Origin of the sequence: Leptospira sarikeiensis (assembly GCF_004769615.1) — a bacterium.
In the GTDB taxonomy this organism is placed as follows: domain Bacteria; phylum Spirochaetota; class Leptospiria; order Leptospirales; family Leptospiraceae; genus Leptospira_B; species Leptospira_B sarikeiensis.
Genome location: NZ_RQGF01000028.1, coordinates 172,559 through 230,229, shown reverse-complemented (window position 1 = coordinate 230,229; position 57,671 = coordinate 172,559). Strand labels below are relative to the sequence as shown.

Below are 57,671 nucleotides of genomic sequence, written 5' to 3'. Positions count from 1 at the left end.
ATCGAGTAGTGAGCCCGGAAGAGTAAATGTTACAAATTCTATCGTAGAATTGACCAAAGATTATTTTCAGTTTAAGTCTAGAGGCAAACTTCCTGTGAAGAATAAAGAAAAGACTGCGATGTATTTTTTGTTAGGATTAAAACCTGAATTTAGAGATCGCAAAAATCCTCGTAACCCGAATGGAAAATTTTGGGAAGAATATGGAAAACGATTCGGAAGAAGAGAGCCGGTCATTCTATATTAAAAAATTATACAATAATTCGGCTTTATTTTCCTGTTAAAAAATGAGCCAAACCTCTAATTACTTCTGCAATTTTATCGTAGTTTAAGGTTTCCGGAAGATCACTTGTTTCGTGATAGTTTTTATTTCGAAGAAACGCAGTATCCGTGATCATAATCGCTTTATAGTTGAATTTCCAATAATTCAAATGATCCGAAAAATCTATTCCGCTTAAACTTTCCGGAGCGGCAATACTTTCACAAGGAATTGTCGTTTTGGAATTATAAACTTTCTTTAATAGACTTAAATATTCAGACTCCTTATTTCTTCCTACAAGAGCGATAAAATTCCCTTGGCTTGGATAGATCCAGCTCAAAGGCCAAACAGGATAATCTTGTGAGCCTTTTTCTTCCGAATAGTATCCGATAGTTTCCAAGCTGATCATCAATTCTATTTCTTCGTTTTTATCTCTAAGAGATTTTGCATGTTTGAAACTTCCCATCGATTCGGTTCGGAAATAAGGAGGTTCTTCTAATGTATAAGCAACCAAATGTACTCTATACTTTAGGTTTTTCTCTTGTAGTTTTAAGATTTTTGCAAGTTCAAGAAGAGCAGCTACGCCGGAGGCATTATCATCGGCGCCTTGTTGATCACCTGCTACATCGTAATGGGCCCCAATTACGATCTTTTTCTCCGAAGTTGGTCCGATCTCGAATTCTAAGTTCTTATATGTGACTTCTCGTACTTGAAAGACCTGCTCCTTAGGAGAAAGCCCGTAGCTTAAAAGTTTTTTACGAATATATTCGGCAGTTTTATTTAAAGAATCTGGGTTCTGGTAATTTCTATAAGGATAGATAGAAGCAAGTGCGATTACATGATTTTTCAGATCATTCGGATGAATAAGATAAGTTTGATCTGCCCGGATTAGAGGAGAGAGAAAGAATAATATAGAAAAGATAAATAAAGATCGAAATTTCAAGGGACCCCTCCTTGCATTTTTACCAGCAAGGAGGATGACTTGTTTAAACAATCGATCAAGCTTTTTCGGCTTCTAATTTTCTCCAAGTAACATAGGAAATAGCTAATAATCCTAGGAATATAAATGGAGTTACGAAATTTGGATCATTTTTGAAAAGGTGAGAAAGTCCAGCACCTAATACATTAAAGGTGACTCCCGCATACGCCCATTCTTTTAGTCTTGGGAATTTAGGATAAAGAAGTGCAAGAGCACTTAATCCTTTTGCTGGCCCTAAAATTAAAGCGAGGTATGCAGGATATCCTAACGAAGCGAGCCCTTCTAATACCTGCGGGCTTTGAGTGGTATAAGCAAAAGCACCAAATAGATTTCCTACAGCTATCAATCCGGTAGTTGCCCAATATAAAACTTTAATAACAGTCGTGTTCATATAGTTCCTCTGGTTTCGAGATTCGATATAGTTATTCATGCTTTCTTGGCTGTAAATATAAATCGGATCAAAATCTTGCTTCATTCTGTTTTGTAGGAATTCCAACATGCGGTCGGTCATTGAAATTGGGAAATTTTTTGTTTAAAGATGTATGCCAAAATGACATCTTATGATGTAAACTAAAATGCAATAAAATAGTTTACTTTATTTTATCCAATCCGTCCTAGTGGTAAATAGGTAAGGCCATGAAGATTTCCATTCCGTTCGATCAAATTATTCAAAGGGTAAAAGACAGGCCCAAACTTCTTTTATGGGGCCTTCTACCCATATTACTTCTATTCGTTTTTTTAATTTGGAGAAGTAGGAATTCCAACTCGGATACCTCCGAGATCATCCAAGGCTCTATTATAGAATCTGTATATGGTTTAGCTACGGTCAGTTCTTCAGAAGTGTATCATCTTAGGGTCGCAATCCCTTCTGCCATTCGTAAAATTTTTGTAGAAGAAGGGGATCAGGTAAAAGAAGGAACTCCTCTTGTTGAATTCGACAGTTTTGGAACGATGAGATCTCCTCTAGAGGGAGTAGTGACGAATGTCGCCTACGAGACGAAAGAGACGGTCGTCCCTCAAACTCCTGTAGTAACAGTGATGGATCTCCGAAAAAGATATCTTACGGTCTCTTTAGAAGAGAAGGGGGCAGTTAAGGTAAAGAAGGGACAAAAAGTAAGGATCCGCTTCGAAGCTTTAGGAGAAAAAAAATTCGAAGGAGAAGTGAAATCGGTTTATCCTGCCGACGGGCAATTCCAAGTGCATATAGTTCCTGTCGGAATTCCAACAGAAATACTTCCCGGAATGACCGCAGATGTCGCAATAGAAACATCGAGTAAAGAAAACGTAATATTAATCCCGATCAAAGGGATCAAATCCGGAAAAGTTAAAGTATTAGAAAACGGTAAAGTTCGAGTGAAGGATATCGAGATCGGTTTAAGTAATGGAGAATACGCCGAGCTTGTTTCAGGAGAAGTCCGTTTAGGGGATAAGGTGCTCCTTCAGGAGGATAAATAAATGTTATTTATCGCTCTTCGACAAATGTCTGCCCGTAAAAAACAAACTGCATTAACTTTAGCAGGTATTATACTCGGAGCCACGGCTTACATTGTGATTTCAGGGATCATGTTGGGTCTTAGAGAATATTTGGTAGACCAACTTGTAAATAATGATGCCCATGTTCGGATCTCTTCTCAAGTAAAAATAATCGGGGAAAAAGATCTGGACGGGATCCTTTTTAATTCGAAAGAAATTCCTTTTTGGTCTGTTCCTCCATCCGGTAGAAGGGACACAGAACAGATAGAGAACCAAGCAGGTTGGCAAAAAAAAGTCGCCTCGGATCCGGATGTAGAGGCGAGCTCCTCTCAACTCCAGATCAAAGTGATCTATAGAAGAGGTAAAATTGCAGAAGCAGGAAGAATGATCGGAGTGAAACCCGAATTTCAATCCAAGGTTGCAAGAATTAAAGAAAACATAATAGAAGGAGATTTTTTAGAAATTAAAGAAAGTGGGAACAAACTCGTGATCGGAGAAGGCTTGCGACTTTTGCTAGGAGCAAGGATCTCGGATACTGTTTATATAAGCACGGGGAAATCTGATCCGATCCCTTTTAAGATCGTTGCCTCTTTTCAAATGGGAAACAAGGCCATCGATGATACTGCAGCCTATGCGAACTTAGGAGATGTACAGACCTTAAATCAAACTCCAAATCGGATCAGCGATATTGCAGTAAAACTCAAAGATGTTTCTAAAGCGACTGAAAAAGCGAGAGAATGGGCCGAGTCAGGAGATGTGAAAGTCCAAAGCTGGGAAGATGTAAACGCAACTTTTATCTCTCTTTTCAAAATGCAAGATGCGATCCGATATGCTCTTGTGGGAACAATCTTACTCGTAGCAGGATTCGGGATTTATAATATTCTGAATATAGTGATAGGACAAAAAAGAAGAGAGATCGCGATCCTTAGATCTATAGGCTACGAAGCAGGTGATATCCTGAAAATATTCCTGATCCAAGGTTTGATCCTAGGAGTTGCTGGAGGTTTCTTAGGAATGTTACTCGGAAATCTGATCTGTAGAAGGTTGGAACATGTCTCTTTTTCGAATCCCCTTATGCAGACGAAATCCGGAATGATGATGGTTTCATTTGCTCCTTCTATTTATTTTCAAGCGTTCTTGCTTGCGTTTATCGCAACCTTGATCGCGAGCGTATTTCCTGCTAGATCTGCGAGTAAACTTTCTCCGATCGAGATCATTCGGGGGGAATGATGAGTATTCTTTTAGAAAACGTTAAAAAAAGTTTCGGCAAACCTCCGACTGAAATCATCAGAGGAGTAAGCTTAGAAATAAAACCGGGAGAATTTGTTTCTTTAACCGGAAAATCAGGATCCGGAAAAAGTACACTTCTGTATTTGATCAGTAGCTTAGATGATCCTTCTCAAGGAAATATCAGTATAGACGGAAAGACGATCCGATCTCTTTCACAAAAAGACCTGCATTCATTTCGAAATTTGCATATGGGATTCGTATTCCAATTCCATTATCTTCTGCCAGAATTCACCGCTTTAGAAAATGTATTAATGCCTGCATTAAAAGCAGGAAAACTAAAAGAGAAAAGAGAAGAGGCTATCCGCCTGTTGCAGAGATTCGATCTGGGAGATAAATTGGATCATATACCTTCCAAACTTTCGGGAGGGCAGATGCAAAGAGTTTCGATCGCAAGATCTTTAGTAATGAGACCAAGATATTTATTTGCTGATGAACCTACGGGGGCTTTGGATTCTGCAAATGCAAAGATCGTAATGGATATCTTTCGAGCTATAAATAAAACGGAAGGGACAACCGTGATCATGGTAACCCATGATCCGGACTTTGCAAAATCCGCCAAGAGACAGATCAAACTCGTGGACGGGCTCATCTCCAATGGGAAGGAAGAAAAATGATAGAGAGAATTCTGGAGAGGACCTTTCTTCTTTTTCTATCTTCCGGTTTTGCTAAAACGAATACTGACCAAATCGCAAAACATATTGGGATCAGCAAAAGAACATTATATAAATATTATGATACAAAGGATAAGTTGATCGATTCTGTGTTCGAACTGATGAGATCAAAGGTCCAGGAGAAATTTGATAAAGTTTTGCAGGACAAAACGAGAGATCCGATCGATCGATTGAAGGAAATCCTTTTTTTTATTTCGGACCTAGGCTCTAAGATGTCTAAAACTTTCGCAAAAGATATCGAAATGGTCCGCCCGGATCTTTTCCAAACGATGAAAGAATTCAGAAAACAAAGGATCTTGAGCCTTGCAGATCTGTTGAAAGAAGGGCAAGAAAGAGGGCAGATCCGAAAGGATGTAACTCCTGAGTTGACGATAGATATTCTTTTGGCTGCTGTAGATGGGATCTTAAATCCGAGCTATTTATTTCAGAGCCCTTATTCGAATACGATGGCCTTTGATTCTATCGTTAGTATCTTTTTGGAAGGAGTACAAGAAAAACATACTCACTAGAATGCATTGACTTCGGATTTACGAAGGATACGATTCGTCTCCGGAGGCATTCTCATGCAGGTTGGGCTGAAAATTTTGAACGCTATTTTGATATTATTTGCCGTTTTTATGGGAGTAAAAGCGGGTTGGTCTATTCTTTCTGAATCTCCAGAAATGGTCCAAACATTCGAGGCCTGGGGTGTAGGAAGATATGGGCGGATTCTTTTCGCGGTAGTAGGAATTATCGGAGCAATTTTACTTCTACATCCTAAAACGTACGTATTTGGGAATTTTCTAGTCTTAGCAGTAATTCTTTTCTTAATCGTGAACTATGTGCATCTGCATGATTGGAAAGGAGTTGGAATTGAATTTCCATTCTTCCTTTTGCAGTTTGTGATTTTATATATAGAACATCCGCTTCAGGGATTTTCTTTCGTCTCCTGAAGGTATATTATATTTTTATAAAGTCTTTAAGTAAGCCATAATGAACGGTTCAATTTCTCCGTCCATTACTGCTTGCACGTTCCCAGTTTCATGATCGGTGCGATGATCTTTTACCATATTATAAGGATGGAATACGTAAGAGCGGATCTGGCTTCCCCAGGAGATATCTTTTTTCTCTCCTGATTTTTTTTCCAGATCGTCCTTTAGTCTTTCTTGCTCCAATTCGTACAATCTTGCTTTTAACATTTTAAAAGCAGTGTCTCTGTTCTTGATCTGAGATCTTTCGTTCTGACAAGCGACTACGATCCCGCTCGGAATATGAGTGATACGGACTGCAGAGTCCGTGGTGTTTACGTGCTGACCGCCTGCACCGGAAGAACGATACACATCAACACGGATGTCTTTATCTTCTATCTTGATATCTATATCGTCGTCCAATTCCGGACTTACGTGAACGGAAACGAAAGAAGTATGCCTACGTTTATTAGCATCAAATGGAGAAATACGAACCAAACGATGAATACCATTTTCACATTTCATGAATCCATACGCGAAATCGCCTATTACATGTATGGTTGCGTTCTTGATGCCGGCTCCGTCACCTTCTTGAAAATCAACTACGCTGTATTGGTAACCTTTTTTATCGAAATACTTCAGATACATTCTGAAAAGCATTTCCGCCCAGTCCTGGCTTTCCGTTCCTCCTGCACCCGGATGAATATTCAAGAAAGCCGGCTTCATATCTTCAGGCTCGTTTAACGCACCTAAAAGTTCTAATCTTTCGAATTCAGTTTTTAATCTTTGGTATTCGGAGCTGAGTTCGTCTACTCCAGCTTCTCCCTTCTCATCGAAAGTAAGTTCTACAAGATCAGGAAAATCTAAAATATCTCTACGAATGGAAACCCAAGGATCTAATTTTCTTTCCAACTCAGTCTTTCTTTGGCTGATAGACTTTGCTTGATCCGGATTATCCCAAAAAGTAGGTTCTCCGATCCTATCATTGAAGGATTTAAGCTGATCTTGGTCTTTGTCCAAGTTGAGAAGTTTCCAGCGATTTAAAAAGTTCTCTTGAAGTTCTTTAGATAGGCGCTTCAGTTCCTTGGCGTTCTTAACTTCCATTTCGGTCCAATAAAATTAGATATAGATTCAGTTGATTCAAAATTTGTGCGAGAAGACTTCGCATTCCCGCGATTTTCTATAAAAAGGGGAGTCTTTATCGAAACAGGAAATCTTCGCTTTCTTCCCTGGCTTCTTCCCAGCTAAAAACTGTGTCTCTAAGCTGAGGTGTGTTTCCTTCTACTGTGGAAACTAACTGGAACTCTTCCCTTTTACCAAATTCTTCCGGAAGGCGTTTTAGGACAAGTTTTCCGGAACGGATCAGATCCAAAACATGTAAGAGGAAAGGGTCTCTTTCAGAACGTTGGAGTTCCTTCATAGAGGAATAAAAAGGCATAATCCCCTTATAAAACCAATCCACAGTCTCGTTTTTGCCTGGAGCCCATAATTGCTCCAAACGGATCGATTCTTCTTGGACTAGGCTTTTACCTTGGAAAGGTTTTTGGAGATGTCTACATTGAAAATACAGTTCATGATTGATCTCTCTTGGGAAAGATCTTCCGTATCCTGCTCCGATCCATTCCAACCAGGCCTTCTTTTCCTTGCTTGGAAGAGCAGGGATCAATGCAAAAAGATAATTTTGATTTCTGAACACTCTGGATTGAGCTAAAAAATCCAATATTTCGTATGGGATCATAAAATGACCAGGTTGCCATTCCAGAACTACCGGAACATTTTCCACATCCAGATACTCGTCAGGAGTTTCTCCCTGAACTACATCCCCGAATTGGGTGAGAATATAAATAAAAGATAATAATTCCCTGCGAGTCATGGAACGGATCAAAGTATCCGAATCCAATTTTTGCTTTAGAGAGCCTCGAATTAGATTATATTGTTCTAAAGGATATTGATGAGGAGATAAAATGATCCCCAAATGTTTTTCTAATTTGCGAAGGCTTGGCCTTTCGACTAAATCGATATTTCCGGAAACTAGAAAAGGCATAATAATTAAAGGGCTTTGTTCGCGATGTCTTTACGGAAAAAGGTTTTGGAAATTTTAAAACCGCTTAGATAAGAATAAACCTTATCAACAGATTCTTTTAAGTCCTTACCGTAGGAAGAGATCCCTAGAATTCTTCCACCTGTAGAGATTAAGTTTCCATCCTTTTTTGAAGTTCCCGCATGAAAAACTACAAGATCTTTACTATTCGTTTCAGGAAAAATTAAAGGAATATTCTTTGCATAAGAATCGGGGTAACCTTCTGCGGCCAAAACGACTACAGTAGCTGCGCCAGGTCTTAAACCTATTTTTACGTTCCCGAGTGCCCCTTTGGCAGATGCAAAGAAGATCTCCAAAAGATCACCTTCTAACATAGGCAATACGCATTGAGTTTCCGGGTCACCGAACCTGCAGTTGAACTCGACTACTTTGGGATCACCTTTAGAATCTATCATTAAACCTGCATATAGTAAACCTTTGTAAGGATTTCCTTTTTTACGGAAGATCTCGAACATAGGTTGGAATACTAAAGTATTTACTTTTTCTAATGTTTCTTTGGTAACGATAGGAGCAGGGCAATAAGCACCCATTCCTCCTGTGTTCGGGCCCTCGTCTCCATCATATGCTCTTTTATGATCTTGGGCTGCAGGGAGAGTGAAATAAGTATTTCCATCGCTGATCGCAAAGATAGAAGCCTCTTGACCATCCATAAACTCTTCGATCACAACTTTGGATCCACTTTTACCGAATTTATTGTCTAAGAAAATTTCCTTTAACGCTTGCTCTGCTTGCGAGAACTCCAGGCAAACAGTTACACCTTTTCCTGCAGCTAGACCGTCAGCTTTGATTACGATCGGGATCCCTTCTTTTTGAACATAAGACAATGCAGATTCATAATTGTCGAAGGAAGAATATTTTGCTGTAGGAACTTTTGCTTCCAACATTAAGGATTTTGCGAATTCTTTGGAACCTTCTATCTGAGCGCAGTATGCGGAAGGCCCGAATACAGGAACACCGATCTCAGCGAGCCAATCTCCGATTCCGTCCACTAAAGGATCTTCGGGGCCGACGACTACTAAATCATATTCATTTTTCTTAATAAACTCTTGAACGGAAGATTTGTTTTTCAGGTCGAAAGAATTCGGAGCCAAAACTTCAGGATCAGGAAAGCCGCCATTCCCCGGAAAAACATGAAGGCTCTTCAGTTTCGGAGACTGACGAAGTTTATACGCGATCGCGCTCTCCCGTCCTCCGGAGCCGATTAAAAGGATCTTAGACATAATATTGCTACTTAAGTATCAGGGATAAAATCGGCGGGGACCGCCTTTCGGACAATGTTTAAGCAAAGGATCTAAGCTTCAATAAATAATGTTGGCGGCTGCTCGCTTTCGCGATCACCGCGCTACTACAGGTTCGCTATGCTCATCCAAATCGATCTTATAGATCTCAAAAAATTTTAAGTTATCTCGATTTGGACTAGCGCCTTTCGTATCGCTGCCGCGTTATAAGTCGGAAAAACTTATCCTAGTTTTTCCAAACCTTTTTGTAGGACTTCCTTCTTCTCGCGAACTGTTTTGAGTTTATCTTTCTCTTTTTCGATCACGTCCGGATTCGCTTTTGCTATGAAGTTCTCGTTTCCAAGTTTAGAAGCGAGTTTTTCCTCTTCTTGGATGAGCTTTTGCAATTCTTTATCGATACGAGCTCTTTCTTTTTCAAAGTCGATCATTCCAGCTAAAGGAAGGATCACTTCTCCGAAACGGAAAGCTCCTACTGAATCTGTTTTTTCTCCAGTATAGCTGTCATTCACTTCTATACTTTCCAAACGTGCTAACTGCAGAATGGAAAATTCGAAGTCTGTCACTGCGGATGCTACAAGAGGCTGAGAGGATTTTAAGATTACTTTACATTTTTTATCTAAAGGAACCCCGTTCTCCGCTCTTTGAACTCTGATCTGAGTTACTACATCCTGAAGGATAATCGTTTTTAAAACACCTTCATCTTCTGCGGAAACATTATACGAATTCGGAAAAGGAGTTTGGATGAGGAAATCTCCATCGCTGAATACTTCGTAGATCTCTTCCGTCAAGAAAGGCATAAAAGGATGTAAAAGTCCTAAAGCCTTAATTAGAATACTTGCAAGTACCTGTTTTGCGACTTCTTGGGATTCTTCTCCTAATTTACCGTAGATCCTAGGTTTAACTAGTTCGATATACCAGTCGCAGAAATCTCCCCATACGAAATCGTAAATTTGAGAAGCCATTTCGAAAAACAGGAATTTGGAATATGCCTTTTCGTAATTCGCTAATGTTTCATTGAATCTATGAAGGATCCATTTGTCCATCGGCTCAAGTTTGGAACCGTATTTGGATTCTAGATCTTCCAATTTCCAATCCGCATCCAAGTTCATCAGAATGAAACGGCTGGAGTTCCAGATCTTATTGCAGAAGGAACGATAACCGTCCAATCTACTTTCATCGAATAAAACGTCTTTAGCTTCAGGCAGAGTTGCGGCTAAGAAGAAACGGAAAGAATCAGTTCCATACTTATTCATCATGTCCAAAGGATCGATTACGTTCCCTACGGACTTGGAAAACTTCTTCCCTTCCTTATCACGCACTAGTCCGTGAATGATCACTTTTGCAAAAGGGGCCTTGCCTGTGAACTTCTTGCCCATCATGATCATTCTGGCAACCCAGAAGAAAATGATATCGAAGCCGGTAACAAGAACAGAAGTAGGATAGAATTTTTTTAGATCTTCCGTATTCTCGGGCCATCCTAAAGTAGAGAAAGGCCAAAGCTGAGAAGAGAACCAAGTGTCCAAAACATCGGTATCTTGTTCCACTTCTTTGGAATTACATTTAGGGCATGTAGTTATATGAGTTTCGGAAACTTCTATATGTTTACAAGTTTTGCAATGATATGCTGGGATCCTATGGCCCCACCATAGCTGACGAGAAATACACCAGTCACGGATATTATTCATCCACTCGAAGAATGTTTTTTCCCAGAGTTTCGGAACGAATTCAGTCTCTCCGGATTGAACCGCTTCTACTGCAAGATCCGCCAAAGGCCTCATCTTACAAAACCATTGAGTGGATAAGTAAGGCTCTATAATTTCTCCGCCTCTAGAGTTATGACCGATGGAATGAGTATGATCTTCTATCTTTTCGACTAGATCCAATTCTTTTAGATCTTCGATCACCTTCTTACGAGCTACAAATCTTTCGAGTCCAGCATATTTACCTGCGTTCTCATTAAGAGTTGCATTCGGGTTCATCACAAGTAAAGGTTTGAGCCCAAGTCTTTGCCCAGCTTCGAAGTCATTCGGATCATGAGCAGGAGTGATTTTCACCAAGCCGGAACCGAACTCTTTATCCACGAAGGAATCGAATAGAAGAGGGATCTTTCTTCCTGTAAGTGGGAGCTCCAACTCCGCGCCTTTTAGAGATTTGTATCTTTCGTCTTCAGGATGAGCTGCAACTGCAACGTCTCCGAACATTGTCTCGGGTCTTGTAGTAGCAACGACCAGATATTTACCCGGTTGGCCCACGATCGGATAACGTAGATGATAAAGTTTTCCTTTTACTTCTCTATGTTCCACTTCCAGATCGGAAATAGCAGTGAGAGTTTTAGGACACCAGTTGATGATCCTTTCTCCCCTGTATATTAAACCTTCATCATATAATGTTTTGAAAACTTTGAAGACCGCTTTGGAAAGTCCTTCGTCCATCGTGAATCTGGAACGGGACCAATCCACAGATTCTCCCAGAAGCCTTTGTTGGTTCTGGATCATCCCACCTGAGTGTTCCTTCCATTCCCAAACTTTTTCCTCGAATTCCTCTCGAGTGAAGTCGGTCCTTTTTTTTCCTTCTTTCCCTAGTTCTCTTTCCACAACCATTTGGGTTGCGATCCCGGCATGATCCGTTCCGGGAAGCCAAAGAGCGGATTTGCCTTTTTTACGTTCGATACGGGTCAGAATATCTTGGATAGTATGATTGAGCGCGTGACCGATATGAAGGCTTCCGGTCACGTTTGGCGGAGGCAGAACGATAGTAAAAGATTGGCCGTTTTTTAAGTTCGGCTCAAAACTTTTTTCCTTCTCCCAAAGAGAGATCCATTTCGGTTCTACGCTGGTAGGTTCGTAACGATCGCTAATTTGTTTTTTCATGGCCTTCGTTCGGATAGAATTTTCCGTCGGAGGATGAGGTCAAGTCGTACTGGTCCTTTTCATTGAGAGAGAATTCGCATAAAAAAGCCCTAGATACGATCCTAGGGCTTTCAAACGAAAAGATTGTTTTATATAACGTATAGCCAGGATTGAAACCCGGCTAGTTTCGTTAATGTAAGGTCTTTTTGAGCAAGGTTTTAAGATAAGTAGAAGGGAACTTCTCCTTATCTTTTATTAAAACACAATTCTTACCTGTTTCCGATTTCGGAAATTTGGATCGAAATGCTCTTATGAAAGATTCTTCGCAGAAATATACGGAAAGATGGTTTTTATGGTTCGAAAATGCGACCCATCGCCCGTTTCTTTCGAAAGTAGGCATTCCATATTTCAGGCTTTCTCTCAAATCGGAAAATTCTTCCCGAATCGAATCCACCAAATCCTTTAATTTTTCACTCCTAATAGAAGGAGTTCTTTCTAAATAATCCTCCACATCCGGATTGAATGTCGAATCCAATCTTGGGAGTGTGGGAACCAAAGCATAAAGTAGCATACTTTTTCCTTGGGGGCAGGCCCTAAGAGTTATCCTGCATTCGCTACCAGTGGTAAAGGTTCCAGACTTGGAGCCGGAGCCGCACCACCTTTGAAAAGAAGAACGAGCTCGCTCCAATCTTCTCTGCTAAAATAATCTAATCCGCCTTCCGGACTTCCAAGCAGGCCTTCTATCGTTTTGTGATAAGAAGTCATCAGCTCGTAAACTTCCGTTTCGGATTCTTTGCTTCTTCCTAAGAGATAGAAGGCAACCTTCTCTCCTAGATCGTCGCTTAGATCGAAAATAATCGAAGTAAGATGGTCCGCTCTCAATTCACTTTTGAGGGATCCGTCTTTCTGTCCTTCTACGATCAAAGAAACGAATAACGGGAAGCTTAAGTCTACGGACTTGCGTCGTATCTTATCTCTGAGTTGAAGATTGCTCGCAGAGAAAAGGGATTCGGTTAGAAAACGAATTTCTTCCGATTTTCCTTTTTTCCAGTTCCTTGCAACGATGAGTGCTTGGCGGATTTTTTCCAGGCCGGATCCTTCTCCAAGATCCCCAATCTCTTCTTGCATTGCTGCGTGTGCTTCTTTCGCAAACTGCACTGCAATTTCTTCTAGAAGTTCTTCTTTGGATTGAAAATGGTGATAAAAGGTTCCTTTGGCTATGTCCAAAGCAGATAGGATATCTTGTATAGAAGTTGTTTCGTATCCTTTCTCGAAGAATAGCCTTCTGGATTCGTTTAGAATTCTTTCTTTTGTGGAGATTTTCGCTGGGATCATGGTTGTTCCTCCTGCTAAACCGACGGTCGGTATAGACTATCAGTCGGTTTTACACTACATCCGACTATGCGTCGGTCAAACATATTTCAAAACAACGGGCAAAAAAATCAACAAAGGAAACAAATAAAATGAAAAATGTTTCCTGACTTTCTGGCGGAAAATCCGACGGTCGGTCGGGAGATGAGATTTAGTCTCCAGTATCAATAGATAGGAGCTGGTTTAATAAATGCACTATATTAGTTTTCATTAATATTTGGCCGCGCCGCTTGTTGGCATCTCTGTGTGCTCCGTGAACTCTGCGCGAAATTCATTTTGTTCCGCACGTAGATCACATAGGCCACGGAGATTAAATAAGAGAATCTATCTTATCGAGTAAAAGTTTATATCCGTTCTCTCCGACTATTTTTGTTCCGAGGGAAAATTCCGTGGAGGTTTTTAAGTAAGTGAAAGGAATTTTATTTTTTTCTAAAATAAGAGAAAGTTCTCTGTGGATCGGGGATATAGAGAATGTTGCGACAGGTATTTTTAGATACAATGCCTCGAATACACTTTGGCCGAAGTAGCCTAAAAATTTTTCGGAAGATTGTAATCTTCTTAAATATTCTATTCTGGGAAGCCTTGGAAGATATACGATTTCTTTATGTTTACTTTGAGCCCCGCCGATCCGGATCTGTTTTTTCCCTTTAGAGTTTTGAAGTAAAAATCGGTCCAGATTTTCGGATTCTTCTTCTCTTAAGTTTCCGGCATAACAAAATACATCATATTCTTTCGTAATACTTTTCGGATCTTTTGTCGCAGAAGAGATTAAATTCGGAGGAATAAGGATCTGTTCCCAATCGAAAAAGGATTCGTTTTCGGGATGAGGAAGAAGTTCCCAGGAATCATATTTCTTCTTATCCTTTCCGAAATGGTCCAGTAAAAGAACTTTTGTCTTTTCGTAATTTACCGGAAGATCTATATCCCTATAATCTATTAGAAGAATATCATATTCTCCATCTTTTGGAAAAGAATCCAGCCATTCCGTTTCCCAGTTCCGATATGGTAAAAAAGAAAAAAGAATAGAAGATCTGGAGATATGCCCTGATCCGAATTCCTTTGCGGGTGCGACCAATACTCCGATCTTTCCCTTTGTAGTTTTGACCGGATTCGGAAGAGGGAAACGTATTTGAGGAACATCCAAGTTCTTTTGAAATAGTTCGGGGCTTTCTTTCTCCCATTCCAGAAATTCTTTTGTTCCAAAGGAATCTAAGGATCTATTTTTCAAAAGTGCAGAGATGGTTTGAAAATCTTCAGGAGTATCTATGGTCAGTCTAAAATTAGGTATTCTGGAAGATTCTTCTTTTGTGAGTAGGCTCGGGATCGCTACGATCTTATACAACTCCGGATCTTCTTTAATATGAAGGCTTACATGTTCCTTATGTCTTTCTTCTTGTTGGAGTTCCGACAAATTCTGTAACGTTGAGGTCCTGAAAACTTCTCCTCCAGTTCCTAGAGGAAGTCCTTTAAAATAAGCGAGATCCGCTTCGGATCGTATGAATGTTTGGAGAAGTAAATCCAAATGATCCGTATCGTAAAAAGGATTATCGCCCGTTAATCTCAGGATCGCGTCCGCGTCAAAATGTTCGGCCGCGAGAAAATATCTAGATCGAACGTCATCCAAGGGACCGCTAAACGATAACATTCCTCTTTGGTCTAAAAACTTCTCTAGTTCCTTATCTCCTTCCGGGATCAGGTAAACGATCCTGGAGTTTGGGAGTATTTTTAGGATCCTTGAATGAATATGATCTAAGATCGTTTTATCAGAATCCGGCGGGATAGGGCTAATTACTTTTTTGGGAAATCTCGTGGAGCCGGTTCTCGCCTGAATAAAGGCAAAAAGAGAACGGATCGGTTTACGCGTTGAATGTATACCACTCATCGCAGGAAAGACAAGGTGCAGGAATTGTTTCGTGTTTACCTTGGGCAGAGGCCGTGAAGAACGGATTTCCTTTGGCCCAGATCTCGACCAAGGAATTCTGATTTATATTCCCTAAAGAATGTTTTTTGGATCCCGGGGTCTGTTTGCAGATAGAAACTTCTCCGTTTGCATTCAAATATAGATCTCTGGATATATGCCAACAGAAATCCCTTCCCAAAGGAGTCAGGTCAGAAGCCCTCCTTTGAGGTAGTACATCCGAATAAGAATTATATTTTTGTAAAATGATCTCATATCCAGCTTTTTGGGTTTCTTCGTACCATTGATCCAATTCGGGGTCCACTTCTTTGATCTTTAGAAATTGGAGAAAGATAGAGGATTTAGGTAGGACTTCCGAGATTGATCTTAGGTTTTTCAATACATTCTCCAAATTATCTTTTCCGTATAATTGGGAATAAGTGCGTTTGTCTCTTGTGCTTAGATTTACGATCAGACTGATCTTTTTCTTATCTTCTTCTTTTAAGCCGGAGATCGTTTGGATGAACTTTTCTGGATCTGTATATAATGCAGTCTCTATAAATAATTCTTTTAAGTTCGGAGAGGATACTGTTTTTAAAACTAATTCTGAAAAGTTTGGGTGAAGAGTAGGTTCTCCCAAACCACCGAAACATACGCTGTATGGAAGTCCGAATTCCTTCTCCGCTTGGGACAATAACTGATCTAGAACTTTAGGATCTAAAGCAATATTGTCTTCTTCCGGTTTTAGATTTTGCCTAGGGCAAAACAGGCAATCGTATTCGCATCCTCTATATAATTCGATCTCATAATAACTTGGACCGGAGCGGAATACTTCCGGATGAGAGATTAGGAAGGATTGGACCTCATCGTATTTCCAATTTTCTTTTTCATTCAGAAAGGAAGAGATAAGCCTTCTTGATCTAGGATTGCTCGCAGAAAAATCCAGTCTCCATTGTCTTAGGTCGGGCGATGTATAAAAGATCTCAGTGTCGAATTGGTTTATATTCTTCGCCAAAAATTCTTGGGTCCCGCCTGAATATTCCGCAGGAAGACTTCTTACGAATTCCCGTGAAAGGATCCTAGGGACTATACCTGAAGGTAGATTTTCTGAATAAGAATATTGAGCTAGATATTTTTCATGTCTTTGGATCAGCTCTTCCGTAAGATTACGATCTAATAAAGGAGCGACCCCGTCAAAAACAAGAAAACTTGTCTCGTCCCATTCTGGATCTCCCGTTCTTGAGTCAGGCAATTGATCGCATATTTTTGCGAAATAATCCGACTCTCTAGAGGTTTCTAAAATTATAAATTTAGAATATTTAAATTTTTTGCTGATTGCCTGGGCTTGCTCAGATAATTCTTTTCCTAGATTGGAATAAACCGGTATATTTTTTACTATAGGAGATAGTTTCTCCAAGGTAAGTTCTAAATATCTGAGGAAAGTTTTAGGGTCCGAAAATCCTTGAGGAGAAAGAAGATCGTCTTTTAGATAAAATACGACTGCTTGCGGTGGATATTTCATTGTATAGTTTTCGGACCGATTTCTATTTTCGAGTTTAATCTAAGGTGAAGGTTTCTTGCTGGTCTGGGATCTTATTCTCTTTTTTATAAACGTCGTCAAAGATCTGTATCGGCACAGTTGACCTAGATTCTCTTACCCATTTGGAAAAAGTTTCGTCTTCTTTTTCTTTGCTTAATAGGTTCACGATCCCTTGACGGACGTTTTCTAGAGGAGTCGGTCTTTTTCCTTCTACCTTAATAATGCAATAACGCTTTCTTTCGTCCCGGAAAACTTCCGAAACCGCTCCTACTGGAACGGAGGCAACAGCTGTCGCAACGGATCGGTTCGTTTTATATAATTCGAAAGAAGAGACCCAATCCATAAGTCCTTTTCTGGCTCTTAATATCGCATCTGTGTTGCGAGGAGATCCTGCAATCAAACTGAAGGAAGCCGGATCGGCTAGTATACTTTTTTTAATTTCTGTCGCTTCTTTGTGGATCCTGGATTCTTCCGTCATGGAATCGTTCGTAGGTGAGATCGCGATCTGTCTATACTGGACTTCGAATCCTACTTTTTCTTTGTTTTGAGCATACCAAGCTCGGATGTCCTTATCAGAAGGAGGATGATTCGGGACCTTGTATTGCATGAGCTGGGTCTTTTTGATTTGGAAAGGAAGTTCAGTGTACCATAATTCATAAGACATTCCGGAACTGGTCTCTACCGCTTTTTCGAATTGTTTGCGAGAGGTCAGTCCCATGTATTCCATTCTCTTTTCGATCTCGCTTTCGAGCCTCTTTTCATTTACCTGAATGGATTCATCTTCGGAAATAGAGTCCACAACGGCTCTATCTATTAGAAAATCTATGACCCTGGTTCTAAGGGATTTTCTCATGTCCTCGTTTTTGAGGTATTTGGTGAGTTTTTGGTATTTTTCCTGAGCGTCGTCAAAGTCCAATTCGCTGATGGATTGGTTACCGACTGTAGCTATGATCTTATTTAAAGACTCAGCAGATTGAACGGAAGAGTTGAATGCGCTTAAACAAACGATTCCTGTAAGTAAGAAAAACTTACGCAAATATACAGTTGAGGATCGAGGAAAAACTCCAAACACAGGGAAAGGATGTCCTCGAACCTCCTTAGTTCAACCGTTTTTCGAAAGACCGAAGGTCTCGTGGATGCGGTTTACTGCAGTTTCTGCATGAATTCTTGGAATTACACAGGATATTTTGATCTCTGAAGTGGAGATCATCTCTATATTGATTTCCTTTTCTGCCAAAGCTTTGAACATTTGGGCCGCTACTCCCACGTGAGATTTCATCCCGATCCCTACTGCCGAAACGATTGAAATTTCTTCGTTGATCTCAGGTTTTTGAGCTCCTTGAGAACCGGAGAAAGATTCAAGGATCGGAAGAGCTTGACCTAGGTCTTTTTTAGGCACGGTAAAGGAAATAGTGTTTCGACCATTATAAGGAGAAGATTGAACGATCACATCTACTAGAATATCTTTGGAACTTAATTCTCCAAAAAGGACCGCTGCAAGTCCCGGTTTATCCGGAACATCTGCGATCGTGATCCTGGCTTGGTCGTTTTTTGCGGTCACTCCGCTTACTTTCAATTTTTCCATTATTTTGTCCTCGTTTACAACCAAAGTACCCGGATTATTATTAAAGCTGGAGCGCACATGTATTACTACATCGTAGTTCATTCCCAATTCCACACTTCTGGAGTGTAGAACGCCTGCGCCTAAACTTGCAAGTTCCAACATCTCTTCATAAGTGATCTGTGAATGTTTTGAAGCCCCGGGAACTACTCTAGGATCTGCGGTATAAACCCCGTCCACATCCGTATAAATCTCACATTCTTTCGCGCCAAGCACTGCGGCTAACGCAACTGCGGAAGTGTCAGATCCACCTCTTCCTAATGTGGTAATGTTTTCGTCTTTATCTATCCCTTGGAAGCCGGCGACTATGACTACGTTCCCTTCGTTTAGAGCTCGATCGATCCTTTCTCGATCCACACTTTGGATCTTGGCATTGGAAAAATTCCCGTCTGTGATCATTCGGACCTGGGAACCTGTGAAAGATTTTGCAGGGACTCCTATATCCCAAAGAGACATTGCGAGAAGTGCGATAGAAACTTGCTCTCCTGTGGAGAGTAACATGTCCATTTCTCTTTTTGGAGGATTTTTGGTGATCTTATCCGCAAGATCTACCAGTTCGTCCGTAGTGTGACCCATTGCAGAGACAACAACTACTACGTGGTTTCCTTCATCATGATAACGTTTGATTCTTCCGGCTACGTTCCGGATGCGTTCGGGAGTTCCTACAGAAGTTCCCCCGTACTTTTGGACGATTATGTTTGCCATCGCTGCCTACCATCTTTTTGGGCTGAGAGAGGGGATCAAGAGAAATCAAATCCTATCGGCCGAAAGAATCCTTGTTTTCAAGGGAAGTAGACCGATCTTTATGGAGAGTTCTCCCGGAAGGGAGAAAGGGGGGCCCCATTTTTTCTCCTATTGATTGGTATCTGATCCTAGCTTATATCGTTTTCGCTTTTTCGGCAGGGCTTCTTCTTTCTTCTAAGGCGGGAGAAAGTTTGAGTTCCTACTTCGTGGCGGACAGAAAACTTCCTTGGTGGTGGCTCGGGACTTCTATGGTCGCGACTACATTTGCCGCGGACACTCCTTTGGTGATTACAGGGATGGTCGCTCAAGATGGTGTGGGAGGAAATTGGCTCTGGTGGAGTTGGGCCATAGGATATCTGATCATTACCGTATTTTTCGCGGCCTCTTGGAGAAAGGCGGAAGTATTAACGGACGTAGAATTTGTTGAGCTCAGATATTCGGGAACTGGGGCTGCAATCCTCAGGGCTTCCAAGGCATTTTTCTTAAGTATTCTTTTTAATTCGATCATTCTTGGTTGGGTCTTCAAGGCGATGTCCAAGATCACCGCTCCATTTTTGGACTGGAATATTCTACTGGGTCCGGAAGTTTTCGGGTCCATTTCGGCTCATTGGCCAAGTTTTCTAATATTAGGAGATTTGAATACTACCCTCACTGTTCTCATCTTATTTTCCGTTGTAGTGTTTTATAGCAGTATGGGCGGGATCCAAGGTGTGATCTTGACGGATCTATTTCAATTCGCATTGGGTATCGGCGGGGCGATCCTTTTTGCTTTCTTTGCGATAGACTATGTGGGCGGGCTCCAAGGTTTGTATTCTAAATTAGGATCCTTGTATCCCGGCAAATCGGAATCCATCGTATCTTTTTGGCCTAGGATAGGAGAAGAAGATCATGGACTCCCGATCCAAGTTTTTCTAATATTCATAGGTGTTCAATGGTGGATCCAATATCATTCGGACGGATCCGGATACCTGGCCCAAAGATTACATACTGCTAAAACCCCGAAAGACGCGGAATTGGGTTCTCTTTGGTTTAATATCGCGAATTTTATTCTGAGAACCTGGCCTTGGGTTTTGACAGGACTTGTTTGTCTGGTAGTCTTTCCTTTGGAGAAGGCGGATCTTTTTCAGGCCGAAGGAGTTGTTGTACAAACGGATCGAGAGATTGCGTATCCCGTTTTAATGAAGATCGTTTTGCCTGCCGGTTGTTTGGGATTGGTATTCGTTAGTTTGATGGCCGCATTCATGTCGACTGCGGATACTCATATCAATTGGGGAGCAAGTTACTTAGTGAATGATCTGTATTTGAGATTTTTAAAACCGAATGCAGGGAATAAGGAAACAGTAATCGCGGGGAGGGTCGCAGTTGTGTTGATGGCAGGGATTGCGATCTTAGTCGCTGCACAAATGAATTCGATCGCTTCTGCTTGGAAATTCTTTTTGGCGATGGCTTCCGGTTTAGGTTTGCCTCAGATCTTAAGATGGATCTGGTGGAGAGCAAATGCCTGGACTGAATTATCCGGAATGGGAACTGCTCTCCTTCTTTCATTAATTTTATATAAAGTATATCCGGATGTGAATGCGGATTATCTTCTATTCTTTACAGCTTTAGGAAGTGTGATTGTTTCGATAGTCGTGACTTTTTTAACTCCTCCTGTGTCTGAAAAAGTTTTGGATAGTTTCGTTTCGAAATTACAACCTTTCGGGTTCTGGGGAAAATGGGGAGGATCAAACTCTCGCAAAAAATTCTATTTCAGGGTCCGGATCTGGCTTTTGGCTATTTTTTGTCTGTATGCTTGGTTGTTCGGGATCGGATATTTATTACAGCTAAAGTTTTTATACGGAAGCTTATTCTTACTTGCCGGAGCTGTTTCCGGATATTTGGTTTTCAGATTATGGGAGATGAAAGATTTAATTTCGGATCCGCATTAAGTTTTTATAAAGAAGAAGGAAGAGTAAAGACAGGTGGGGACACCCGTCTTTTTAGAATATCAATCTTCGGAATTCTCGGAATCATCCGAATCATCTGAGTCGTAACCCGGCGGTTCTACCAAGATCTCAAAAAGAAAATCTCCATTCTTATCATGGTATTTGTATAATAAAGAAAGACCCTTGCTGAAAAGTTTTCGGTTTATCTTTCTATCCGAATATGCAGCATTTGTGGTGATTGTCTGCATTTGTTCTTTCCAGGAATCTAGATCTTCAATGTCCTTTTTTTCCGTTTTGACTAAGGTAATATAATAGGCACATTTTTTTCCGGGCCCTGCTTCTACTTTATCTAACTTACTATCCGGATCGATCGTATATGGAGTATTTTTGTTTTCATCCGCACATACTTCTTGGGCGACCGGGTCGGAATCCAATAACCTTTCGATATGAGGGTAGGCGATCTTAATTGCCATGGATATGATAAAGGAAAATAAAAAAATCCCACCATAACCGATCGCAAAACCTTTTTTCCATGGAAATGGTTTGAATTCCGGATCCAACTCTTCATTCCGAACGAGAGCTAATCTAAAATCGCCGAAAGGTTTATCTAATAAGATCTTTACGGCAAGTATAGAACTGATATGAGTTCCTGCAGTAAATAGAGTAAGGGATAACGGAACTATATACCATAACAATTCTTTGAAAAAAATACCTGGGATTACGGATACTATTATTGCCAGATATGCAAATACGATGGTTCCCATCGAGATCAGCGCGTTACGCCAATAGAAGGCCCACCATAGGGTAAAAAATCTTTGTTTGTCCTTTTCAAGTTCTTCGCTCATGTATAACTCTTGGGGTATTTGATATGAGAAGAAAGAAATCTTTTACGGATCACTCAACCGAATTTTATAATAATTTAACGTTTTTCTGGCGTTTTTAGGAACCTACTTTTAGCCCTAATATAGATAGTCTTTTGAACGATCGCGATTTTTTGAAAATTTGCATCTAATACTTCGATCGAGTATTTTCTAGTCGTCTTTTTGTTGGATTTACACTCTTCTTGCATTTTCTCTAAGTCTTCTTTTAAGACCTCAATCTCCGCATATAGATCCGAGTTGCTTGCTTTTAAAAAATCGATTTCGGCTTTTGTGTCCAATACTAGATATTCGGGACCAAGATTTTTAGAGATAGAAAATACATACAATGGATCCACGAAAGCATATATAGCTCCTCCGAAATGTGTATCACCGAATCCCTTTGTTTTCCTATTGAAGGGGAAGACGACCTTCAATTTTTTAAGATCATCAGAGACGGATTTGAACCTTACGCCTAATCGATAATACATAGGCCAATTTTTCTTTATCATTCTATTGAATAAAAATAAATTCCATTTTTCTAATGCGATCAAGAATAAGTTTTTCTTTAGTGCCAGAAAGATCGATCCTTCCGTCATACTGCCCTCCGTTTACCCTTCTTCTTTTTCTTAATAGTTTTATGTCAAACTAAAAATGTTTGTTTGGTTTCAGAACAGATCTTGGAGATAGCCGGTACTCTTAGGGGAAATTTGTAGTGTAGGAGTTCAAACATTTTGGTTTGGTAAATCGCTTCAATTCACTCTTTATCCTATAGATTCGTAAAAGAAACGGTTCAAAAAAAGCTTTTCACTTCCGAGGCTTCGATAAGTAACATATTTCGGGAAAATCTCGGCGTGGTCCGACGGAAAGATAATAAAACAGGTGTTATGTTAAGGAGAGAAATATGCAATTAGGTGCAGTGGAAAAAGGGTTATTGCCGGCCCTTTTAGCGATTGTCATGCTTGGGATGGGATTCGGGCTTGCGATCGGTGATTTTAGAAGGATTTTTACGACTCCTCTCCAGACTTTGGTGGGAACGATCGGACATTTTGTGATCATGCCTTTAGCTGCTTATGCAGTCGTTCTAATTTTAGGCTTGGATTACGAGCTAGCGTTAGGTGTCATTCTTGTAGGATCTTGTCCGAGCGGAACTACTTCCAATTTGATCAATTATTTGGCGAAAGGGGATGTGGCACTTGCAGTAGTGATCACTGCGCTTTCCACACTTCTTTGTCCTCTTTTGACCCCGGTGATCGTAGCATTTTTCGGATCTTTATTGGATTCTACCGGATCAAGCGTAATGCAAATCTCGTTCGTAGAGATGTTGAAAACTGTTGTGGTTATCATCATTCTTCCGATCTCGATCGGTATGGCGGTAAAACATAAGTTTCCCAATTTTGCGAAACAGATCGAGCTACCTTATAAGATTTTCTCCATTCTGTTCTTGGTCTTTGTAGTTGCTTTTGTAACTTACAAAAACAGAGATAATTTTATGGATATGGTCGCTATGGTTGGATTTGCAGTTATCCTTCATAACGCATTCGGATTCGCAGCGGGTTATATAGTGCCTAAAATTCTGAGGATAGGTGAAAGACAGGCTAGAACGATTTCGATAGAAGTTGCGATCCAAAACACAACTTTAGGAATGACCCTAGCCATTCAGTTCTTCGGGCCTAAGGTTGCTCTTCCTTCCGCGATTTTTAGTATTTGGATGTACATCACCGGGTTACTAATGGCAGTTTTCTGGGGATATGTAAAACCTTTGCCGGAAGAAAAGTTAAGTTGATCTAAATTATTTACGGCTACTCTCTTTAGAGAAGAGATCCGATCCGTAAGAAGAAAAAAAGGCGGCCCATTTGAGCCGCCTTTTCAGTTTAGAGTAGAAGGTTAACTAGCGCGAACCAGAAATTTGTTACGTTTGCATCGTTTGGATTCACACTTTCAAAGAAACTCTTGAATGTGGAACTACCCAACAAATAATCATTGATAAACGTTCCTAGAGTAATTCCGGTACTGTTGATCTCGGTCCCGGTAAATTCCACGATGGAAGTACAATGACTTTCGTTGATACTTCGATAGTATGGAATAAAATATTCTAAGTTCGGATATCTGTCGTATTGCGCCTTCAGATTCTCTATATCTTGTCCCCATAAAGTGGAGATGATATATTCCTTATCCGCAGGATTATTCTCATCAAGTCCATAGAACCTTGCATAAGAATACATGGAATAATTTGCATCTCTCCTAAATAGAGTGATCGCCAATTTATCGTTCGGATATTTTTGAGCTAAGGCCTCGCTGATCTTTCCGAAATCTGCGCGTATATCCACGGAAGGGAAATCAGGTTGAGCTTTGCTGATAAAATACTCCGTATTCCAAGCTTCTTTGATCTTTTGCTGTAAAGGCCATTGGTTCCCGTAGCCAGGAGCAGGGAAAATCGGCCCGGAATCGTTCAATAGATAACTTTTAGAAGGGCTTAAAGCTTTTCTAATGAAGTGATAATTGATCAATGATCCTGTTCCGCCTGCGCTACATCCGGAAACGAACATTTCCTTAGGCTTATTGAAATTGTTCTTCAGCCAGTTGATGACCAATTCCATATTTTTAGCGCCTACATGTCGATAGGTGATCGGAGGATTTTGCCCGGTAGGATCCGAATACGTTGCCACTTTGTTTCCGGAATAAACATCCCCAGTACAATACGGAATGAAGACCTTATTCCATGAAGAAGTTTTAACGTTCTGTCCTGTAGGATGGTTTCTTAGTATGATCGGAGAGATCGCAGCATTTGGACTTCCTCCCGGAACGTTTGGATCGATAAAGTCCCCGAAGTTCATATGATTATCGGGGATACCGTTTGGATTTGCAGCTCCACGAATACCTGTTTGTCCTGTGCAACTTTCGTAATCCCAACAAGCTCCTCCTGGTTCCAAGTAAACTAACAATCTGCTCGAATTGCCAAGTAGCCAATCCAGAATTCCATCTGCACGATCCACGAAAATTTTGTATGGAGTTCCGTTACTACATACTGCTCCCGGGATATAAACTACATCGTACGAGCCATAGACCAAACTTGTTAGATCGTCCAATACTCCCTGTGCTTGTGGATCCGTATTGTCCAAACCGGATAAATTTCCTCCTGTTTTTTCGGAAGGATCTAATAAACCTCCGAGAAGTGCCAGATCTTGTACATTATCAGTTTTTTGGTCGGGGGTACAGGAAAAAGCTGTTACGGATAACGCTAGAACCAGGCCTCCTAACCAAATTTTCTTCACATCTTTCATTTTATTTTGCCTCCAGTTTTAACTCCCTATTTCGCTTTAGATTGCGGAAATTCTAATATTACCTTGGCCCCTCCTTTACTTTCTGAGTTGCTTAGGCGGATCCGTATTCCCATACGATCCAATAGTTTTTTTGCTAATGCGAGGCCGATCCCGCTCGATGATTCGGATCCAGTAGGTTTTGCCGAAAGAATAGAAAATTCCCTGAACATATCTTTTTCGTCTTCAGGCCGAAATCCGGGACCGGAGTCTTCTATTTGTATGATCAATATTTTCTGATCCGATTCGAAGATCAGTCTGCTTGAAACGGATATCTCTGAATTTTCAGGAGAAAATTTTGCGGCATTACTTAATAAATTATCGAAGACTCGATACAGTATCTGTGGGTTTGCTTGGAAGAAAAAATCGTATCCGAAAAGTCCATCTTCTATCCGGATACTTTTAGAAGAGAATAAGAAGTTTAGATTAGAAGAAACGGATCTTAATAATAGTTCCGGATTTATTTTTTGAGTTTGATATCCTATCGTTTCGATATCGGCAGAGCTTGCTAGATAAAGCACGTCTTCGATAGATTCTAAGATCTTTCGGGAAGTTCTATCGATATGATCTAGTATTTCCGGAGGATCCGCATAAGTTACGCTGGATCTGTTTGTAGTAGTAATCGGGCTCGGTTCTCTGGTATAAAGCCCGACCAAACTTAATATTCCTGTCACAGGACTTTTAAGATCGTGGATCGCGATCCTTAATATTTCAGATTTTTTAATGGATTCCATCACTAACTTTCTGTTCAGATCACGAATGGATTGTTCCTTATGAAAAGAATTCACCTTTGTGAGGAAGCTGATCTGATCCAGTAGGATCGTCATGATCATTGTGAAGAAAAAATTTTGGATTAAGTAAGAAGAATTCTTTCCCATCCAGAACATACACACGAAGAAGATCGCGTAATTTGCGAAATAGATCAGGGTTTTGATCTTGTCCGGATATCTGAGTAATACAGCGATACCTAATTGTGTGAATGCGAATAAGGATAGGTCCGTTCCGAACTGAAAAATGATCAGATTCATTCCGGTTCCGGCGGAAGTAAGAAATAATGTACCTGCTATCGCGATCCATTTCCTACTACTTTCACTTTTGAGGATGGGAAAGTTCAGTAAGGTCGAGAAAATAAAACATCCGGGTAGAAAGATCGAATTATATATTAAAAGTGGATAATATCCGGAGTCTTTTAGAAAATCTGTCCAATCCAGTACTGAAAATGGAATATATGCTACGAACAAAAAAGGGAAAAGATACCTAAGTATCAAATATACTTCATAGTACGCTGACCGGATGAATTCTTCGTTGCTCCTTAATTCTTTTAAGATCTGAAAATGTTTCTTTATAAAAAGAATAAAATTTTTCGCTCTAAATCGGATCGTTACGTAAAAGTTTTTCACGGCAAACCTAAGACCCTATAGTTTGAATTTTTGAATAGAGAAAGTAATTTGCCCCCTTGAGATCGACTAACAGGAATATAATGATCCGTGTTCAGAAGTAAACGATAGGAAGAAGGGCTTTTGAATAGGATCTTTTTTACTTCTTCCAAACGAACTAGGTAACTTCTATGCGCTCTGAAAAACCCGTGGGCTTCCAGATCCTTTTGGAGTTGATCCAATGTTGTTCTGACTTTTCCCTCACTTCCGTCTTTTGTGAAAAGCCTGGTATAATTTCTCTCGGATCTTGCGAATAATATGTTTTCAGGTTCTATCAAATTTATCCCTTCTTCTTTTTTTAAAGGGATCCCCTTTATATTGAACGAATTGGAATTTGCTAAAAATCTTTGGATGGAAGCGGAGAACCTTTCTCTCGTGATCGGCTTAGGTAGGAAGTCCAACACGGAAAATTCGAAAGCTTTTACTGCGTTATCTCTTTCCGAGGAAACTATAATGGTTTGGAAAAAACTTCTGCTATCGATTTCCAGAAGTTTGAATCCTGTTTCTCCTTGAAGATTTATATCTAGAAAAAGCAGATCGAGAGGATTTTTCCTGATATAGTCCGAAGCGGTTTCCAGATCAGAAACGGATTGAATGATTAGGTTCTTTTCATCTAAAAATTCTTTCGTTAGAATTTCCAAACATCTTGCGGATAATAGATCATCTTCAACGATTAAGATTCGCATGCACCGGAGTTTACTCTAAGTTTCCGGATGAGTCAATTCACAAGGGACAAAGAGAATTTGAATAGGGACGAATGGATTGTTTTATGTAAAACAATCGTTATTAATAACAGTTGAATTTTCGTGATTCACCTTTGTGAAAATATTATTTCTATGTAATGCGTTATGTGAAACTGATTCAAGGAATAATGGTTTGATGTGGGAATAGTTTTGTAGGAATTCCTACATGAATTGTTGGTGCTGAAAAACGATTGATTTTCTTTTACTTTTGCGATACGGAGAAGAGTCCGTTGCGCAATGGGGCACCACCCTTCGCTGCGACAATAGGAGCGGGAAGGCGACTGCATTAGCAAGTCGCTGCTGTCCGATTGGATAGCAATCTCCATTAGCTCGATTTAATACCAATAGTGTCGATTACGGGTCATTGCCTCGCTCTCTGTTTTGTTTCATTTAGTCTGATCGTGTCCGTTGTAGATTTTGCTTCATTGTATTCAGCAACCCTTCGGGCTTCTCGCTCCCTATGGGTCGCTCAAAGGGGTCGCTGCGAGTTCCTGTCTGTTCTGTTGCAGTGTGTCCGTTTGAAATTTGACCTTGCTACGCTTCGGTCACCAACTCGGCATAGCCGGTTGTTGCCTCATTCCCTACGGGTCATTGCGGTGGAGTAGGGTATGCTATTAGAAAACGGTCTTCGATACAAATCTTTGTGTTTGATTCAAGGGCCTGACTCGTATGACCTTCGGTCACCGACTCAAGCTAACGCTTGGTCGTTGCCTCGCTCCCTATGGGTCGCTGCGGCAGGGATACGAGTGGGAGTCCGAAGGACCGGAGCGAACGCGGAGCACGTAGTAGCCCGGTCTTTCGCGAAGCGGAAGAGTCGCCCAAATTTTTATCGAACACATTATGATTACTTAATATATTAATTCTTCTTTTATGGAATAAATAATGATAATTTCCAATTATCCCCGTAAGTCGGCTTATTTATGCTTAAGGAAGGGCGATATTTACGCTTCCAAAAAGGATGGACAGACTGGAAAATCCGGGTTTTGTTGAAAAAGCGGGCAGCCTTATTCAGACTCGATAGGCGCTTTGATCCCGTATTCATTTAAACGATATAGTATTAAAAACTAAGGGGATATCCGATGTCCGGTCACAGTAAATGGGCAACGATTAAACGTAAAAAAGACGCAATAGATTCTAAAAGAGGGGCGGTTTTTACTAAGGTAGTTAAAGAAATTACCGTTGCTGCTCGTATGGGGGGAGGGGATATCAACACCAATCCTCGACTTAGGCTTGCAGTCTTAAAAGGGAAAGCGAGCAATATGCCCAAAGATAATATCGAAAGGGCGATTAAAAAAGGGACCGGCGAATTAGAAGGCGTTGTTTACGAAGAATGTTTATACGAATGTTTCGGCCCTGGCGGAACAGCGATCATGGTCGAGGCATTAACGGATAAAAAATCCAGAACGACTCCAGAAATAAAAAGTATCCTTACCAAATTAGGCGGTTCACTTGCTACAACCGGTAGTGTTAGTCGTCTCTTTGAAAGAAAAGGGATCATTGTAATTGCTTCAGGTCAACTTTCCGAAGAGGAACTTTTCGAACTTGCCGTAGGCGCAGGAGCGGAAGATGTTCAGAACGAAGGAGAAGTTTTTCGTATAGTTACTTCTCCCGACGATTACGAAGCTGTGCTAACGGCTCTGACCGATAAAAATATTAAATCGGAAGAATCAGAGATCAAATTCGTTGCATTGGTTGGCGCAGAAGTTTCGGATAAAGAAATTGCAGAAAAAGTAATGAAGTTGATCGACAACTTGGAAGCTCACGATGATGTGCAAGGTGTGAACTCTAATTTCGAACTTTCTGAAGAGTTAGAGAAAGAGTTCGGTTGAACTTGATTTGTAGGAGCTCCTACAAAAGTATATAGTGGTAAATTTTGTTGTAAGGATGGGGAATTTCTGATATAGGGAAAGTTCTCTCCCACAAGCCACTCCCCCCACCCTAAACAGGGCGGGGGCGTTTTCGTTGCCTGCTGCGTAGGAGTTCCTACATTCTTAAAAATTAATATTTGGAACGGAGTGTCTTTTTCGATGAAAGTTTTGGGAATTGATCCGGGGTCTCATCGAATCGGCTACTCAGTTCTCCAAAAAGACAAATCCCTTATTCGAGTACTTACTTATGGGACAATCGAAGTCCCTCCAGGAACTAAGAGCCCTGTAAATTTGATCGCAATTCGTAGACAATTGGATGCGATCTTGGATGAATATCATCCTGATCTTGCCTCAGTAGAAGAATTATTTTTTGCGAAGAATCGCACCACAGCGGCTAGGGTTTACGAAGCCAGGGGTGTGATCCTTCTTACATTAGGAGAACATAATATACCTGCAGTGGAGCCGACTGCGTCCCAGATCAAAAAAGGAACGACAGGTAGCGGAACTGCAGATAAAAAGGACATTCGTTCCGCTTTGAAACTACTTTTAGGTATGGAAAATCTGACGGGACACGATGATTCTTGGGATGCAATCGCTTCTGCGTATGTAGGTTTTGCGATGAGCGGATCAATTAAGAAAAAATGATGCCGGAGGCGCTTGTATGGACCGAAAATTTTTACATTTGGCAATTTTGATTTTTTTGCCGTTATTAGCATTCTGCTCCAAAAAATCTCAGCTAACTGCCTTTGAGGAAAATGGTATTTACGGATACAAAGACCAGAACGGAAAAGTCCTTATCTCTCCTCAGTATTCTATGGCTTATGATTTTAACGAGAACGGAGTGGGTTTTTCTTTTAGCAAGAGCGGATGGGTCTGTATCGATCCTAAAAATCAGATCCTATTGAACGTTTTTCAATTTGATAATGGTCCGGATGACTTTTCAGAAGGATTGGCAAGATTCGTAGAAAATTCTAAATTCGGATTTTTTGATCCTTCTTGTAATAAGATCATAGCTGCGAATTTCGATTTTGCTTATCCGATCCAAGACGGTTTTTCCAAAGTTTGTAACGGATGTGAATCTGTATCAGACGGAGAACATTCTATGATCCAAGGTGGAAAATACGGCCTTATAGATAAAAAAGGAACGATCGTAGTTGCAGTGGAATATGATTCTATCTCAGAAGTGGATCCGGAAACTAAAACCGTTCAAGCTTCAAAAGCTGGATCTAAAAAAGAAATTAAACTTCCTTAAACTTTATCTTTTAGGGGGCTATTTGGTTAAATAGGCCCCTAAAAAAACGGCACTGATACAAACCGAAACGCTAAATACTGTATATACTAAAAAGATAATATAATTCCCTGCTTGGAAAAGCCTTAGATTCTCTAAGGCGAATGTGGAGAATGTAGTGAAACCTCCGCAAAATCCTACGGTTGCAAATAGTCTCACTTCTTCCGAAAATTTGTCCTGACTGATCCCGTAAAAGACCCCGATGAGTAAGGATCCTCCCACGTTTACTAAAAAAGTGGAAATCGGAAAAGAGCCGGACTTATTCTGTATGATTTGAGAAATTAGGTATCTGCAGATTGAACCTAAAAAACCACCAAGTCCGACTAAGATGAAATTCATTTAGAGTTTTCTTCGTATAAGATCTGAAGTCCTCTAAGAGTCAGTAAAGGTTCTATCTTATCGAATATTTTAGGATTTGCGGCATGAATGGTTGTGACCAATCCACCTGTTCCAATTACAATGTAATCTTGACCATAAGCCGCTCTGATCTCTCGGATGATCCCTTCCAAAAGTCCGATCCATCCGAAAAAGAATCCGGCTTGTATGGATTCAATCGTGGAATCTCCTAAAATTTTAGAAGGAGCTTGGAAAACGATCGGAGGTAATTGTGCTGTATTTCGAGTTAGTGCGTCCATTGAACCTTTGAGTCCCGGCGCGATCACTCCTCCCAAATAATCGGGTGTATCGTCTACTACGCAGAAGGTGGTCGCAGTTCCTAGATCGATGATGATCGATTTTCCGGGATGATCTTTGATTGCAGCCGCAGCATTTACTAATCGATCTGCTCCGATCTCGAAAGGTCTTGGATATTTGATCCCAAAAGGTAATTTCATTTGATAATGAACTCTGATCGGTTCGATTTGGAACCAATCTTGGATCATTCTTTCGATGATAGGATTTAATTGAGGAACTACTGAGGAATAAATTCCTCCTACAAGTAGGTTACTATCTATCTCGAATTCTCTTAAGAAACCTTTCAGATAAAGACCCATTTCGTCGGAGGTCCTATCTCTACGAGTCACAGTTCTTTTATGGAATATTGGCTCGTGAGAACCGTTCCTATATATACCAAAAACAGTATTGGTATTGCCGACATCTATTACTAGAATCATTCTATCCCAAGGACCTGAAATCCTCGGGGCTGTCAATGAATTCGATCATGTTTCCGACCGAAGTTCGGGCCAATAATTTCCCTTCTTCGTTTACTCCTAATAGAGTCGCAGTCTTCTGTTCTCCGTTTTCAGACCAAGAGATTGTTTCTCCTTTCCAAAGAAGTTTTTCGTTCACAAATTCCGTTCGATTCTCTCCACTAGAGATCGCTATCGCATAGTCATTGAGTTGGGGAAGCAAACTTTCTAAAAAACGATTTCTTCTTCCTTTTTCATTTTGATCCTGAGTAACAAAGCCCGCTTCATCTAGAAAATCGGGAGCTTCTGTCCCATATAGATTGATCCCAATGCCCACGATCCAATCCCAAACTTCTCCTTCCTTTTCTGTTTCGATCAAGATCCCACAGACTTTTTTTCCATCCAAATAAATATCATTCGGCCATTTGATCTTTAGCTCTCGTTTGCTTACGGAAGGATAAATGGAGAGGATCGTTTTCGCAACCGCTGCTCCTACATATAAGGAGAATAAACCGGGAGATCTCAAATTTTCATTCGAGGAGAATTTTCCGGAAAAAATAAAAGGTTCCTCTCCTAAAATGGACCAGGTCTTGCCCTTTCTTCCTCTTCCGGAAGATTGAAAATCCGCCAATATCCAGGATCCTGGTGGGAATTCCTTCCCTTTAAGGATAGTATTGGTTGAGCCCGCTTCTGAGAGAAAAATTCCTTTGCCTGGGTCGAGAAGTTGAAATGACATGAGTTCAGTTGGTAACTTTTTCCGATCTTTCGGACAAGAAAAAATCGGGCACTCGGACGAAAAAGACAGGTCCTATAAATAAACATAAATTCCTCCCTACAAATAAAGATATAAAGAGGTTCCCTTGAAGCTTTCTGAGGTTTCTATTCGCAATCCGATCTTTGCCTGGATGATGATGTCGGCTATCATTCTTCTCGGAAGTATCGGCTTTTCACGTATGGGTCTTTCTCAAATGCCCGATGTGGATTTTCCTATCGTAAACGTTACTCTCACCTTGACCGGCGCAAATGCCCAAGTCATGGAAACGGATGTAGTCGATCCGATCGAAGAAGTTTTAATGACCGTGCAAGGAGTTGTGGAAGTTCGATCCGTTTCTACGGACGGTTCCGCAACGATTACTGTTGAGTTGGAACTCAAACGGGATGTGGATGTTGCGGTCCAGGAGATCCAGACCAAGATCGCTCAGGTAAACAATAAACTTCCGGATGATCTAGAACCCGCGGTGATCATGAAGTCCAATCCGGATGACCAACCTATCATATGGGTTGCCCTAACCGCTCCGAACAGGTCCGATCAGGAAAAAATGGTCTATGTCAAAACGAGGCTGAAGGATAAGTTCCAAGAAATTCCGGGGGTAGGAGAAATTATCTTAGGCGGTTATGTTGACCGGACAATCAACGTGTTTTTGGATCCGATCAGACTCTTAAGAGCCGAGCTCACTGTAAACGATATTATCAATACATTAACGGAACAGAATATAGAAGTTCCTTCCGGAAGGGTGCAAAATAAACTTTCGGAAGTATCTCTGAGAGCAGTAGGGGATGTTCCAACTGTAGAACAATTTTCTAATATATATATCAACTCTCGTAGCGGGGCCGCGATGTTTCGCCCTGTTCGTTTGAGAGAAGTTGCAAAGATTGAAGACGGATTGGATGAGATCCGAAGAATTTCCAGATTCAACGGTGTGTCTGCAGTAGGGCTCGGGATTAAAAAGATCAAGGGAGCGAATGCAGTTCAAGTTGGAGACATGGTCAAACTGAAGGTAGAAGAATTAAAGTCAAGTTTGCCTACCGGATTCGAGCTGAATATTTCCAACGACAACACCACTTTTATTCGGGACTCGGTTCACGAGCTGGTCTTTACACTGATCCTTTCTGCGATCTTGACCGGTGTTGTGTGTAGGCTCTTTCTTGGGAATTGGAGTAGTACCTGGAACGTTCTTCTTGCGATCCCTACTTCTGTGATGGGGACTTTTCTCATCCTATACTTTGCAGGATTCACTTTAAATACATTTACTTTACTCGGACTTTCTTTGGCGACAGGGATCGTAGTGGATGACGCGATCATGGTCTTGGAGAATATAAGTAGGCATAGGGAATCCGGAAAAACATGGTTCGACGCGGCTTTGGATGGTGCTTCCGAAATCCGATTTGCTGCGTTAGCCGCCACTCTTGCGATCATTGCGATTTTCCTTCCGGTAGCATTTATGTCCGGGATTATCGGGCGTTATTTCTTGGAGTTCGGTGTGACTGTTTCGGTTGCCGTGGCTCTTTCTCTATTCGAGGCATTGAGTTTTACTCCAATGAGAGCTTCTCGTTATAAGGAGAAGATGGAAGCTCAGAAGAAGTCGAAATCTAAATCACCTTTTACATTACCTGGAGAGAATCTTCTCACAAAATTAAAAGATACTGCAGATCGTTTCTCATTCTTCAAAAGGATGGATCCGGTCATTGAAAGATTTCTTCAGTTTTCTGAAAGGGTATATGGAAGAGTGTTGGAATTCATACTCGGTGGCAAATCCACTCGAAATGCTTCTTTCGTGTTGATCGCTTCCGCTTTATTCTTCGCATTTTCCCTCATCTTTTTACTCTTATTGAAAAAAGAATTTATTCCTCCTCAAGACATGGGTAGATTTATAGTCCGTGCAAAAATGCCGATCGGTTCTTCTATTATCCGAACGGACGAAGCAATGAAGAAGGTGGAGGGCTATCTCAGTTCTCGCCCTATCGTAGAAAAATATATGAGTAATATAGGCGGTATGGGAGGAACTGAATCGAATACCGGAATGTTCTTCGTTACAATGAAGGATATGGGAAATCGTCCGAAGAGTAAAAAAACAGGAAGAGAGATCACTCAGTTTGAGGTCTTTGCAGAATTCAGAAAAGATCTGAAAGAGCTTGTTCCAGAGGCGAAATTTTCGGTCCAAGATCTTTCTCAAAGAGGTTTTAGTGCGGGGAGAGGTTATCCTGTAGAGTTAGTATTGACCGGTCCTGATTGGGCGACTCTTGCAAAACTTTCGGATTCTATTCGAGAAAAATTAGATTCTTCTAAAACGATTTTGGATATAGATACGGATTATGTTTCCGGACAACCCGAAGTGAAAATTCTTCCGAACCGGGAAGCTGCTGCGGTTCGTGGGGTCAGTATGGCCAATATTGGAAATACTGTCGGGCCTTTGATGGGTGGAAGAAACGTTAGTAGATTCACTGAGAACGGTAGGAGTTTCGATGTAAGAGTAAAGATCGATAAAGAGCAGGGAGAAAGTCCGGACATCATTCCGAATATCGGAGTAAGAAATACTTACGGAGAGATTGTGCGTTTAAAAGATGTTCTGGTCCTTCAAGCAACCAACACTCTCAAAAATATCACAAGAGTGAACAGAGATAGATCTATCAAAATTTTCGGAAATCCTCCGAAAGAAAAAGGACAAACCTGGGCAACGAACGAGGCGATCCGGATTGCAAAAGAAATGCTTCCGGAAGGTTATCATGTGGAAGTAACCGGATCTGCGAAAACAGCAACCGAATCTCAGTCGAGTTTAGTCGGCGCCTTGCTTTTAGGAATTATAATGTCTTTTATGATCCTTGCAAGCCAGTTCAATAGTTTGAAGCAGCCTTTCTATATTCTTCTTTCTATGCCTTTTAGTTTTTCCGGAGCATTGATCGCCTTATATATTTCGGGGCAATCCTTTAATATGTATAGTTTTATCGGATTAATTTTACTTCTAGGTTTGGTGAAGAAGAACTCCATCCTACTTGTGGAATTCGTAAATCATGTTAGAAGCGAAGGGAAGAATATAGCGGATGCGATACGGATCGGTTGCCCGGTGCGTTTGAGGCCGGTTCTTATGACCACTTTCTCTTCGATAGCCGCGGCGATCCCTCCGGCGCTTGCACTTGGTCCGGGAGCAGAAACCCGGATCCCTATGGCGATCACTATCTTAGGAGGTCTTGTGGTTTCCACTCTGATCACTTTGATAGTCGTTCCTGCCGCTTATTATTTAATGGAAAAAGAGAACCATGAAGTTCGCAAATATTCTTAAAAAACATAAAAATATAATATTCTCTGCATCTCTTTTGGCGCTGGTCTTCGGTTGTGCTTCCACTCCGGAAGTGAAGGTGGCCGACGGAGTAGTCGAGGAAAGTCTGAAAAATATTACCGGGATCACCACACAGGATGTGGAGAAAGTTTCCGCTAAAGAAAATTTCGGTTTAGATGATCTGTATATTCTCGCAGTGGAAAGAACAGAAAGGATCGCGTTGAAGAACGAGGCGACGGAGCAGGCTTTGGCCCAAAAGGACAAAGCATTTGCCGGATTTATGCCGACCCTCTCTTACGTATTCAACAAGTTTTATTCTATTCCGGGTCATACCCAACAACCTTCCATTGTGGATAATTATAAAACGTATAAGGCGATCCAAAGTGGAGACCCTCTTTCCTTATTACCTTCTTCTAGTTCCGGAAGTAGCCTTCCTCCTACAGTTGGTGCGGGTTCTCGTTTGTTACTGAGTATTCCGCTCTCTGCAGGACTTTCTTCTTATCAAGATTATCGCGCCTCCAAAAGTTTGGCCGAACAAAGGAGATTGGAAGCGAAACATGAAGCAGGAAGAATGTATTTGGAGATCGCTCAGGCATATTTCAATTTTTTACAGTTGGAAGAGAGTGTTAAGATCTCCCAGGAATCTTACGAGTTGAACCAAGACGCTTTACAGGAAAGAAAAAGGATGTATTCCGTGGGAAGGATCATGAGATCCGATCTTCTAAATTCGGAAACAAGTCTTTCCAATGCAGAAGCGATTTTGGCAGATGCAAAATTCCAGTTGGAGCAGGTAAGGATCACTTTAGCTACGATGGTAGGTTACGATAAACCTATTGCAGTTGCAGCGTTTACTTCACCTTTGGAGCCTATCCCAACCGGAATGGAACCGGAAGAATATTTAGCGAAAAGATACGATGTTCTTTCTGCGAATCAAAGTGTGAAGGTTGCGGATGCACAAAAGGATAAGGCCTGGGTCGGATTTGCTCCTACAATCGCATTAAATAATTATTATTCTTTTCCTTATCCCGGAACAACACATTCCAAGGACGTAACCGCTCAGCTGCAGATCACTATGCCTCTTACACCATTTTCTCAGATGGCGGATCTAAAGGCCGCTGACTCTGCAAAAAAGCAAGCGAAACTTACCGCTTCTCAAACTAGAAGGACTGCAACCCAAGAGATCAGGAACGCGTTTGAAAGTTTTAAGAATTCTCAGAAGATCCTGGAAATTTATCAAAAGGCTTTTTTCTCTGCGAGAGAAACTTCTCAGAGCCAAGCGACAGGTTATCGTTCCGGAAGAAATAGTAGGATAGAAGCGATTTCCGCAAAGATAGCGATGTTAAATGCAGAAGTAACATATCGTAAGATGTTACATCAACATTCTTTAAATCGGATCGCACTCTCCGTAGCGATAGGGGAACTCCCACACTTGCCTGGAGAGAAAAAACAAGAATAAACGGCCGGCATTTTGCCGACCGTTCTTACTTCTAAATATCAAACCGCAGCAGCTTGGCGGTTTGCTCTTTCTAATCGGAATAGATTTCCTTCCGCTATCGCGAGAGAATCTACATTATAATCTTGCGAATGTTTGATCCTTGCTTTTTGAGAATCTCCATTTACATGAGCTAAGGATTTTTCCAATAGCATTCCAGCAACAAATCGAGCAGCGATCTCTACTGTTTCGAAAGCCAACTCATCCTTTGTGGATCCGTCAGAAATAGATTTATAGAAATGAACCGCTTGTTCCAATTTTTCCCAAAGAGATTTCAGATCTGTAGAAGGGGAGAATTTGGTCATTTCTTCTTCTGCGTAAGCTCTTAGATGCCCAGTAGGTGACATTCCGGAAACCACCCCTCCGATTGCGGCAACGATCTGTAATTGAGTAGTTCCTTCGTAGATAGTGGTGATACGACTGTCTCTGTAGATCCTCGCTACATCATAATCTTCCGTATAACCGCTACCTCCGTGGATCTGTATCGCATCGGATGCCAGTGCAACACAACCTTCGGAAGCATAATACTTACTCATCGGAGTGAATAGGTCCGCGAGTTTTTCCCAACGACGGATCGTTTCGTCTTGGCTTACATCTCTTTCACTCTTACCTTCTTCTTTGAGCATTCTTTCTTTTCTCCAATGATAAAGATCGATCGCTCTTCCTGTTTCGGAAACAAGACATCTGGTGGCTAAAATTTCACGTTCCATCTTATCTAGGATCTTTTTGACTGCAGGGATTTTTTCTATAGGCTTGCCGAATTGTATTCTTTCAGATGCGTATTTTTTGGCTTCGAAATAAGCTGCAGTCCCGATCCCTAAGGACTGGGTTGCGATCGTAAGCCTTGCTGCGTTCATCATTCCCATAGAATATTTCACAAGACCGTAACCTGTTTTTCCGATGAGGACCCCTGGAGAGTTCTCGAATACTACCTCGCATGTTGGAGAACAATGAAGTCCCATCTTATGCTCGATCCCTGCTACATGAACATCCTTACCTTGTACTAAAAAGAAAGAAAGTCCTCTTGCTCCGCTTTCCGGACTTCCAGTTCTTGCAAGAGTGAGAATTACGGATGGAGAATCTATATAGCCGCATGCATGAGTGATAAAACGTTTTGCACCGTTGATCTTCCATGTTCCATCAGCATCTTGTGTGGCTCTTGTTTGCACATTAGGAAGGTCTGAACCGTAATTCGGTTCTGTAAGAGCCATGGCCGCACTGAATTTTCCTGCAGCGATCTGAGGGATCCATTCTGCGCACATTTCTTCCGAAGCGAATCTTTCCATGATCTCTACTATATTAATATTTCCGTATGCTAGACAAAATGCCGCATCTGCTCTCGCAGCAACTTCACACATTAAGGATTGAACCGTTGCGGGAAGACCTAAACCTCCGTACTTTCTAGAAATGGAAATAGGCATGAGCCCGGCATCTTTTAAGGTTTTATAACATTCTTCTTGAGCTTTTGGGAACGTTACTTTCCCGTTCTCATATTTCAAACCTGTCTGGTCCATCTCCTTACTTCTGGGAGCTACGAAGTCTCCCATAATCTCGCCTAAAGAATCCACAATGGATTTATAATAATCTACCGCTTCCTGTATACTCGAAGGAGCGAATGCATATCTTTCATCATTAGTTTGTTTGTATTTAGCTGCATCTTCGAAATTGCCTTCGTATGCTTTCACGATCTCATCCCAATTGATCAGTTGGTCGAAATGGATCTGTAGGTCGGCGTTATCCTGGAAATAATTCCCTTGAATCATTTTTAATCTCTCCCTATCGCTTAGAGGCTTTTAGGTGTACCTCTTTCGAAGACATGTGTCAAGCCTTACCTAATTGGATCGTTATTTGTAGGATCATCTTTGGTTTGTGATTCGAACTAAGAGAAAATACCGAACGGGTGTTTGGGATCTATAAAACTTTACATTCTAAAAGAATTACATTATCCTAACGGAGGACTGCCATTCTGATCGTTCCACAGTCAAATAAGAACGAGAGATCCTTATTCGGGTCGCCTATTCGGTTATCTTTTGATAGTAACCTTTTTAGGATTGGGTCGAAGTATAGTTCGAGGATAATAGATATGAATAAAATCGGGCTATGGGTCGGTTTTGGGTGTATTTTCGGGAGTATTTTATTGAGTTGCTCTGACTCTATAGGAGCTCCAAAAGATAAAAAAGGAGGTAAGATGAAGTACGAAGTACAAAAGTCCGAAGAGGAATGGAAAAAAGTCCTTAGTTCAGAACAATATCGGATTTTAAGGGAGAAGGGAACCGAAAGAGCCTTCACCGGAGAATATTATTATAATAAAGAGAAAGGCAAATATTTATGCGCTGCCTGTGGAGCGGAATTATTCAACTCGGATACTAAATACGAATCCGGAAGCGGTTGGCCTTCTTTTTATAAACCTGCTTCGGAAAAGGTGATCGATTCTGAAACGGATACAAGCCATGGAATGACTAGAACTGAAGTTACCTGCTCTAAATGTGGAGGGCATTTGGGACATGTGTTTCCTGACGGACCTGCTCCGACCGGACTTCGTTACTGTATTAATTCCGCGTCTTTGAAATTTAAAAAAGATTAAAAATTTATAACGGTCAATGGCGAGTCTCTTATAAGAATTCGCTGTTGACCGATCCAAACAAGTATGAGATTTCATAAGCCCCTATGAAATCCGTACAGTTAAAATACGCCGAGATCTTTCAAAAACTCCATACACATGATATTTTTGTAATGCCCAATGCTTGGGACGCCGGAAGCGCGCGCATGTTAGTCGGTTCCGGTTTTTCCGCGATCGGAACTACAAGCGCCGGGATCGCTTTTGCCGCAGGTCTTCCTGATCATCAAATATTGGATCGAGATTCTATGTTAGGTTATGTGAAGAAGATCGTAGATTCTGTAGATGTACCTGTAAGCGCGGACTTGGAAGCAGGGTATGGGATCCAGCCGGAAGAAGTGGCCGAAACGATAAAACTTGCGATCGGTATCGGAGTAGTCGGATGTAATATAGAGGATCTAAGTGGGGATCCAATAGCTCCCTTGCTCGATCATGAATTAGCGGCGGAGAGAATTCGCGCTGCAAAACAAACTTCTGAAAAAGAAGAACTTTCATTTACCTTAACCGCTAGAACGGATGCATTTCTTACGAATCATCCGAATGCTTTGGAAGAAGCGATCCGTAGATGTAATTTATATCATAGTGCGGGTGCGGATTGTCTTTTTATTCCGGGAGTAAATGATCCACAGACGATAGGGACTTTAGTTCGTTCTATAAACGGTCCTTTAAATGTGGTGATGGGTTTGGGAAAAAATGATCTTACTGTTTCAGAATTAAGATCTCTTGGAGTGAGAAGGATCAGTATTGGTGGAAGTCTTGCTCGTGCATGTTTTTATTTGATCCAACAAGCTGCTTTGGAGATCAAAACAGAAGGCAGTTTTACGTATTCTAATCGCCAATATGGTCATAAGGATTTATGCGATTTCTTCCAAAAATTCGAGACCAGAATGGGTTCTGAATAAAGATCAAAACAGTGTAAGGTAATTTTTTAGTTTTTGCCTCCCTATTAAGAATGAATATTAGGGGAATTTTATCCCTATTTTGTCATTTTCGCTAAGAAGAAGAATGGGCAAAATTCTGTTTGCGCCTCGAGGCTGAGAATGGATTCTACCGTAGGGCGGGATTTCCGCCTGCGGCAGAATCCGAATGAAGAGAGATCATCTTACTTACCTTCCAGAAAAAGGCGATATTCGTCCTGTTATCGTCCAACATATAGCTGAGTTCTATTACCATTTCTATTACTTCTTTTGTCATATCTTCGGGATATTTATCGAATTACCTCATCATACGGAAGGATATAAGAGACCGATCGTATGTGTATCCGGATTTTTAGGAAGAGGTTTGGCTTGGGCATCGATGCGTAAGCATTTAATTTCCTTAGGTCACCCTGTTTACGTTGTTCCTCTCGGATTCCAAACCGGAAATATCCGTAAAAAAAGTAAGGTCTTAGAAAACTTCCTCGTAGAGAAAGATATCAAGGACTGTTATTTGATCTGCCATTCTATGGGTGGGCTTATTGCTGCAGGTTTAAGTTATAAAGGAAGAGACCGAGTTCGTAAAATTTTCACCGTAGGATCTCCAATCCACGGAACATACATGGCGTATCTCGCGCCGATCTTTCCTTGTACATGGCAGATGATGCCTGGCTCTAAACTTGTGCAAGAAGTCATCGAAACTTATTCAAAATTCCATAATGTTCAAGCGGTGTTTACTAAGGGAGATGGTATCGTTCGTCCTTGGGAAAGCGCTACACTCGGACATTTTGACGATGTAGAAATCCCTGAATACGGTCATTTGAATTTATATTTGGGGCCTCTGGGAATAGAATGTTTAGGTTCTTTAGTAACTTCAGAAGAGAAAAAAGATCCTCTTCCGATTAAACAAAAACCCGCAGCAAAAGAAGAAACAAAGAAAGAAGCAGCAGCTCCTGCTTCTAAAAAATCTTCCACAAAAAAAGCTACGGTCAAAAAAACTTCTCCAGCAAAGAAAAAGGCCGCTCCTAAAAAAGCAAAACCTAAGAAAAAACGCTGATACGAATTATTTCGGTGGAAAATACGTGAGTGTTTTACCGCCGGAGTCCCATTTTCTTGTTCCATTCCCCCAAACGGTAATCGAAACTTTTTCAGAAGTGAAACCAGTTGTTCCGTCCGGAAAAACATTCACTTGGTATTTCGGGGTTTCTATCCTATACGTCCCATTCTTAAAGAGAAAAACTCTTTCTTTTCTCGGAGATTGATATACACCTTCCGTTTTACCTTTCAGAAAATCCATCCGTAATGCAAAAATTTGGTGAATGTCCGGAATGGAAGAAGTTTCTGTTAGATTTACCAAATCAGTTAGAGTGTCCGGTTTAAATGAAGAAGCTTCCGAAGAAGTATAAGGAATTGTTAATGTTCCTTCAATTTCCCATTGCAAAAATTTAGAAGGAAGATCCTTTCCTTCCGATTCCAGATAATTGGAAAGATCGGATTGTAATTTTCCAGAATTCGAGCTTATGCTGGATTTTAAGGCAGAATCGATACTTTCTCCTTCGCAGGTTTTGTCCCAGATCTCTTTTATTTTGGAATTTCCGTATTTTTGGGAAATAAAATCTAAAGCAAGAAAGCCGACTAAGTATGGATTAGATTTTTCCAAGCTGATCCTATTTTTTTGCACAATAAAGTTTTCATAATATTCTCTATATTTTGTGCCTTTAAACTTAGGCCAACCATATTGAGCTATAAATTCGGCATGCCCTTCTACGAGCCAGGAAGGTTGGGAAATCGGAGGTAGTTTCTCTTTTCCTATCCTTAGATTCTCACACCTGATCTGTTGCATATGATGAGTGATTTCATGGTAAACCATATAAACGGGTTGATTGGAATATTGGTGTTTTCTGATCTCCGGATCCTGATCTTCTTTAAATATATCTTTTTCGGGAGTGAGGTCACAGAAACTAATTCCGTAAATCCCTCCTCTTCCTCCAGTGCAGGTTGCTCCCGCAAGATTATTAAAATCTCGGAATGCCTTTGTATCATGGAAGAAGGCGACTAAAATTTTAGAAGAGGGGATCAGTTCAAAATCCTTCTCCGCCTTTTTGAAAAAATCTGTAGTAGTCTTAGATTCGGTAAACGCATGAATAAAAAGAGAATCTCTCGGATCGAACTGAAAATCGAATCGATCTTTCTGTTCCGAAATTTTACCGTATCTTCCCGGTTTATAAAATCGAAAGTAAGTTTTTTCATTCGGATGATTGTATAGATATTCCAGTTTCCCTGAGACTTCATGAAAGGCTGCAGCGATCTGAGAGCCGTCCGGAAATGTATAAACTTTTTCAGATTGGCAGCCTGGACATTTTTTAGGGAAAGAATAGATCTTAGTGTTTTCTTTGTCGAGCCCCCATTCATCCGAAGATCTGCGTATGAAAATATATCCGTCTTTCAGATCCCATCTATAAAATCCTGGACTCCATTGATATACCGCTCCTCCGTCCGGACCTAAATAATGTCCGGCAGCATTCGGAATTTTTAATGCAAAGTCTTGTTCAGCCGGGAAAGGAATATTTTGTAATTCTTCCCAAGTTGTAGGAGCAGTATTTAAAGAAGGAAGTTTGAACTTGGGTAGATCCGATCCATTATTAAGGTTTAATTTCCGGACCTGCTCCTGAGCAAAAAATGCGGAAACGAATAAGAGAAAAAAGAACGAAAATCTAAAAGTTTTGGAGAACAATGTAAACCTCTCTTTTATATAAGAACGGACGAAAAGGTCAGGACTGATCTTCCGACAAAACGATCAAAGAATCGGATTCTGTAAGTGTAAAAGTTTTGGATTTATCCGGGATCAGATAAACACCGTAACCTTTGGATTCATCCGTTTCTTCGGAAGAGACGCGGATCCCAAAACAAGTCTCCTTTCTTTGGAAGGCTGCCTGCATACAATCCGCAAAATTGATCGTTTGGGGAAGTTTATCGAAATATAGAAATGCAGGTTTGAGATAAATCTCGCTTCCATCCGGATGGAATAAACTTTCGTAAACTCTCATTACGTCCGGCTCTTGGGAAACCTGGGCCATCATTTTAGAAACGAATTGATTGGAGATCAGGAAATCTTTTACACCGGTTTCCAAAACTAGTTCGGTGTTTTCGGAATTCATGATCTCAGTAATCAATTGTGTTTCAATCTTCTTACCGCGATCCGCAGATCTTTTTTTAAAGTATTGGCGGAATCTAAGAAGTAAAGAGATAGTCCTTGCATCTACTTCTTCTATGTTCTCTCTTTCTTCGGCCAAGAATATTACGGAATCATACTGCTCGGGTGAAATTTTCTCCAAAATACCTTCTTGTGAAAGATTTGCAATAAAGGATCTTAATCTGATATGAGGATATTTACTTCTTAGTTTCCCCATTGCCGACTTGATCTCGTCGTTTGCTTCTCCGATCAAAAGATCGATCATTGAGTCCGGTGAAGAAAATTTTGCGTATTCGTCTACGATCATTCTACTTTTAGAATTCCAACCTATGATCAATTGTTTATCGATCGGTTTGGAAAGTGTAGTAGCTGAATGGGAATCATAATCAGAAAAAGCGACGGGCTTTTCCTCGAATTTGATCTTAGAATCGTCTTCCGAGAGAATGATCGCGTATTCTTCCTGTTCCGGAAAATAATTCGGATGAGGATTTAAAATGATCTCTCCGTTCCGTTTTCTAAAACCTAGTGGGATCGATTCTTTAAATCTAAAGGAAATTTCGGAAAAGTTTAGACCCTTCCAACCTGTTTTCGACTTATAAAAATAGATCTCATTTCCTTCGAATCCTACTAAATTGGAATAAACGATCGCGAGACCTGAAGTTCTGGAGGTTTGGACCAGAAGTTTAGAAAGAATACTTCTTTCATCCATTACTTGTACTGATTCAGAAAGTTCCGAAGCAATATTCCGATTTTCTAAAGCATGTAATTCTACGACCACCGGAGGAAGTGACGATTCTCCGTTTAAAGCGACTAATGCCATGATCGACTTTAGGACCTTGGCATCTCCGATAGATTTTTCTTCTTCAGAAGTTTCTGATCCTGCCGGATTCAGGATAATGATACTTCCCGCTTTGGAAGCATTCACTTTTTTTAAAGAATGAAGATGAGAAGGGAGCCCGGATCTGGTAATGATCTTAGTCGTTTTGGTATCAGGCAAACTTTCGGACAACGAATCATCCATTTCTTCCTTATCTAGATCTGCAAGGATCACGACTGCCTTTCCGGATTCGGATGAATTCGCTTCTATCAATTCTTTTAGGATCTCGATGGTCCTGATCCCGAAGCCTAAGATCAAAGTATGATCCGATTCTAATACTTCACTTTTTCCCTTACGCAGTTCTTGGATCTTCTGATCGAATTGATTCGTGATAAAAGCGACTAAACTAGAAAATAAAACCAATCCGGAAAATACGCTGAGTATACCTATGATCTTATTGAACCAGTTGGATTCTCCGTCTTCCGCCACAGCTCCTGCGTCGGAGATCTGTAAAAACACTCTCCACAAAAATTCACCCGAACCTTTTATGGATTCATCCGGGAAAATTATTCCTCCTACAATTCGGATGAATGATAGGATAAAGAATGCTCCCAGAAATAGGGTCATCAATGCCGCAAAAACCGAGCCTCCTCCCCTAGACATAAAATTATCGAAATGGTAACGGATCCTTTTTAAAAAGCCGGGTTTTTCCTTCATGAGGAGAGCAGACTGGAAAATTAATTATTTATTTCCAGCGGAAAAAATGGGAGATAGGAAATTTATAGGATTAAACCCCGTTGGAACATTCGATCTGGCTGTAATTCGATCTAAAATTTCGGATCTTACCGGTGACGTTTATCGTATCTGAAAAATTCGATTTGTTCCGAAGTTGTCCTGTAACTGTTCCATATATTTCGGAATCATCTCCACTTCCGGAATTCACGGTTTGTTCCAATTGAAAACTGTCATCGTAGTTTTCATATACATTCCCAAGATTATCCGTGAATTTAAAGATTAAACCTTTGCTGAATACCATAATGCCGGAATCAGAAAAAGTCTCCAAATGCAAAAACTCTGAAGAACTTGATCTCCAGTTTTGGAGGGCCGGAGCAGGTTCTCCTTCTGAATTATAGTATGGATATTTTAAGGAGTTTTGGGTATATAATTGGACCGGATTGGAATTTATATCCAGATCAGCTCTACAATTAGGACAGGAAGTATTATATAATTTGAAAGCTAAACATAAGGGATTATATCCGTCAGTACTGGCTCCATCTTGATCTATAAAATCGAATGGAATCAGTTTGCATTGAAAAATAAGTAAAGATGCAAGAACCCCAAGAAAGATCTTCTTTTTCAATCCATCCATATAAGAATAAATAACGTTATTCTCACTTTCAGACACAAATTTTGAAAAATTTGAAAGAACATATGGGCATATCTCCAAAATGAGATACGCTTGTTTTTATAGGAAAAATCGGATCGAAAGAGTTTTACTTCGCAGTATAGTCTTCGAAAATTTCTCGAAGGCTATCTTCCATTTCTCTGATATAACGTAGATCCTTTGTCATTCTCCAAAGAGTAATGGAGCCATGATATGCCATTAATACTCTTCTGGAAACGTATTGAATATCCATCGTTCTCGAAAATTGGCCGGAAGCAACCGCTCTACTCAGATAATCACGGATCATCTTAGTCCATTTCTCCGCGATCCCTTTAAGGAATTCGGTATATTCCGGATCCGCATCCATGACCTGATTTGCAAAACCGGCAAACGGATCTCCGAAAAATTCATGATGTCTGATCTGTCTTTCTTTCAGGATTACCCAAGCACGTAGGAACTCCTGCACTTCAGGATATCTTTCCATGAGAGAACCAAGGTCGGAGAGAGTTTTTTCTTCCTGACGAGCAAGATAGGCGATGCCTAATTCTTTTTTAGAAGGGAAATGATCATAAAGACTGGCGGCTACAGATCCGGATTCCTGGATAATCTGTCTCATTCCGGTGTTTGAAAAGCCCTGTTTATAGAAAAGATCCGTCGCAGTATCCAGAATTCTTTCTCGGACGCTGGCCCCGGAATCTCTTTTTTTTCTCTGCGCTGTCATGTGCTTAAATACGTTATTTTTTCAGTATGAGCCTAAAAACCCCGTTTCGTCAATAGAATTTGGGTTTAGCGTATAAAAAACCAGAACGAACGTTCTGTATTTTTTTATTGCCCACATTTCCCAGGGGTCTAAGCTAGTGTCAGGACGGTTCAAAATGTCTGTAACGGAAAAAGAACGAGTCAGAACCAGATTTTCGGATCTAGATACCCAAAGACATACCACTAGCAGAACGTACGAAGACTCCTGTTTGGGAGATAGATACAGAGTGTTAGAGGATGCCGGTTATTCTTGGAAAAGAATGATCGATGAATCAGTCCGATTACAAACTATCTCTGCAGATATTCGATTTTTAGCTCAACAGATGGAAAACATCGAACTGTCAGTTAAGACAACCGTTCTTTCCGGACAAGACGGGCTACTTTCTTTTTCGCAAGAAGTTTTGGACCCGAACGGTAAAGTGGCTGCTGAGATCAAAACCTTAGCAAGAACAGAGAGAGATGGAAAACCTTTCCAACTCATTTCGGCCCAAGCGGATTCCCAAGAACTTATTTCATCCTACGAAATCATCTCACCATTTTCAGGATCCTGTGATCGTACACTTGCGGAAAGGGATCTATTCTATTGTGAACGAAATCCGTTCGGAGATTATAATCCTTCTCATTATTGGAGACTTTTGGAAGAAGGTCGTTGGAATTTTACTGCGGAATGCGGACTTACCTTAGAAGATTTAGTCGCCATGGACACCACACTTTTCTATATGGGTGGAAAGATCCGCTATCGTAAGCCTCTACTTGCAGGAAGAAAAGCGAAAGTGAAAACTTGGATCCATAGCTTCGACAAAATTTGGAGCAGAATGAGACAAGAGCTCAGCGACTCTGAAACAGGAGAAATTCTCGCAGAGTCCATGGATGATCTACTTGTGGTCTCAGTTAGTAAGTCCAGGCCTAAAAAGCCCGGAGAAGATCTATTAAAAGTATTCGCTAAAGTCACTGAGTTCCCTGAAGGAGAACCAAAAGGCGGCGCAAAATGAAATATTATCTTATTTTAATGAATGTACCAAATAAAAGGTCTGGAGAAAGACAATGAAACTCGATAAAAAATTGGCGATTTGTACGCCAAGAAGAACTCCCTTCGCTCAAATTGCGAAAGCTTTAGGACCCTATCCCGGCCATCACCTAGGTCGTATAGTGGCTGAAGATATTATTGCAAGAAGCGGTGTTAAAAAAGATCAAATCGACGGAATCGTAGTTGGCGAAGGATTTTCTAACGCACCTAACTCCGCGAGAGTAATCGCTAACCTGATCGGACTCAGAGACGAAGTTCCTTCGATCACAGTTTCTAATAACTGCGTATCGGGTATCGAAGCTCTTTCCGAAGCTGCTCGCCGTATCGTACTCGGAGAAGGAGAACTTTTCTTAGTAATCGGAGAAGAATCCCAAACTTCTATGCCTTTCGTTGTTAAAAATGCACGTTTGAACAAAAAAGCGGGATCCTTAGACAAACTGAAAAAACTTCTTCCTGACAATCTTCCAGAAGGTGTTGAGTTAAGAGACACACTTGAAGACGGACTCGGCGACGGAGAAACTTCTTACGGAATGCAAGTAACTGCTGAGATCTTAGCTCAGAACTACGAACTTTCTCGCGAGATCACTGACAAACTCGCTTTCGAATCTTTCAAAAGAGCATTAGAAGCTTCTAAACAAGGAAGATACGCTCCTTATATCATCCCTATGAAAGATGAAGACGGAACTGAACTTACTATTGATGAGGCTGTTGGACTTCGCGAAGGTTTGGTAGAAAACCCAAGCCGTATGGGAAGAGCGATGCTTCTATTCGATAACCCTCAAATGAAATTTGATGAGTTTAAAACTAAATATGCTAAGTATTTAGAAAAAACTCATGGCCCAACTGTTTCTATCTTCAACGCGAGCCCTCGTTCTGATGGAGCTGCCGGTGTGATCTTAACTACAGTTGAAAAAGCGAAAGCTCTTGGCTTAAAGATCGAAGCAGTTCTTTCCGGATGGAAAATGAAAGGTGTGGATCCTAACCTAATGGGAATCGGACAAGCTTATGCTACCGAAGGATTACTCGCTGACACCGGAGTAAAGATCGAAGACGTAGACTACGTTGAAATTCACGAAGCATTTGCGGCTACTGCAGTTGCAGCTCTAGTTCAAATCGAAAAAGATACCGGTTGGAAATGGGAGCAAAAGTTCGACGAGAAAAAGATCAATCCTAACGGAGGATCTATCGCGATCGGACACCCATTCGGAGCAACTGGAATTCGCTTAGTTGAAAACGCGATCATGGACCTTAACGAAGATTCTAAAGCTAAAAAAGTGGTTATCACCGCTTGTGCTCACGGTGGAATTGCCGGAGCAATGTTGATCGAAAGATTCGAAGGTTAATTATCCTTTTTTAATATAGGATGGAAGCCCGAAGGAGGAAACTTCTTCGGGCTTTTTTATTTTTGGGCGTTCCCCAAGCTTACGCTTGGGCCGGGCTTTTCGCAGCTCGCGGATTCCCGCTCGTCCGCAAAGCGGACCGCTTCGCGGCTGCTACAATCCCTAACGCGGATCCTTCAACTTACACTTTCCAAAGAAGGTTGGTCCAAGATGGATTTTCTGTTCTTCAGAATGAATAAGCCGAAAACAAAAGCGGTAACAAACATCAAAAGACTATATGTGATCGGAACTATAGTCATCGTAGGAACTTGTAAAATAGTCCCGGTTACTAAAAGAGCAGTCGTTCCATTTTGGATCCCTAACTCGAATGCGATTGTAACAGCCTGAGTTCTACTGAGTCTTAATAACATTCCGAGTAGAAATCCTAAACTTATACAAATACAATTCATAGTTAAAGCCGCAGTCCCGCTTTGGGCGAAAAATCCCCACATCTTATCCCAATTTTGTCTGACCAAACCTGCGATGATCGCAAAGAGAATGACCATCGAAAAAACTTTGACCGGTTTCTCGCAAGCGACGGCAAACTTAGGAAAATAATTCTTCACTAACATTCCGATCCCGACAGGAAGAACTGTGATCACAAAGAGTTGCAGTATGGTTTTCAGAATAGAAAGATCTATCGTTTTACCTTCTCCCATAAAATAAACCATTGAGTAATAGGTTAAGAATGGAAGTGTAAACGGTTTAATGACGCTGATTAGTGCTGTCAGAGTCACAGATAGCGCAACATCTCCCTTAAACAAATAAGAATACATGTTCGAAGTCGGGCCCGATGGACAACAAGACAGGACCATTAAGCCTACCGCGAGTAAAGGTTCCAATTGAAATAAATTGGCCACCATAAAACCTAGAACAGGTAAGAGTAAAAGTTGAGCTAAAAGACCGATAAGAACCGCTTTAGGAAATAAAGCGACTCTCGCGAAATCTTTTACGGTCAAAGATAATCCCATCCCGAACATGATAATAAAAAGTGAAATCGGAAGAACTATCTCCAATAATAATCCACTTTGCATTTTTCTTTCTCCTTAATATTTTTTAATTCCATTCATTCGTAACGAGGTTGGAAGATTTTCCGTTCGTTCGATTTATTTCGTTCGAGATCGAATACTCTATCTTCAAAAAGGAAATATCGTCCGTTAAAAATTCTTCTACGTTTCTGTAGATCTGATCCAGATCTCCTTTTGTTTCCTCTATTCTGGTTAAGAATGCTTCTTGGTTTTCATTGATCTCTTTGGTTCCGTCTTCTCTCCGTCCGAGGATCAGATCGTCTTTTCCATCCGAGCCTATGAATAAACAATCTCCCGGTTTGAGTTGGAAGGACTGAACCGTAAATGTGGAGGAAGGATCGAATGGAAGTCCTATCCGACCGAAAAAATGTTTTGTAGGGATAAGATTCGCTTTTCCATTTCTGTACAAGATCGGAGATGGATGTTCCGCATTGACTAAATATGTTTTGCCTGTGGATTCTTCGATTACGCCGATGATCGCAGTGACGAGCATGCTTCCTTCGAAAATTTCGAATACTTTAGAAAGTTCTAAAAAAGCTGCTCTCAACCATCTTTGTGGAGTGAGCTCTATCGTCTTATCTTCGAAAAGCCTACTTCTATTTAGAATGGATCCGAAAACCGAGCCGAGTACGATAGCACCTCCTGCACCTTGTATGGATTTTCCCATTGCATCTGCGTTGATAAAAACGCTACAATTTGCTCCGCCTATTTTAAGATTCGCGGACATACAGATATCTCCGCCGATCTCGTGATTCTGCTCTTTGAAGACGAACTGTTTTTTTTGTCTGGTAAATGCTTCAACAATCACTTTTCCGTTTTTGGATTGTTGGATTCCGAAAGGTTTTAATAGAAGAGAAGTGAGAAAATAATCTCCCTGTTGTTGTTCCAACAGTTTTGTAAGTTGAGAGGTCCTATCTTTTACCTGGTCTTCTAAAGTATCCGCATAAACAGAAAGAGCAGTTCTTGCCTCCCGAATAGAACTGACCATCCCATTGAATGATCCAGTCAAGAATCCGATCTCGTCTTGGATACGGACCTGGATTTGTGTGCTCAGATCTCCCTGATTTACTTTGCCTATACCATCTAATAAATTTTTAAGAGGATTCCAAATCGCTCCTTTAAAAAAGATCCTAAAACCCAAAAGTACTATGAGTACAGTGCTGAATAAAACGATAAAATAAGGCCAGACAGCTTGGTGTAGGAACTCTCTATATTCTTTGTAAGAATATGCGGTTTCGTATTTAGAATTCGGATCTTGAAGGGAAAATCTATAAACGAGTGCCCTTGGAATTTGATCATTCTCTTCCGAAAAGAAACGGTCTACATCGGAAGGAAAAGAGGATTCGTAATAGCCGATGGATTGTCTTTCGAATTTTTTTCGATCATCTACTTGCTTCTTCTCATCCGAAAGATGAAATGAATAGAGTGAACTTTCGGGAACCTTCTTTAAGAAAATTGAATTCTCTGATTCTCTTAATTTTCCAAGATCAAAAGTATCTTCCTGTCTTCCGATGGATGCAAGGCCGATCCAATATAGGATCAGTAAGAATGTGCCTAAACAAATTCCGGTAATCCGATTTAAAAAACGGGTTTGGTCCGATGTCGTATTGATATACAATACTAATACCGTAAAACTTCCCGGGATCATAAAGAATGTATAAACGGTTAGGAAGGTTGCCCTTGATATTAGGCCTGCTCGACTCATTGAATTGGCGATCACAGGAGGAAAGATCAGCAAGATAAAAAAGAGAACAAATAGTCCCGTAAAACGATTTCCTTCTTTTCTGGAAATCCAACTTCTCCATATTCCGGTTATGATCATCAGGAAGGAGTAAAGAAATACTAAAACGCCTAAGATCTTATTTTCTAAAGGAACGGAAAAAGTCCAAATTTGCTCCGTAAAATCGAAAATAGGAGTTTTGTTTAATGTGCTAAAAATATAATATATAGAAAAACAAAACCACAGAAGTAGTTGAGAAGAGAAAAAGTATTTGGAAAAATTCTCTTTTATAGGATCCGGATAATTGAAGAAAAATTGTCCCATGCAGGAAAAGGCTGGGATGACTGCGAGTATCAACCATCTATGATATGCCGCGTACGTTGAATCTATACTATACGCGATGAAAAATGCGAATGCGTGGATTGATAAAAGAAAAAATGCCGCAGCCAAATAAGAGCTAGATTTAGATCGGTCTCGAATACCGAATAAAAAAATTCCGAGCACCGTAGTAAACACACAGACGATCGAGGATCCGAAAGAGAAAAAAGTTAGCTGCAAGCTCATAAAGCCCCCGAATACAATTAGCAGGAAATATGCCAAATGTAGTTCGGGCTTTCGGAAATCTTGGATTATAGATCCTTCTCGTATTTGCATTCGGATTGACGTTTAATTTATTTCGATCGTTTGGGAAAGTTTTAGATCGATTGTTTTCAATCAGTACGACAAAGAATAGTCGATCGATTTCAATCACTTGAAATTGATTTCGCTTATAAAGGCCGTTTCTACTTCGTTTTCAAATAGATCCGTATTCGTTTTTGCCTGGCACGAAAACTGCTTAAGTAGAATTGAATTCCGGAAACCGAAAATGGCTCCGGAAAGATTTCGTATAAAAAAACGAGGAGAATGTTAATGCGATACGGATGGAAAAGGAGACTTACGGGAATACTCATCCTCCTGTTTTTGATTCCCTTTGCGGTTCTGCCTATCTCTGCGGAAGATAAGGAAAAAGAAACAGCGGATCAAAATAAGGATAAGTGGAGAATTTTACTCGGAGCATTTGCGGGACAGTTCGATCTACAGTTGCAAACTAAATTACCTTTCAACTATGTGAACCCAAACTCGGGACAAAGAGAGATCCCTTCCTTAGGAAGAGCGAGTGGTTTGACCCAGAATGGAGCAATGGATCTAGGAGTGGAAGGGATCGGTCCTCAGAAAGGACTTCAGTTTATGATCTTAAGTGACTCATTGGTTTTCCAAGCTACCTATGCAAGAGTGGATGTGAATTTTCAACCACTTCGTAATCCTCCGGTTGGGGTGAACACTGCAGAAGGAAACGCAGGAGGTAATGTATACTCTACTAATTTGGACTACTACATGAATATAAGTCGTTATGTCCAACCGATGGTGGGTATCGGGTATGCAGCGTTCGGAGCCTACTATAAAGCTCGTAATGTTGTAGGAACTACTGTTGGAAACGGATTGTATGAATCTTTTCCTACAATTGATGCAGACGACGGATATAGTTCTGATGTAGGTAAAGCGGGACTTAGGATCAAATTACCGATCCAAAGTTGGTACATCACTCCTTACTTCCAATACGCTGGAAATGAATATCATATCAATGTAAGAACCACTGCAGGAACTGTTCAAAATAATGTGAACGGTTATCCTGCGGATCCGAATGGTATGTTGGATGCTTGGTACTACCAGGGTGTAGGTTCAGTCAGCACTGTTGACTCGATGACTCAAGTATCCAGGCAGGCGAGAAGTGCAGGGGTTGTTTTCTTCATGGATTATAAAAAATTCATCAGCCTTACGATCAACGCCAGAAGGAACTTTACACAGGCTGCTTGGAATGTCTCCGCAACCTTGTTGGTGTTCCTACATCCGAATATGGGGATCATGGCAAACTATGCCTACTCGGAACCTGAGATCCTATTTAGTTTTAATAGGTCCTGGGCAATTGGTCCGGTATTCACTACTACTTTTTAAAAGGCTAATCGGATAAAGGGAAAATAGAAAAGATAAAGGTCGATCCTTGGATCGACCCAAGCGTAAAATAAGACTGTCTATTTAGACTTTTGAGAAAGTTCCAAAATGGAACGATCTAAGGATTGTAACTCGGTTAAGAATTCTTTTCTTTGAGTCGCAGAAAGTTCTTCTTTAAACTTTTCGAATGTTTTGTTCAGGATCTCTCGGAGATCCTTTTTTTTTCTTAATTGAACAAGAATAAATTCTTCTTCCTCTAAGGGATCAAGCCCAGTAAAAGACTTCTTGTTTTCGAGATACTCCAGTTTTTCATGAAAAGACTTTGATTGAGTTGCAGAATGATGATCGGGGCGAAAAATATTCTCCCCTAGGGTATCGAAAATCTCCTTGGTTTTGAATAAAAAAGGAAATCCAGATAACTGAGTGAGTAGTAGAGAATTAGAAAGAAAATTTTCTCGTTTAGGAGAATCTAAATCTTCTTCTTCTCGGAACTCAAACTTTGATCTTTCATCTACCCATTCATTTTCTCTTACTTCCTCTTCAATCGGCTGAAAAGTTTCTGTCGGATCCGATCCGGATTGAAAAAATAGAAGGTAGGTGGCTATGATTATTGCGGGAAAAAATAAAACAAAAGGCAAAAAAGGGATTTTAAATAAGGATCTCATTTATCTCTCCAAAAAAAAGAATCCGGCGGGGATCACCGGATTCGAGTTGGAATTTACTAACGGTATTGGTTAAACCACGAATATATTTTTCCTGCGGATGCGGATACCCATTCATGTCCGGCTAAATAATCCGTATAACGATCCGTAGGAATTCCTTGGGATCTAAGTTTGTCATAATAAAGATCCATAGTCCACCAAGGAACCACCGCATCTAAAAACCCGTGCATAAAGAAAGTAGGTGGGTGATTAGAAGGGAGAGTTGGGACAATACAGATCGGTCCGCTACAAGTAGCATAAGAACCGGATTGTACTGCCAGAGCCTTAAATTCTCCAGGAAAAGAAACCGCCATACGACTCGTATTGTATCCGCCGCTGGAAATTCCTGTTGCGAATTTTTTATTCGAATTGATCGGACCAAAACTTCCGCTACGGATTGCTGCGAATAGATTATTTAAGAAAATATAATCTGCAGTTAATTCGTAGATTGTAGGAAGATTTGTTTCCCAGAAAAGATCGAGACCTGCATCCGGTGCAATCACTGCGAATCCGTTATCCAACATCTTTTCGATTACTTTAACTTCATAGTAACCGCCAAACGGTGCTCCTTGGGTTCTGGAAAATTGTACTGTGAAAAAAGATCCTTGGTACATTACCACAACCGGCCATCCTCCCGCAGGAGCTGTTCCTTCTGGAACCTGATATCTTACGTCCCTGAATATCCCGGGTCTAGCTTCGATTTTTTTTGTAGAGTAAGAGCAACTAGTCGTCTTGATCAATAAACCGGTTGTTTTACAACGAGCAGCTTCCACTTCTCCTGCACCTGCAAATAGGAATGCTCCTAACAGCAAAGGTATAAGCATTGTGATTCTCTTCAGCATTTTTGTCCTCCCCGGTCCAGAGTTTACTCGGGCCGGTAGACTTCCTAAAGCAAGACCCGTACCTAACGCAAAAAACGTTTTGTATATCTGTTGTTTTATAAAATGGATTCAGAATTTTGAATGTACAGGCTGAACGGTAATTTCCAAATTTTTGAAGTGATCATTTTCAATCGCTGAAAATTGCCAGATGATTGATTTCAATCGATTTTAATTCCGCAATTTCTCAAAAACCCGATTTAAGCTGCGAATTCCCTTGGGTTCCGATTTAAACAAACGGCACGGATATTGCTTTTGATTCACTATGTCTTTCCCGGAACAAAAATAATTTCAAACGGGAAGGGAGGAGATTTCTAACGTATGAGACTTTTCTTATATTCGTCCGCTTTGTTATGTGGACTTTTATTTTCAAACTGTACTGCGGTGTTTCTGTATTTGATCAAACCTTCCGGTCAATTTAGCGAAGAAACCTTGCCCCCAAATCCGGATTATTCTAAACAGGAATTTTGGGCGGCACTTCCTGATCTAAAAGATGATCCCGATCAAGTTCCAGCTTCCGGAGAGTTCAAGGACGAACAAAACATTGCAAAAGCGGATGTGTTCTTTGTTCATCCTACAACTTTTATAAAAGCGGATGGTTGGAATGCGAAAGCAGGAAGCAGTTTAATTGTCTACGGACTTTCACCTTTAAAGATGCAAGCATCCGTATTTAATGGATCCGCAAAAATATATGCTCCAAGATATAGACAAGCTGCTTTGTACTCCTTTATCGACGATTCAGGAAACGGAGAAAAAGCTTTTGAGATAGCAAGAAAAGACGTGCTCGCTGCTTTCGATTATTATCTAAAACATTATAATCAAGGAAGACCATTTTTTATTGCAGGCCATAGCCAAGGCTCGATGATGCTCGTTTCCGTATTAAGAGAATATTTGGATAAGAAAAAAAATCCGAATTTTGTTGCCGCATATCTTCCAGGTTGGGCGATACAAACATCCGATTTTGATAATCTGAAGGTTTGTAGGAACTCCAAAGATCTAGGATGTTATATCAGTTGGAATTCTAAAAAATGGGGATCCGAACTGACTGATTTTGCTCTTCCTCCGGAAAGATATGTAGGAGGAGTTTGTGTAAATCCAGTGAATTGGACTCCAAATAGCCCAGAGGTCCAAAAAGGATCTCATAAAGGTGGAATGGGGATCGAGTTTGCGAAAGTAGATCGCAATTATGTAAAAACTAAATGCCAAGGAGAAATGTTATGGGTCGACTTACCATCCGATCCGAATTACGAATCCAGAAGAGGAAATAAGAAAAATTATCATATCTCCGACTATGGATTATTCTACTTGGATATTCGAGAGAACATAAAAGAAAGATTGGAAGAATATTGGAGTAAAAAAGGAAAAAGATAAAGGCTATCACTTAAGCGGCGTTCTTATGACGCCGCAACAAAATCTAAATGTAGCTTGACCTTCCGCTCTAGAATGGTCTTTTAAAACCCTCTTTGTTTTCATGTATCTCCAGTTTCTAACCCTTTCTTTCTTAATCGCTGTCTTACTATGCATCTTGGGAGTCGTATACTGCCTCGGTGTAAAAAATAAAATATCTGGAATAAGAGAGTTGATGCTCTCTTTTATCTGCTTAGTATTTTTATACTCCGCTTGTGTATACGCATCTATAGAGATAGAACCGATCGGTTCCTTGCATAGATGGGTGACAGTGGCGGCTGCATTGTTTGCTGCGGTATTCTACCAAAGATTTTTTTTAAAATTTCCATCCGCGATCTATCCTAAGATCTCTAATTATCTTTTTAAAATACAATTATCGATCGCTGCAAGTATCTCTTTGTGGTTCGTATGGGAGACAAAGGATGCAGTAAAAACGTTTAGATTTAACGGACAATATTGGGATTTAACTGCAGTATTTCCTGGAAGAGTAGTCGCAGTATTTTCTTTATTTTTAGCCGTAAGCGTAATACTGATCGCAAGTATTCAAATTATTCGAAATAAAGATCATAAAAGGATCGCTCTTGTCGGAATATTAGGATCGTTTTTCTTAAATTTTCTGATACCTACGATCTATCTTACTTTATTCAGATTGGGCCAGGTCACTGCAGAAGTATTCGTAAATGCACTTGCGATCTCTGTGATCTCGGGCTTTTTCGTATTTCATATATTTTTCGTGAGTTATGGAGGTCATAAGACCTCTTTGACGGTCC

General features: G+C 40.7%; 51 protein-coding genes (2 of these 51 running past the window's edge). 22 read left to right on the top strand and 29 right to left on the bottom strand.

The genetic code is table 11. From position 1 onward, the window contains the following. Window positions 1-244, top strand: partial view of an adenylate/guanylate cyclase domain-containing protein gene (locus tag EHQ64_RS12305; protein ID WP_135649778.1) — the end only. Its footprint begins 1,115 nt before the window's first position; the window shows 244 of its 1,359 coding nt (coding positions 1,116-1,359); its start codon lies beyond the left edge, outside the window; it ends in the stop codon at window positions 242-244. Window positions 245-266: 22 nt separating this feature from the next. On the opposite strand, the gene EHQ64_RS12300 is transcribed toward EHQ64_RS12305, so the two are convergent. Continuing rightward, complete coding sequence (locus tag EHQ64_RS12300) at window positions 267-1,199, bottom strand: M28 family peptidase (RefSeq protein WP_135649777.1); 933 nt, start codon at window positions 1,197-1,199, stop codon at window positions 267-269. Between the two features lie 55 nt (window positions 1,200-1,254). Continuing rightward, on the bottom strand, window positions 1,255-1,626 hold the full coding sequence (locus tag EHQ64_RS12295; RefSeq protein WP_135649776.1) for a DoxX family protein: 372 nt from the start codon (window positions 1,624-1,626) through the stop codon (window positions 1,255-1,257). A 245-nt stretch (window positions 1,627-1,871) separates the two neighbouring features. Between EHQ64_RS12295 and EHQ64_RS12290 the strand changes: the two genes are divergently transcribed. The 5 genes from EHQ64_RS12290 to EHQ64_RS12270 are packed head-to-tail and all read left to right on the top strand — an operon-like array spanning window position 1,872 to window position 5,601. Further along, window positions 1,872-2,690, top strand: a complete 819-nt coding sequence (locus tag EHQ64_RS12290) for an efflux RND transporter periplasmic adaptor subunit (RefSeq protein WP_135649775.1) — start codon at window positions 1,872-1,874, stop codon at window positions 2,688-2,690. After that, a complete protein-coding gene (locus EHQ64_RS12285) occupies window positions 2,691-3,938 on the top strand; it encodes an ABC transporter permease (RefSeq protein WP_135649774.1) in 1,248 nt (415 codons plus the stop codon). Then, window positions 3,938-4,612: an ABC transporter ATP-binding protein gene (locus EHQ64_RS12280; protein ID WP_135650556.1), complete on the top strand. Its 675-nt coding sequence runs from the start codon at window positions 3,938-3,940 to the stop codon at window positions 4,610-4,612. The genes EHQ64_RS12285 and EHQ64_RS12280 overlap by 1 nt, the downstream gene beginning before the upstream one ends. Next, complete coding sequence (locus EHQ64_RS12275; protein WP_135649773.1) at window positions 4,609-5,178, top strand: TetR/AcrR family transcriptional regulator; 570 nt, start codon at window positions 4,609-4,611, stop codon at window positions 5,176-5,178. Before EHQ64_RS12280 ends, EHQ64_RS12275 begins: the two co-directional genes overlap by 4 nt. A gap of 54 nt (window positions 5,179-5,232) precedes the next feature. After that, entirely contained in the window at window positions 5,233-5,601 is a 369-nt protein-coding gene (locus EHQ64_RS12270) for a DoxX family protein (RefSeq protein WP_135649772.1), read from the top strand. A 15-nt stretch (window positions 5,602-5,616) separates the two neighbouring features. Here EHQ64_RS12270 and prfB read toward each other — a convergent pair whose 3' ends face one another. From prfB to EHQ64_RS12220, 10 genes are all read right to left on the bottom strand, one after another. After that, window positions 5,617-6,720, bottom strand: a complete 1,104-nt coding sequence (gene prfB, locus EHQ64_RS12265) for a peptide chain release factor 2 (protein WP_135649771.1) — start codon at window positions 6,718-6,720, stop codon at window positions 5,617-5,619. Window positions 6,721-6,814: 94 nt separating this feature from the next. Then, on the bottom strand, window positions 6,815-7,660 hold the full coding sequence (locus tag EHQ64_RS12260; protein WP_135649770.1) for a hypothetical protein: 846 nt from the start codon (window positions 7,658-7,660) through the stop codon (window positions 6,815-6,817). Between the two features lie 5 nt (window positions 7,661-7,665). Continuing rightward, the gene (gene purD / locus EHQ64_RS12255; protein ID WP_135649769.1) at window positions 7,666-8,937 is read right to left on the bottom strand and encodes a phosphoribosylamine--glycine ligase; all 1,272 of its coding nucleotides are present in this window, start codon (window positions 8,935-8,937) and stop codon (window positions 7,666-7,668) included. Window positions 8,938-9,176: 239 nt separating this feature from the next. Further along, window positions 9,177-11,825, bottom strand: a complete 2,649-nt coding sequence (locus tag EHQ64_RS12250; RefSeq protein ID WP_135649768.1) for a valine--tRNA ligase — start codon at window positions 11,823-11,825, stop codon at window positions 9,177-9,179. Window positions 11,826-11,994: 169 nt separating this feature from the next. Next, on the bottom strand, window positions 11,995-12,375 hold the full coding sequence (locus EHQ64_RS12245; protein WP_135649767.1) for an iron chaperone: 381 nt from the start codon (window positions 12,373-12,375) through the stop codon (window positions 11,995-11,997). Window positions 12,376-12,404: 29 nt separating this feature from the next. Then, complete coding sequence (locus EHQ64_RS12240) at window positions 12,405-13,139, bottom strand: TetR/AcrR family transcriptional regulator (protein ID WP_135649766.1); 735 nt, start codon at window positions 13,137-13,139, stop codon at window positions 12,405-12,407. 346 nt (window positions 13,140-13,485) lie between these two features. After that, window positions 13,486-15,057 (bottom strand): cytidylyltransferase domain-containing protein, encoded by a 1,572-nt coding sequence (locus EHQ64_RS12235; RefSeq protein WP_135649765.1) that lies wholly within the window; start codon window positions 15,055-15,057, stop codon window positions 13,486-13,488. Further along, complete coding sequence (locus EHQ64_RS12230; protein ID WP_135649764.1) at window positions 15,032-16,594, bottom strand: spiro-SPASM protein; 1,563 nt, start codon at window positions 16,592-16,594, stop codon at window positions 15,032-15,034. The genes EHQ64_RS12235 and EHQ64_RS12230 overlap by 26 nt, the downstream gene beginning before the upstream one ends. Window positions 16,595-16,628: 34 nt before the next feature. Beyond that, window positions 16,629-17,684 carry a putative peptidyl-prolyl cis-trans isomerase gene (locus tag EHQ64_RS12225; protein WP_135649763.1) on the bottom strand — a complete coding sequence of 352 codons (1,056 nt, stop codon included), beginning with the start codon at window positions 17,682-17,684 and terminating at the stop codon, window positions 16,629-16,631. Window positions 17,685-17,714: 30 nt separating this feature from the next. Further along, complete coding sequence (locus tag EHQ64_RS12220) at window positions 17,715-18,938, bottom strand: aspartate kinase (RefSeq protein WP_135649762.1); 1,224 nt, start codon at window positions 18,936-18,938, stop codon at window positions 17,715-17,717. Between the two features lie 137 nt (window positions 18,939-19,075). On the opposite strand from EHQ64_RS12220, the gene EHQ64_RS12215 reads away from it, so the two are divergent. Beyond that, a complete protein-coding gene (locus tag EHQ64_RS12215; protein ID WP_135650554.1) occupies window positions 19,076-20,905 on the top strand; it encodes a sodium:solute symporter family protein in 1,830 nt (609 codons plus the stop codon). Between the two features lie 59 nt (window positions 20,906-20,964). Here the strand turns inward: EHQ64_RS12215 and EHQ64_RS12210 are convergent, their stop codons facing one another. After that, entirely contained in the window at window positions 20,965-21,747 is a 783-nt protein-coding gene (locus tag EHQ64_RS12210) for a hypothetical protein (protein ID WP_135649761.1), read from the bottom strand. 74 nt (window positions 21,748-21,821) lie between these two features. Beyond that, a complete protein-coding gene (locus EHQ64_RS12205; protein ID WP_135649760.1) occupies window positions 21,822-22,358 on the bottom strand; it encodes a PaaI family thioesterase in 537 nt (178 codons plus the stop codon). 305 nt (window positions 22,359-22,663) lie between these two features. Between EHQ64_RS12205 and EHQ64_RS12200 the strand changes: the two genes are divergently transcribed. Next, window positions 22,664-23,545, top strand: coding sequence for a bile acid:sodium symporter family protein (locus EHQ64_RS12200; RefSeq protein ID WP_135649759.1), 882 nt, complete (start codon window positions 22,664-22,666; stop codon window positions 23,543-23,545). Between the two features lie 88 nt (window positions 23,546-23,633). Here EHQ64_RS12200 and EHQ64_RS12195 read toward each other — a convergent pair whose 3' ends face one another. Both EHQ64_RS12195 and EHQ64_RS12190 read right to left on the bottom strand, forming a co-directional pair. Next, window positions 23,634-25,043: a pectin acetylesterase-family hydrolase gene (locus EHQ64_RS12195; protein WP_135649758.1), complete on the bottom strand. Its 1,410-nt coding sequence runs from the start codon at window positions 25,041-25,043 to the stop codon at window positions 23,634-23,636. 26 nt (window positions 25,044-25,069) lie between these two features. Beyond that, window positions 25,070-26,107 (bottom strand): sensor histidine kinase, encoded by a 1,038-nt coding sequence (locus EHQ64_RS12190; RefSeq protein ID WP_246048741.1) that lies wholly within the window; start codon window positions 26,105-26,107, stop codon window positions 25,070-25,072. Here EHQ64_RS12190 and EHQ64_RS20395 point away from each other — a divergent pair. Further along, complete coding sequence (locus EHQ64_RS20395) at window positions 26,094-26,255, top strand: hypothetical protein (protein ID WP_246048740.1); 162 nt, start codon at window positions 26,094-26,096, stop codon at window positions 26,253-26,255. The genes EHQ64_RS12190 and EHQ64_RS20395 overlap by 14 nt on opposite strands. A 220-nt stretch (window positions 26,256-26,475) precedes the next feature. Here EHQ64_RS20395 and EHQ64_RS12185 read toward each other — a convergent pair whose 3' ends face one another. Beyond that, a complete protein-coding gene (locus EHQ64_RS12185; RefSeq protein ID WP_135649756.1) occupies window positions 26,476-27,201 on the bottom strand; it encodes a LytR/AlgR family response regulator transcription factor in 726 nt (241 codons plus the stop codon). 1,136 nt (window positions 27,202-28,337) lie between these two features. On the opposite strand from EHQ64_RS12185, the gene EHQ64_RS12180 reads away from it, so the two are divergent. The 3 genes from EHQ64_RS12180 to EHQ64_RS12170 all read left to right on the top strand — a co-directional run bounded on the left by EHQ64_RS12180 (window position 28,338) and on the right by EHQ64_RS12170 (window position 30,378). Continuing rightward, entirely contained in the window at window positions 28,338-29,087 is a 750-nt protein-coding gene (locus tag EHQ64_RS12180; RefSeq protein ID WP_135649755.1) for a YebC/PmpR family DNA-binding transcriptional regulator, read from the top strand. 198 nt (window positions 29,088-29,285) lie between these two features. After that, window positions 29,286-29,771: a crossover junction endodeoxyribonuclease RuvC gene (locus tag EHQ64_RS12175; RefSeq protein WP_135649754.1), complete on the top strand. Its 486-nt coding sequence runs from the start codon at window positions 29,286-29,288 to the stop codon at window positions 29,769-29,771. 16 nt (window positions 29,772-29,787) lie between these two features. Further along, complete coding sequence (locus EHQ64_RS12170; RefSeq protein WP_135649753.1) at window positions 29,788-30,378, top strand: WG repeat-containing protein; 591 nt, start codon at window positions 29,788-29,790, stop codon at window positions 30,376-30,378. Between the two features lie 18 nt (window positions 30,379-30,396). Here the strand turns inward: EHQ64_RS12170 and crcB are convergent, their stop codons facing one another. From crcB to EHQ64_RS12155, 3 genes are read right to left on the bottom strand one after another with little or no spacing between them, the layout of a single operon-like run. After that, on the bottom strand, window positions 30,397-30,753 hold the full coding sequence (crcB, locus tag EHQ64_RS12165) for a fluoride efflux transporter CrcB (RefSeq protein WP_135649752.1): 357 nt from the start codon (window positions 30,751-30,753) through the stop codon (window positions 30,397-30,399). Further along, window positions 30,750-31,526, bottom strand: coding sequence for a type III pantothenate kinase (locus EHQ64_RS12160; RefSeq protein ID WP_135649751.1), 777 nt, complete (start codon window positions 31,524-31,526; stop codon window positions 30,750-30,752). The genes crcB and EHQ64_RS12160 overlap by 4 nt, the downstream gene beginning before the upstream one ends. 1 nt (window position 31,527) lies before the next feature. Next, window positions 31,528-32,277 carry a biotin--[acetyl-CoA-carboxylase] ligase gene (locus EHQ64_RS12155; RefSeq protein WP_135649750.1) on the bottom strand — a complete coding sequence of 250 codons (750 nt, stop codon included), beginning with the start codon at window positions 32,275-32,277 and terminating at the stop codon, window positions 31,528-31,530. A 169-nt stretch (window positions 32,278-32,446) separates the two neighbouring features. On the opposite strand from EHQ64_RS12155, the gene EHQ64_RS12150 reads away from it, so the two are divergent. Together EHQ64_RS12150 and EHQ64_RS12145 are read left to right on the top strand one after the other, a co-directional pair. Next, the gene (locus EHQ64_RS12150) at window positions 32,447-35,599 is read left to right on the top strand and encodes an efflux RND transporter permease subunit (RefSeq protein WP_246048785.1); all 3,153 of its coding nucleotides are present in this window, start codon (window positions 32,447-32,449) and stop codon (window positions 35,597-35,599) included. After that, window positions 35,577-37,052: a TolC family protein gene (locus EHQ64_RS12145; RefSeq protein ID WP_135649748.1), complete on the top strand. Its 1,476-nt coding sequence runs from the start codon at window positions 35,577-35,579 to the stop codon at window positions 37,050-37,052. The genes EHQ64_RS12150 and EHQ64_RS12145 overlap by 23 nt, the downstream gene beginning before the upstream one ends. Window positions 37,053-37,090: 38 nt before the next feature. Here EHQ64_RS12145 and EHQ64_RS12140 read toward each other — a convergent pair whose 3' ends face one another. Continuing rightward, window positions 37,091-38,851, bottom strand: coding sequence for an acyl-CoA dehydrogenase family protein (locus EHQ64_RS12140; RefSeq protein WP_135649747.1), 1,761 nt, complete (start codon window positions 38,849-38,851; stop codon window positions 37,091-37,093). Between the two features lie 425 nt (window positions 38,852-39,276). On the opposite strand from EHQ64_RS12140, the gene msrB reads away from it, so the two are divergent. The 3 genes from msrB to EHQ64_RS12125 all read left to right on the top strand — a co-directional run bounded on the left by msrB (window position 39,277) and on the right by EHQ64_RS12125 (window position 41,676). Next, window positions 39,277-39,672: a peptide-methionine (R)-S-oxide reductase MsrB gene (gene msrB, locus EHQ64_RS12135; protein WP_210410851.1), complete on the top strand. Its 396-nt coding sequence runs from the start codon at window positions 39,277-39,279 to the stop codon at window positions 39,670-39,672. 83 nt (window positions 39,673-39,755) lie between these two features. Continuing rightward, window positions 39,756-40,607: an isocitrate lyase/PEP mutase family protein gene (locus tag EHQ64_RS12130; protein ID WP_135649745.1), complete on the top strand. Its 852-nt coding sequence runs from the start codon at window positions 39,756-39,758 to the stop codon at window positions 40,605-40,607. Window positions 40,608-40,791: 184 nt separating this feature from the next. Next, the gene (locus EHQ64_RS12125; protein ID WP_135649744.1) at window positions 40,792-41,676 is read left to right on the top strand and encodes an alpha/beta fold hydrolase; all 885 of its coding nucleotides are present in this window, start codon (window positions 40,792-40,794) and stop codon (window positions 41,674-41,676) included. Window positions 41,677-41,682: 6 nt separating this feature from the next. On the opposite strand, the gene EHQ64_RS12120 is transcribed toward EHQ64_RS12125, so the two are convergent. From EHQ64_RS12120 to EHQ64_RS12105, 4 genes are all read right to left on the bottom strand, one after another. Next, window positions 41,683-43,353: a DUF6055 domain-containing protein gene (locus tag EHQ64_RS12120; protein WP_135649743.1), complete on the bottom strand. Its 1,671-nt coding sequence runs from the start codon at window positions 43,351-43,353 to the stop codon at window positions 41,683-41,685. A 37-nt stretch (window positions 43,354-43,390) separates the two neighbouring features. Beyond that, entirely contained in the window at window positions 43,391-45,346 is a 1,956-nt protein-coding gene (locus EHQ64_RS12115) for a CASTOR/POLLUX-related putative ion channel (protein ID WP_135649742.1), read from the bottom strand. Between the two features lie 70 nt (window positions 45,347-45,416). Continuing rightward, window positions 45,417-45,989 carry a hypothetical protein gene (locus EHQ64_RS12110; RefSeq protein ID WP_167882397.1) on the bottom strand — a complete coding sequence of 191 codons (573 nt, stop codon included), beginning with the start codon at window positions 45,987-45,989 and terminating at the stop codon, window positions 45,417-45,419. A 133-nt stretch (window positions 45,990-46,122) separates the two neighbouring features. After that, on the bottom strand, window positions 46,123-46,734 hold the full coding sequence (locus tag EHQ64_RS12105; RefSeq protein WP_135649740.1) for a TetR/AcrR family transcriptional regulator: 612 nt from the start codon (window positions 46,732-46,734) through the stop codon (window positions 46,123-46,125). A 154-nt stretch (window positions 46,735-46,888) separates the two neighbouring features. Between EHQ64_RS12105 and EHQ64_RS12100 the strand changes: the two genes are divergently transcribed. Then, a complete protein-coding gene (locus EHQ64_RS12100) occupies window positions 46,889-47,764 on the top strand; it encodes a thioesterase family protein (RefSeq protein WP_135649739.1) in 876 nt (291 codons plus the stop codon). Between the two features lie 52 nt (window positions 47,765-47,816). Continuing rightward, window positions 47,817-49,142 carry a thiolase family protein gene (locus tag EHQ64_RS12095; RefSeq protein WP_135649738.1) on the top strand — a complete coding sequence of 442 codons (1,326 nt, stop codon included), beginning with the start codon at window positions 47,817-47,819 and terminating at the stop codon, window positions 49,140-49,142. A gap of 173 nt (window positions 49,143-49,315) precedes the next feature. On the opposite strand, the gene EHQ64_RS12090 is transcribed toward EHQ64_RS12095, so the two are convergent. Continuing rightward, entirely contained in the window at window positions 49,316-50,212 is an 897-nt protein-coding gene (locus EHQ64_RS12090; RefSeq protein WP_135649737.1) for a bile acid:sodium symporter family protein, read from the bottom strand. A 22-nt stretch (window positions 50,213-50,234) separates the two neighbouring features. Continuing rightward, entirely contained in the window at window positions 50,235-52,490 is a 2,256-nt protein-coding gene (locus tag EHQ64_RS12085; RefSeq protein WP_135649736.1) for a PP2C family protein-serine/threonine phosphatase, read from the bottom strand. Window positions 52,491-52,835: 345 nt separating this feature from the next. On the opposite strand from EHQ64_RS12085, the gene EHQ64_RS12080 reads away from it, so the two are divergent. Next, a complete protein-coding gene (locus EHQ64_RS12080; protein WP_135649735.1) occupies window positions 52,836-53,918 on the top strand; it encodes a hypothetical protein in 1,083 nt (360 codons plus the stop codon). Between the two features lie 77 nt (window positions 53,919-53,995). Here the strand turns inward: EHQ64_RS12080 and EHQ64_RS12075 are convergent, their stop codons facing one another. Then, entirely contained in the window at window positions 53,996-54,580 is a 585-nt protein-coding gene (locus EHQ64_RS12075; RefSeq protein ID WP_135649734.1) for a hypothetical protein, read from the bottom strand. Window positions 54,581-54,636: 56 nt separating this feature from the next. Further along, a complete protein-coding gene (locus tag EHQ64_RS12070; RefSeq protein WP_135649733.1) occupies window positions 54,637-55,458 on the bottom strand; it encodes an extracellular medium-chain-length polyhydroxyalkanoate depolymerase in 822 nt (273 codons plus the stop codon). A gap of 357 nt (window positions 55,459-55,815) precedes the next feature. Here EHQ64_RS12070 and EHQ64_RS12065 point away from each other — a divergent pair, with 357 nt between their 5' ends. Continuing rightward, window positions 55,816-56,865: a DUF3089 domain-containing protein gene (locus EHQ64_RS12065; protein WP_135649732.1), complete on the top strand. Its 1,050-nt coding sequence runs from the start codon at window positions 55,816-55,818 to the stop codon at window positions 56,863-56,865. A gap of 211 nt (window positions 56,866-57,076) precedes the next feature. Continuing rightward, a protein-coding gene (locus tag EHQ64_RS12060) for a sigma 54-interacting transcriptional regulator (protein WP_246048739.1) crosses the window boundary here: on the top strand, window positions 57,077-57,671 show its 5' end (the start). 1,613 nt of this gene lie beyond the right edge of the window; the window shows 595 of its 2,208 coding nt (coding positions 1-595); it begins with the start codon at window positions 57,077-57,079; its stop codon lies beyond the right edge, outside the window.

Coding starts and splice junctions, on each gene's coding strand:
- EHQ64_RS12250 (WP_135649768.1), bottom strand. CDS start 11,825: ATGAAAAAACAAATTAGCGATCGTTACGAACCTACCAGCGTAGAACCG.
- EHQ64_RS12280 (WP_135650556.1), top strand. CDS start 3,938: ATGAGTATTCTTTTAGAAAACGTTAAAAAAAGTTTCGGCAAACCTCCG.
- EHQ64_RS12085 (WP_135649736.1), bottom strand. CDS start 52,490: ATGAGCTTGCAGCTAACTTTTTTCTCTTTCGGATCCTCGATCGTCTGT.
- EHQ64_RS12075 (WP_135649734.1), bottom strand. CDS start 54,580: ATGAGATCCTTATTTAAAATCCCTTTTTTGCCTTTTGTTTTATTTTTT.
- EHQ64_RS12270 (WP_135649772.1), top strand. CDS start 5,233: ATGCAGGTTGGGCTGAAAATTTTGAACGCTATTTTGATATTATTTGCC.
- EHQ64_RS12150 (WP_246048785.1), top strand. CDS start 32,447: ATGATGATGTCGGCTATCATTCTTCTCGGAAGTATCGGCTTTTCACGT.
- EHQ64_RS12125 (WP_135649744.1), top strand. CDS start 40,792: ATGAAGAGAGATCATCTTACTTACCTTCCAGAAAAAGGCGATATTCGT.
- EHQ64_RS12285 (WP_135649774.1), top strand. CDS start 2,691: ATGTTATTTATCGCTCTTCGACAAATGTCTGCCCGTAAAAAACAAACT.
- EHQ64_RS12245 (WP_135649767.1), bottom strand. CDS start 12,375: ATGCTACTTTATGCTTTGGTTCCCACACTCCCAAGATTGGATTCGACA.
- EHQ64_RS20395 (WP_246048740.1), top strand. CDS start 26,094: ATGATCAGATTCATTCCGGTTCCGGCGGAAGTAAGAAATAATGTACCT.
- EHQ64_RS12140 (WP_135649747.1), bottom strand. CDS start 38,851: ATGATTCAAGGGAATTATTTCCAGGATAACGCCGACCTACAGATCCAT.
- crcB (WP_135649752.1), bottom strand. CDS start 30,753: ATGAATTTCATCTTAGTCGGACTTGGTGGTTTTTTAGGTTCAATCTGC.
- EHQ64_RS12200 (WP_135649759.1), top strand. CDS start 22,664: ATGCAATTAGGTGCAGTGGAAAAAGGGTTATTGCCGGCCCTTTTAGCG.
- EHQ64_RS12155 (WP_135649750.1), bottom strand. CDS start 32,277: ATGTCATTTCAACTTCTCGACCCAGGCAAAGGAATTTTTCTCTCAGAA.
- EHQ64_RS12065 (WP_135649732.1), top strand. CDS start 55,816: ATGAGACTTTTCTTATATTCGTCCGCTTTGTTATGTGGACTTTTATTT.
- purD (WP_135649769.1), bottom strand. CDS start 8,937: ATGTCTAAGATCCTTTTAATCGGCTCCGGAGGACGGGAGAGCGCGATC.
- EHQ64_RS12070 (WP_135649733.1), bottom strand. CDS start 55,458: ATGCTGAAGAGAATCACAATGCTTATACCTTTGCTGTTAGGAGCATTC.
- EHQ64_RS12205 (WP_135649760.1), bottom strand. CDS start 22,358: ATGACGGAAGGATCGATCTTTCTGGCACTAAAGAAAAACTTATTCTTG.
- EHQ64_RS12095 (WP_135649738.1), top strand. CDS start 47,817: ATGAAACTCGATAAAAAATTGGCGATTTGTACGCCAAGAAGAACTCCC.
- EHQ64_RS12260 (WP_135649770.1), bottom strand. CDS start 7,660: ATGCCTTTTCTAGTTTCCGGAAATATCGATTTAGTCGAAAGGCCAAGC.
- EHQ64_RS12090 (WP_135649737.1), bottom strand. CDS start 50,212: ATGCAAAGTGGATTATTATTGGAGATAGTTCTTCCGATTTCACTTTTT.
- EHQ64_RS12290 (WP_135649775.1), top strand. CDS start 1,872: ATGAAGATTTCCATTCCGTTCGATCAAATTATTCAAAGGGTAAAAGAC.
- EHQ64_RS12180 (WP_135649755.1), top strand. CDS start 28,338: ATGTCCGGTCACAGTAAATGGGCAACGATTAAACGTAAAAAAGACGCA.
- EHQ64_RS12105 (WP_135649740.1), bottom strand. CDS start 46,734: ATGACAGCGCAGAGAAAAAAAAGAGATTCCGGGGCCAGCGTCCGAGAA.
- EHQ64_RS12190 (WP_246048741.1), bottom strand. CDS start 26,107: ATGAATCTGATCATTTTTCAGTTCGGAACGGACCTATCCTTATTCGCA.
- prfB (WP_135649771.1), bottom strand. CDS start 6,720: ATGGAAGTTAAGAACGCCAAGGAACTGAAGCGCCTATCTAAAGAACTT.
- EHQ64_RS12230 (WP_135649764.1), bottom strand. CDS start 16,594: ATGAAATATCCACCGCAAGCAGTCGTATTTTATCTAAAAGACGATCTT.
- EHQ64_RS12195 (WP_135649758.1), bottom strand. CDS start 25,043: ATGAAAGATGTGAAGAAAATTTGGTTAGGAGGCCTGGTTCTAGCGTTA.
- EHQ64_RS12130 (WP_135649745.1), top strand. CDS start 39,756: ATGAAATCCGTACAGTTAAAATACGCCGAGATCTTTCAAAAACTCCAT.
- EHQ64_RS12220 (WP_135649762.1), bottom strand. CDS start 18,938: ATGGCAAACATAATCGTCCAAAAGTACGGGGGAACTTCTGTAGGAACT.
- EHQ64_RS12170 (WP_135649753.1), top strand. CDS start 29,788: ATGGACCGAAAATTTTTACATTTGGCAATTTTGATTTTTTTGCCGTTA.
- EHQ64_RS12115 (WP_135649742.1), bottom strand. CDS start 45,346: ATGAAGGAAAAACCCGGCTTTTTAAAAAGGATCCGTTACCATTTCGAT.
- EHQ64_RS12160 (WP_135649751.1), bottom strand. CDS start 31,526: ATGATTCTAGTAATAGATGTCGGCAATACCAATACTGTTTTTGGTATA.
- EHQ64_RS12235 (WP_135649765.1), bottom strand. CDS start 15,057: ATGAGTGGTATACATTCAACGCGTAAACCGATCCGTTCTCTTTTTGCC.
- msrB (WP_210410851.1), top strand. CDS start 39,277: ATGAAGTACGAAGTACAAAAGTCCGAAGAGGAATGGAAAAAAGTCCTT.
- EHQ64_RS12100 (WP_135649739.1), top strand. CDS start 46,889: ATGTCTGTAACGGAAAAAGAACGAGTCAGAACCAGATTTTCGGATCTA.
- EHQ64_RS12175 (WP_135649754.1), top strand. CDS start 29,286: ATGAAAGTTTTGGGAATTGATCCGGGGTCTCATCGAATCGGCTACTCA.
- EHQ64_RS12145 (WP_135649748.1), top strand. CDS start 35,577: ATGAAGTTCGCAAATATTCTTAAAAAACATAAAAATATAATATTCTCT.
- EHQ64_RS12295 (WP_135649776.1), bottom strand. CDS start 1,626: ATGAACACGACTGTTATTAAAGTTTTATATTGGGCAACTACCGGATTG.
- EHQ64_RS12210 (WP_135649761.1), bottom strand. CDS start 21,747: ATGAGCGAAGAACTTGAAAAGGACAAACAAAGATTTTTTACCCTATGG.
- EHQ64_RS12240 (WP_135649766.1), bottom strand. CDS start 13,139: ATGATCCCAGCGAAAATCTCCACAAAAGAAAGAATTCTAAACGAATCC.
- EHQ64_RS12275 (WP_135649773.1), top strand. CDS start 4,609: ATGATAGAGAGAATTCTGGAGAGGACCTTTCTTCTTTTTCTATCTTCC.
- EHQ64_RS12185 (WP_135649756.1), bottom strand. CDS start 27,201: ATGCGAATCTTAATCGTTGAAGATGATCTATTATCCGCAAGATGTTTG.
- EHQ64_RS12080 (WP_135649735.1), top strand. CDS start 52,836: ATGCGATACGGATGGAAAAGGAGACTTACGGGAATACTCATCCTCCTG.